Genomic DNA, 56,000 nt, shown 5'->3' with positions numbered 1-56,000 from the left:
ATGGCGGTGCTGGTCACCAATGGCCATCTGCCCTACCCGTTCGGCCACGACACCACCGGCTATCAAGTCAGTGACCTGGCCGCCACCCTCGGCAAGGCCAGCGGGTCTGGCGCCAAGGTGCTGGTGCCCGCGTTCGACAGCAAAGGCCGGCGCAGTGCAGTGGTCGAATTCCCCGGCGGTTATGTGGCGGAAATTCACCAGCTCACCGCGAAAAAATGATCCGTCATACAGGCTGGAGCCTGGCCGTGCTGTGGCCGCTGCTCGTCGGCAGCGTCCACGCCGACGACCCACCGAGCCGACCGGCGATCAAGGCCAATCGCTGGCAGGAAGACTGGTCGGTGCTCAAGGATCCGGCGCTGCGCACGCAGCCGCTGGACACCCTCAAGTACATCCCGCTGTCGGGCGCCAACCCGTTCACCTACCTGTCCCTGGGCGCGACCTTGCGCGAGCGTTTCGAGATGAATGACGCCAGCGGTTTCGGCGTGAAGAACGTGGCCCGTGATCGCTACCTGATCCAGCGCTTCCAGGTTCATGCCGACCTGCATTTGAATGAACACTGGCGCGTGTTCACCCAGCTCGAGGACGTGCGCGCCTATGACAAAACCACCCTGGGCGGCGCCGATCAGAACCGCGTGGATTTGCGCCTGGCCTTCGCCGAATACGTGAACACCTTCAGCAGCGGCACGTTCAAGAGCCGTATCGGTCGCCAGGACTTTGCCTTCGACTTGCAGCGCTTCATTTCGTCACGGGACGGCCCGAATGTGCGGCAGTCGTTCGATGCGTTGTGGGCCGACTGGGAAACGCCGAACTGGCGCTTTATCGGGATCGCCAGCCAACCGGTGCAGTACCAGGATGGCCGGCATTTCGACGACAAGTCCAACAGTGACGCGCGTTTTCATATGCTGCGGGTCGAGCGCCTGGTGGGCGGCACGAATGAGCTGTCGGCCTACTACGGCGTGTATGAGCGCAGTGCGGCGCACTATCTGGACGCCGATGGCGACGAAACGCGCCAGCTGTTCGATGCGCGCCTGGGTGGCGCGGCCCAGGGCTTCGACTGGGACATCGAAGCCATGCTGCAAGGCGGCTCGGTGGGCAGCAAAGATATTCGCGCCTGGGCCGGCGGCAGCCGCACCGGCTACACCTTCGACAGCCTGGCGTGGAAGCCGCGCCTGGGCCTGCAACTGGACATCGCCTCGGGCGATCGCAAAACCGGTGACGGCACCGTCGGCACCTTCAACCCGCTGTTTCCCAACGGCTACTACTTTTCCCTGGCGGGCTATACCGGCTACAGCAACCTGATTCACGTCAAGCCATCGATCACCGTCAAGCCGATCGCCAAGCTCAGCGTGCAAACCGCCATCGGCCTGCTGTGGCGGCAAACCACTGCGGATGCGGTCTACACCCAGCCCAGCGTGCCGGTCGCCGGCACTGCGGGCCAGGGTGAACGCTGGACCGGTGCCTACGGTCAGCTGAGAACCGACTACGCCTTCACGCCGAACCTGACCGGCGCGGTCGAAGCCGTGCACTACGCGGTCGGCCAGACCCTGCGTGATGCCGGCGGGCACGACAGCAACTACCTGGGCATGGAGCTCAAGTTCAGTTGGTAATTGAGGCAAGCACACCGATACAAGCCCGGCTTGGTTTTTTGGCGCAGGCTTTTCGCGATGTAACAAGGCGGATTTTTTACTCAGTCTTTTCATGCAGACACAGGAGTTTCAGATGAGCACATTCGTTGCCAAAGACGGTACGCAGATCTACTTCAAGGACTGGGGCAGCGGCAAACCCGTGCTGTTCAGCCACGGCTGGCCGCTGGATGCCGACATGTGGGAATACCAGATGGAATACCTGAGCAGCCGTGGCTTTCGCACAATCGCGTTCGACCGCCGAGGCTTTGGTCGCTCGGACCAGCCGTGGACCGGCAACGACTACGACACCTTCGCCGACGACATCGCCCAGTTGATCGACCACCTGGACCTGACGGACGTGACCCTGGTGGGTTTCTCCATGGGTGGCGGTGATGTGGCCCGCTATATCGCGCGCCATGGCAGCGCGCGGGTTGCCGGGCTGATACTGCTCGGTGCGGTGACGCCGATCTTCGGGCAGAAAGCCGATTACCCGCAGGGCGTGCCCAACGACGTCTTCGATGGCATCAAGGCCGGCCTGCTGAAGGACCGCGCGCAATTCATCAGCGATTTCAACACGCCGTTCTTTGGCCTCAACAAGGGCCAGAAAGTCTCGGAGGGCGTGCTCACCCAGACCCTGCAGATCGCGCTGCAAGCCTCGCTGAAAGCCACCGTGGATTGCGTCACCGCGTTCTCCCAGACCGACTTCCGCCCGGACATGGCCAAAATCGACGTGCCGACCCTGGTCATCCACGGTGACGGTGATCAGATCGTTCCGTTCGAAACCACTGGCAAAGTTGCCGCCAAGATGATCAAGGGCGCCGAGCTGAAGGTGTACAAGGACGCGCCCCACGGGTTTGCCGCCACCCACACCCAGCAGCTCAATGAAGACCTGCTGGCATTCCTGAACCGCTGAGTAACCCTGTGGGAGGGGGCTTGCTCCCTCCCACATTTGAATTACCTTACTATTCAGGCCAATCGCTGCCCCAGCCTCAGACTCCCCGGCCCCGCAATCAGGATGCTGGTGAAGATAATCATCAACAGCCAGCCAAACTGCCCCTCGAACAGCGTCCACTCCGGATGCACCACCAGCAGCGCGATCACCAGCACCGCCAGGATCGGCAGGCATGCCAGGCGCGTCCACACCCCCGCGATGATCAGCAGCGGGCACAGCACCTCGGCAAATATGGCCAGCAGCAAGGTGATCGGCGCGCCCAGGTGAAACGGGTCTTCGATCAGCTTCAGTTGTTCGCTGTAGTGCAGCAGTTTCGGCAACCCATGCACCCACAGCAAAAACAGCGCCCCGCTGACCCGCAGAAACAACAGCCCGACATCTTGTTTTTTTATTTCGTTCATATGCCACCTGTGTCCGTCGAAAATGACCGAGCGTCAGTGTGGCCATGGCGGCGGCGACGGGCTTGCAGGCGTGTGCTGACCTTAGGTCGGCGACGCTGAAAAACCCGCAACGATTTCATCGATCACCACCCGCACCCGTGCGGTATGGCGCAGGTCGGCGTGGGTTACCAGCCAGACATCATAGGGCAACGGTCGCGTGCGCTGCGGCCACAGGCGGACCAGGCCGTCGCGTTCGCCGGTGTACACCGGAATCTCGCCGATGCCGATGCCAGCGGCAATCGCGCGGCGTACCAGCAGGCTGGAGCTCAACGCTGCCACAATCCGCCCGCGCCCCAACGGTTCGCATACCAGCGTCAAGTCTTTCTGGCTTTGCAGGTAGGGTTGATACACCACCAGGTCATGGCCTTCGAACAGGCTGCCGGGTTCCGGCACGCCGTGGCGGTCGATATAGGACTGCGCCGCGAACAGCCCCACCGGCCAGCGGGCGATGCGCCGGGCGATCAGGTCCGGATTGTCCGGGCGGATATTACGCACGGCGATATCGGTTTCACGCTTGGCCAGGCTGAGGAACTGGGTCGAGGCGTCCAGCTGCACGCGCACGTCCGGGTGCTGCTCATGCAGACGCGCGATGGCCGGGATCAGGAAGTCGATGGCCAAAGAGTCGGTGGTGCTGACGCGCACGGTGCCGGTGAGACGCTCATCCAGCCCTTGTATCTGGCGCTGCAACTCCAGGGCCGAACGCTCCATTTTTTCCACCGAAAGCAACGCGGCTTCGCCGACGGCGGTCAAGGCATAGCCCTCGGAAGTGCGCAGGAACAACGTCGCGCCGAGGGACTTTTCCAAGGCGTTGATCCGCCGCCCGACCGTGGCCTGGTCCACGCCCAGCACCCGAGCCGCGCCACGTAATGTGGTTTCCCGGCATACCGCGAGGAACACTCGCGCATCGTCCCAATTCATTAATACCTCCGCTGCGTAAACGCATCAACGCGCCGCAAATTCGCTGCATTATTGCATCAGCAATCCTGGCTATGCTGGGCGCCACAGAAAAATATCCAGGGCCGCAATCATGCTGCACACACAGGCTTCATCCCGAAACGCCGTCTGGTTACCGATCTTCGCCGGGCTCTGCGCCAGCCTGGTCAGCATCGGCCTGGCGCGCTTTGCCTATACGCCGTTGATCCCCGCGCTGATCCAGGCCCAGTGGTTTTCCGCCAGCGACGTGGTCTACCTCGGCGCCGCGAACCTGGTGGGTTACCTGGTGGGCGCGCTGATCGGACGGCCCATCGCCCGAGCGACGTCCAACAAAACGGCGCTGCGCCTGATGATGGTGGCAGTGACCCTGGCGTTTTTCGCCTGTGGCTATCCGTTGTCGGTGCTGTGGTTCTTCGCCTGGCGCTTGCTGTCGGGCATCGCCGGCGGCGCGATCATGGTGCTGGTGGCGGCGACCGTGCTGCCGCATGTTCCGGCCCCGCGCCGTGGCGTGGCCAGTGGTGCGATTTTCCTCGGCATCGGCTTGGGCATCGCCGGCTCCGGCACAATCGTGCCGCCGTTGTTGAGTCTGGGCCTGCAGCAGACCTGGTTCGGCCTGGGCCTGCTGGCCCTGGTGCTGACCGCCGCCAGTTGGTTCGCCTGGCCCAACGGCACGGTGCAGGAGGCAACGCCGCCAACGGCTAAAGCGCCGACACCGGCAGCGGTATACCTGCTGTTCGCGCAATACGCCTTCATGGCGGCGGGCCTGGTGCCGGCCATGGTGTTCCTGGTGGATTACGTGGCACGCGGCCTGGGTGCCGGGGCGCATGTCGGGGCGATGATCTGGGTGATGTATGGCCTGGGCGCCATCGTCGGGCCGGTGACCTACGGATTTCTTGCCGACACCCTCGGTGCCCGCCTGAGTATTCGCGTCGTGCTGGTGATACAGGCGATTGCATTGGGCTCGCTGGCGGTCTCCAGCTCGTTCGTGGCCCTTGCCGTGTTGGCGCTGATCCTCGGCTCGTTCCCGCCAGGCATTGTGCCGCTGGCGCTGGCGCGAATCCACGAACTGATCCCCGAGCATCACTCGCAGCAAATAGCCTGGAGCCGGGCGACAGTGTCTTTTGCCACCTTCCAGGCGCTCGCCGGCTTTGCCTACTCGGCGCTGTTCAATGGCAGTGGCGGCCAGCATGGGCTGTTGTTCCTGATCGCGGCGGGCGCCATTGTGGTTGCACTGTTGCTGGAAGCGGGCATGATCTGGCTGAACCGTCGACCGCTCGCCACGGTCCCAACCCATACGCTCATCGTCACAGGAACCCCTTCATGACCCTGCCTCAAGAAATGACCCTGATCGAAATCACCGCCCCCGGCGGCCCCGAAGTGCTGCAACCGCGTCGTGCCGACGTACCGGTGGCCGGCCCGGGCGAGATCCTGATTCGCGTGCATGCGGCCGGGGTCAACCGCCCCGACGCCCTGCAACGGGCCGGCAAGTACCCGATGAAACCCGGCATGAGTCCGATTCCAGGCCTGGAAGTGGCCGGTGAAGTGGTAGCGCTGGGCGAAGGCGTGGATCAATACGCGCTCGGCGACAAGGTTTGCGCCCTGACCAATGGCGGCGGCTATGCGCAGTTCTGCGCGGTGCCGGCCAGCCAGGCGCTGCCGATTCCCGAAGGCATGGACTGGATTCAGGCCGCTGCCGTGCCGGAAACCTTCTTCACCGTCTGGGCCAACCTGTTCGGTCTGGGCGGCGCCTGCAGCGGCGAACGCGCCTTGATCCACGGCGGCACCAGCGGCATCGGCACCACCGCCTTGATGCTCTGCCAGGAATTCGGTATCCAGGCCTTCGCCACCGCCGGCAGCGCCGATAAATGCGCGGCAATTGCCAAGCTCGGCGCGCAGCCGATCAATTATCGCGAGGAGGATTTTGCCCAGGTCATCGCCGAGAAGACCGCCGGCCAGGGCGTGGATGTGATCCTCGACATCATGGGAGCCTCCTACCTCAACAACAACCTCAAGGCTTTGGGCATGGACGGCCACCTGGTGATGCTGGGCTTTCTCGGTGGCGGCAAGGCCAATGATGTGGACCTGTTGACCATTCTCGGCAAACGCGCGGTGATCACCGGTTCGCTATTGCGCGCACGCACCCGCGAAGAAAAGGCCGCGATTGCCGAGCATTTGCGTGAACACATCTGGCCGGTGCTGAGCCAGGGGCGCTGCCTGCCGATCATCGACAAGGTGTACGAATACACCGACGCCGCCCAGGCCCACGCCCGCATGGAAGGCGGGGACCATATCGGCAAGATTGTGTTGCGCGTCGAATAAACCCTTCACGCCCCTGTGGCGAGGGAGCTTGCTCCCGCTGGAGGGCGAAGCCCTCCCCTACAGGGGTAACGCTCAGCTCAGTCCGGTTTGGCATATTCCGGATAATCGACATACCCCGCCTCAGTCCCGCCATACAGCCCTTCAGCCTTCAACGCATTCAACGGCCAGCTATTGAAAATCCGCTGCGGCAGGTCCGGGTTGGCAATGAACGGCCGCCCGAACGCAATCAGGTCCGCCAGCCCTGCCTGTACCAGTTGCGCGCCGCGTTCATCGGTGTAGCGACCGGCGTAGATGATGCGCCCGCTGAAGGTGCTGCGCACGGCCTGGCGGAAGCTGTGCGGCAGGACGGGGGCGTTATCCCAGTCGGCTTCGGCGATGGAGACATAGGCGATACCCGACTGCTCCAGCACTTTGATCGCTTCGATGTAGGTGTGGTGCGGGTCTTCTTCCACCAGGCCGATGTACACGCGATCTTGGTCGGTGCCGCTGAACAAAGGCGAAAAGCGCACGCCCACACGTTCCGGACCCACTACGCGGCAGACGGCTTCGACGATCTCGCGCAGAAAGCGCAGACGGTTGTCCAGTGAGCCGCCGTATTCATCCTCACGCTGGTTCGAATGGGCCGAGATGAACTGGTTGACCAGGTAGCCGTTGGCCGCATGAATCTCCACCCCGTCAAAGCCTGCGTCCAGTGCATTGCGCGCCGCCTGTGCGTAGTGACCGACCAGTTCCTCGATCTCCAGCACCGTCAGGGCGCGGGGTACCGGGGGCTGTTTCAGCTCGCCGACACCCGGCGCGGTTTCGATAAATGCCTTCGCTTGCACGGCCTGGATCGCCGACGGTGCGACCGGCGCGGCGCCGTCGGGTTGCAAGGCGTTATGGGATACGCGGCCCACATGCCACAACTGGGCAAAAATCACCCCGCTCTCGGCATGCACCGCCTCGGTGACTTTGCGCCAGCCGTCGATCTGCGCCGGCGTGTAGATCCCCGGCGTCCACGCGTAACCCTGGCCACGCGGCTCGATCTGGGTGCCCTCGCTGACCATGAAACCGGCGCTGGCGCGTTGACGGTAGTAGCGGGCCATCAAGTCGGTGGCGATATCGCCGGGTTGGGCACTGCGCTGGCGCGTCAGGGGCGGCAACACGATGCGGTTGTTCAAGGTGTGATGTCCCAGTTTTACTGGGGTGTTCAATGGATGAGCCATGGGATATTCCAAATTCAGGACGAACGAAAACACTGGCGACTCTCGCGAGCCGCCAACGCATCAATCGGTTATTTAAATTAAGCGGTGAGTTTGAGCAGCGCCTTGGCCACTTCGCTGGAGCTGCCGGGGTTCTGCCCCGTCACCAGCAAGCCATCGACGATCACGAAAGACTGCCAGTCAGCGCCCTTCTCATAGTTGCCACCCAGCTTCTTGAATTCATCTTCAATCAGGAAGGGCACCACCTCGGTCAATTCCACTGCTGCCTCTTCGGAGTTGGAGAACCCGGTGACGCGACGGCCTTTGATCAAGGGTTCGCCGTTGACCGCCTTGACGTGACGCAAGGCACCCGGTGCATGGCAGACCAACCCGACAGGCTTGCCGGCACGCTCGAACGACTCGATCAGCGCGATGGACACCGGCGACTCGGCCAGGTCCCACAGCGGGCCGTGGCCACCTGGGTAGAACACGGTGTCGAAGTCATCGGCGTTGACCGAGTCCAGTTTCACCGTGGTGGCCAAGGCCTGTTGCGCGGCCGGGTCGGCGGCGAAGCGTCGGGTTTGGTCGGTCTGGAAGTCCGGCAGGTCGCTGACCGGGTCCAGCGGCGGCTGGCCACCGGCGGGCGATGCCAGCACTACGTCAGCACCGGCGTCCTTGAACGCGTAATAGGGAGCGGCAAACTCTTCGAGCCAGAAGCCGGTCTTGCGGCCGGTATCGCCAAGCTGGTCGTGAGAGGTCAGTACCATTAATACTTTCATTTTCCAGTGCCTCGATCGTTGTGATTAACAGGGTTTTCGGGGTGGCCCAACAACTGTCGGGTCAGCCCCAGCGCCTCATCGAACGGCGCGGTGGTACGGGTGATCTTGCCCATGACGCTGGTCCCCAACCACAACGCATACAGGCGTCGGGCCAGGCTTTCGGGGGGTTGCCCGATCATCAGCGAGCCGTCTTGCACACCGTGCTGCAACGCCAGGGCGAGCAGCTCGATGGTGCGTGAAGTGCCGCGCTGCAATGCCAGGCGCATCGGCTCTGACAAGTCAGACACTTCGGCGCCGAGTTTGACGGCCAGGCATTTTCCGGCGTCGGTGCAGCCGGTGTGGTTGTCGATCCAGGCCTGCCAGTAGCGCATCAGCTTGGCGTACGCAGACAGGTCCGCCTGGCTGAACAACTGCTGCATGCCGAGCACGTAGTTGTCGAAATACGTATCGAGCAACACCACCCCGAAGGCGTCCTTGGAGCTGAAGTAGTGATAGAACGAACCCTTGGGCACGTCGGCGGCTTGAAGTATTTCGTTCAATCCCACCGCGGAAAATCCCTTGCTGCCCACAATCGCTTGCGCACTTTCAAGAATGGTCTGCCGTGCACTTCTGGTTTCGCTGTTCATGCTTCGCCCCTGCCGATTAGACCAGTCGTCTAGTTCGTTGGAGGAATGTTAGGGCCGCAGGCGCAGGCTCACAATGTCATATGCGCAAGGATTCCGGCCATTGGCCAAAGGCAGTTGCCGTTTACCTGGCACGCGCCGACAATCGCCTCTCCCGCGCCCCTTGGAGAATGCCGATGCACAGCGTTGCGTTGATGGTTTACCCGAATTTCCAGTCCTTGAGCCTCAGCCTGGGCTCGGTGTTCGAGTGCGCCAACCTGCTGCGGGGCGAGCCGGCCTATGAGTTTCACCTGGTGTCGGAAAGCGGCGGCGCGGTCATGACGTCCCAGGGTTTTTCGGTGAACACCGCGCCGATTCGACCGCAGGGTTACGACACGCTGATCGTCAGCGGCTACCTGGAGTTTCGCCTGCCGGAAGCCAATCTATTGGAGATGGTCAAGGCCGCCTCGGCGCAATCGCGCCGCGTGGCCTCGCTGTGCATGGGTATTTTCGTGCTGGCCGAAGCCGGGCTGCTGGAAGGTAAGCGCACCACCACCCACTGGATCCACGCGCCGGCGTTTCGCAAGCGCTACCCGGATATCCGCCTGGAAGAAGACAAGCTATTCGTGGTGGATGGCCAGGTGTGGACCGGCGCCGGCATGAGCGCCGGGGTCGACCTGGCGCTGGCCATGGTCGAGAACGACCTGGGCAGCGACCTGGCCCGGCGCATTGCGCGCAAGCTGGTGATCGCACAACGGCGCGGCAGTGAACAGTCGCAACTGTCGGCCCTGCTGGAACTGGACCCCAAGTCCGACCGCGTCCAACTGGCCCTGGCCTACGCCCGCGAAAACCTCACCCACGACCTGTCGGTGGACGCCCTGGCCGACGTCGCCCGTCTCAGCCCGCGCCAGTTCAGCCGGGTATTTCGCGAAGAAACCGGGCAAACGCCGGCCAAGGCCATTGAGGCGCTGCGCGTGGAGGCGGCGCGGGCGATGATGGAAACCAGTCGCCACCCGGTCGAAGTGGTGGCCCGCGAGACCGGCTTTGGAGATCGCGAGCGCATGCGCCAGGCGTTCCTGCGAGCCTTCGGGCAACCGCCGCAAGCGATGCAGCAGGTGTTGTTCAGCCCCGCCCAGGCCCATGGCCGCTCAATGCAGTGAAGCGTGGGTCACCAGGTAGCTGATCAAGTGCGGTTCATCCTCGAGTTCGAGGGTTTGCACCGGGCGCGGCAGGTTATCCAGCACCGTGCGCCAGAACGCCTGGGACACTTCGTCCTGGTCATAAAACCGCACCAGCCAATTGGCCTCGCCGCTGCACAGCACTTGGGTGGCGATGGCGCGGCCGATGCCTTTGCGGCGGTAGCGCTTGAGGATGAACAGGTCGGCCAGCTCCAGGGCATCGATGCCGGGCAGTTCGCTGCCTTCGATCAGCAGGAAGCCGGCCACATAGCCGTCGACCAATAACAGGTTGGCGCTCCACTGCGGGTCTTGCCAATAGCGGGCCAGGTGCTCGTCGTGGATGTAGAAACGGCCATCGGCCTCGACATCTTCCTGTTCCCAATCCGAAGACTCATAGGCGTAGTACTGGTAGAGGTTGCGGATCAGCTCGGCGTGTTCAGGGCCGGTCTGGATCAATTCGACAGTGGTTTCAGGCATGGGGCTCTCGGTGAAAAAACGCAGGGCGCCATTGTTCACAAATCGGCTGGCAAGGCCAATACATTGCCCAACCTTTCTATTGGCTGAACCGATTGCAAATAGCTCTGGCCCCCTGGCCGAAATCCAGAAACATTTAGAATAAACTTCGCCGGCTATCCCTTTTTTCAAGGACACGTATTTTGACTAACGTCTGCTCCGCCGGCCTGGATGTGGGGTTTGCCTCCCTGGATTACCTGCAGATTTTTATCCTGGGGGTGATCCAGGGCATTACCGAATTGCTGCCGGTGTCGTCCACCGCGCACATGCGCGTGGTGCCGGCCCTGCTTGGCTGGCAAGACCCTGGCTCGGCGTTTTCCGCAGCGATGCAGTTGGCGGCGCTGGCGGCGGTGGTGAGCTACTTCTGGCGCGATGTGCAGCAAGTGACCACGGGCAGCATCAGTGCCGTGCGCCGGGGCGACTACAACGACCGCTGGTTCAAGCTGGCGGTGGCGATTGTGCTGGCGACCGTGCCGATCTGCATCGCCGGCCTGGCGTTGTCGTCAACCTTGAATACCTGCAACTCGCCGCTGCGCGGGCTGATGGTGATCGGTATCGCCTGTGTGGTGATGGCGATATTACTGGCTGCAGCCGAACTGCGCGCCCGTCACACCCGCGAGGTGAGCGAAATGCGTTTGCGTGATGCGTTGATCGTGGGCATCGCGCAGATCGGCGCGTTGATTCCCGGGGTCTCGCGCTCGGGCTCGACCTTGACCGCCGCGCTGTTCCTGAATTTCAAACGCGAAGAAGCGGCACGCTTTTCGTTCCTGCTGGGCCTGCCCGCCATCGCCCTCGCCGGCCTGAAAGAACTGTGGGTGCTGCTGCATGCCGACCTGCCCGCCCACGCCTGGCCGCACTTGATCTTCGGCCTGGTGGTGGCAAGCATTTCGGCGTTTTTCGCGATCTGGGGCCTGATGAAGTTTCTGGAACGCTTCTCCACCTGGCCGTTCGTGATCTACCGCGCGCTGCTCGGGGCGTTTTTGATTGGGGCGGTCAGCACCGGGCTGCTGAGTTGATCGTCCAGGCACTGCTTCCATAGGTTGCGAACCAGGGTTTTCATGGTGAGTGCCTCGGCCCAGCGATCACTGAGTTCCCGGCCGTCCGCGCCGGTGATCGCATAGGGCGGCGGGCCGAGTTCGCAGGTGAAGGACAGGCTTTGGGGGGTGTTCGGGCGGGCCAACCAGTCCTCGATCCCGTAGCGCCACCAGCCGAGAAAGCGTTCTACCCAGGCTCGATGCTGGGGGAAATCCAGCGCCACCTGCACCTGTTCACTGCTGGCTACGCGCCCATGAAAGCCCCAGCTATGGCGCAGAATCGTGCGTATCTGTTCATCGTCGTCGGCGGCGCCGGGTTCGGGCAATTCGCGACCGACCACGTAGTGGGACAGGTCCGCCAGCAGTTTCAGGTCAGGCATGTGCGCCAGCAGGTCGAGGGTGAACAGCAGGTCACTGGTCAGGCGATAACGGTGGGTTTCCAGCAGGATCGGAAAATCCACCTGCTCGGCCAGGCGTTGCCAGCCTTCGATCAACCGGCCCGCCTCGGCTTGGGTACGCGGGCGCACGTCGGCTTGCAGGGTGAGGTGATGACAGCCGTAGCGGCTGATCACCTCCAGTGCCCGCGCCAGGTCATCCACCGATTGCGGGAACAGCTGGCCTTCGATCTGCAAACCCCGTGCGGCGGCGGCCGCGTGCAAGCGTGCGACCTCGGCGGCCTTCCAGTAGTGATCGGTGACGCCATCGAAGCCGGCGGCGACGATGCGATCCAGCTGCGCCTCGAGCGGGCCGGGTTCGGTGTGCATCGCCCACAGCGATTGGAATACCAGAAATTCGCGCATGTCAGCCCCGCAACCAGTGTTTGAGAGAGATCGCCGGATCAGCCAGGCCCACCGACGGCAAGGGCACATGGGCGATGATCAGGCGTTCGCACAGCTTGATGTCCTTGGCCACGCTGTTGCCCGGCGCCCAGCCGCAGGCGCCTTGCAGATACCCATCGGTATCGAGGTAGCACAACAGCAAACCGCCGTGGGGCAAGGCGCGGCTGACCACCTTCGGCGTCATCACACCGACTGTCTGCAAGCCCCAGTCATAGTGGTCGGACCAGAAACCCGGCACGGCGTCGAATGGCAATGCCCGGCCCAGCAGGTTCAATGCGGCATGCCGCCCCTGGGCCTCGGCATTGCGCCAGGTTTCCTGACGCTGATAGAGGCCGCCCAGACGGAACTCGCAGACGTCTCCCGCTGCGTAGATATTCGCCGCGCTGGTGCGCAAGTGCGCGTCAACGCGAATGCCCTGCCCGACGTCCAGCCCGGCCGCTGCGGCCAGTTCGATATTGGGTTGCATGCCGATACCGACCACCACCAAGTCACATGGCAGCGTCTGCCCGTCCACCAGGTGTACGGCGTCGGCCTGAATGGATTCCACAGTGACGTTCAAGCGCACGTCCACACCCTGCTCGCGGTGCAGATCCAACAGTGCCGCACTGATGACCGCTGGCAATACCCTGCCCGCCAGGCGCGGCCCGGCTTCGAGCACCGTCACCGCGCAGCCCAGGCCGCGCGCGGTCGCCGCCACTTCCAGGCCGATAAACCCACCACCGACGATCACCAGCCGGGTGCCGGGGCGCAACTGGGCGCGCAGGGCCAGCGCTTCATCGTGGGTGCGCAGGTAAAGCACATTGGCCTGGGCTTGAGGCAGACGCCGCGCACGGCCGCCAGTGGCGAGTAGCACGCCGGCATAGTCCAGCCAACCGCCATCAGCCAGTTGCAGCTGCTGGTGCTGCGGTACCAGGCGGCTGACCGCATTGCCGGCGATATGCTCGATATCCAGCTCGGCCAGCCGTGCACTGTCGCACAGGCTGCACCCGGCCAAGTCCTGGCTGCCTTGCAACAGGGCCTTGGACAGCGGCGGTCGTTCGTAGGGCGCGTGCGGTTCGTCGCCGATCAGGATCAGCCGACCGTCGTAACCCTCCTCGCGCAGGGTCAACGCCGCACGGCCACCGGCATGGCCGGCGCCGACGATAATCAGGGGCGCGCTCATCATCACGCCGTGACAGCGAGCAACACTCGCCCCGCTTCGACCCGTACCGGGTAGGTCTTCAGGTTGACACAGACCGGCGCGCCCAGGGCCTTGCCAGAGCGGTAATCGAAACGCCCGTTGTGCTTGGGGCATTCGATCACATGGTCCATAACCAGGCCGTCGGCCAGGTGGATTTTTTCGTGGGTGCACAGGCCGGCGGTGGCGAAAAACTCATTGTCGGCGGAGCGGAACACCGCATAGGTGTGTGCCCCGTGGTCGAAGCGCAACACGTCTTCTTCGTCTATTTCGCCCACGGCGCAGACGTCGATCCATTGATCGTTCATGATTTTTCTCCAGGTGAATAACGTTCCTGGTGGCGAGCGAGCGTGCTCGCGCTGGGCTGCGAAGCGGCCCCAGGATCGCGATTGAGGGTTATCTGAAAGACCGCGTCAGGTTTATTGGGGCTGCTGCGCAGCCCAGCGCGAGCAAGCTCGCTCGCCACTATGGGTGGGGCGCTGGACGAAATAGGTCGGGTCGCTGCGCTGCTTCCACAGGGTTGGCAGGATTTCCTTGTAGGCCTCGAACAGATTGGCGTACGGCGGCGGGCAGTCGCTGCGGATTTCTTCGTGCAGCAGTTCGAGGGCGTGGTACGGCACCATCGGGTACATGTGGTGCTCGAGGTGGTAGTTCATGTCCATGTAGATAAAGCGCAGCACGCGGTTCATGTAGATGGTGCGGCAGTTGCTGCGGTGGTCGAGCACATCTTCGGCCAGGCCCACGTGCTGGGTGAGGCCGAACAGGTAGCCGAGCCAGGCGCCATAGAGACTCGGCAGCCCCACCAGCATCAGCGGCAACCAGCTGTGCAGGTACAAGGCGGTGCCGATGATCAACGCGTAAATGCCCACCCAGATGCGCGCGGCGCGAAACACTTTGGGCCATTCGGATTCGGGGATGAAGTCCTGCTCCTGGGCGCTCATGCGGCCGATGGCATGGCGGGCCACACCACTGAAGGTCTTCCAGGCCAGGGGCAGATTGAACAGGCTCAGAAACATCATCCAGAAGCTTGGCGGACGCGGCTCGACGATCTCCGGGTCACGGCCGACGACGATGGTGTCGGTGTGATGCCGGGCATGGCTCCAGCGCCACACATGGGGTTCGAACAGGCACATGAAGCACGCCAGCGGGTACAGCGCGTCATTCATCCAGCGGGTCTTGAATGCCGTGCCATGCCCGGTTTCGTGCCAGCGCGGGTTGGAGGCGGTGCCGTAGAGCACGCCATAGGCGAGGAAGAACGGCACACAGGCCCAGGAGCCCCAGAACCAGTAGCCGCCAAAGCCTGTGACGAACAACGCGGTGAACCAGATGGCCGTGTCGACCAGGGCCGGGCCGTCACGGCGCTGCATCAGTTCCTTCATGCGTTTGCGCGGGATCGGCGATTGGTACCAACGGGCCGAGACCAGGCCTTTTTCGGCGGCGCGGGCGGCTTCGGGCCCGGTCAGGCTGTAATCGCGCCGGGCGCGGTGAGCGGTGTGTTCAGGCATTGTTATTGTTCTCCGCAAGCGTGAGGTTTCAGGGGCTTTGCGAAACCAACCATAGAGCGCGGCCAAATCAGCCTCAAGGGCTTGAATCCATTCCCTATCAAGCTATCATCCAGGCCCAGCGGAGCTTGATAGTTTTCTATCAAGACGCTCAAGGGGCTCGCCATGAATACCCATAAACGCCCGACCATCGCCACAGTTGCCGCCCATGCGGGACTCAGCGTGGCCACCGTCGACCGTGTATTGAACGCTCGCGCACCGGTCAACCCGGACACCGCCGAACAGGTGTTCCAGGCTGCCGAAGCGGTCGGTTATTTCGCCGCGCGGCTGATCGGCCAGCGCATTCGCGAACGGCGCCCGACTTACCGTTTCGGCATTCTCCTGCTGGGCACCGCCCAGGCGTTCTATGCCAACCTGGCCCAGTCGATCAGCACGGCGGCGCAGCAGCACGCCAGCGCCAACCTGACCTGCCAGTTCGACTACATCGTCGACCGCACACCCAGCGCCATCGTCGCGCAGATTGAGCAACTGGCCGTGCAGTGCGACGCGCTGGCGGTGGTCAGCTTCGCCCACCCGTTGATCAATGCGTGCCTGACGCAGATCCGCGAAGCCGGGGTGCCGGTGGTGGCGCTGCTCTCGGACATTCACGAACGCGCGGCCGAACCTTATGTGGGCCAGGATAATCACGTCGTCGGCCGCACCATGGGCTGGCTGTTGGCGCGTACCTGCAGTGCGCGCAAAGGCAGTGTGGGCATCTTGCTGGGGGGCCACCGTTTTCTCGGCCACCAGGCGCGGGTCGAAGGCTTGCACAGTTACCTGGCCGAACACGCACCGGGGCTCAAGCCCTTGGAACCCCTGATCAATCTGGACAACTGCGACATCACCGAAGAAGCCACCCTCGACCTGCTCAGCCGCCACACCGACTTGCGCGGACTGTGCGTGGTGGGCGGTGGCGGTGACGGCGTGATCAACGCCTTGGCGCAACTGCCCAAGCGCCCGGCGTTGTGCTGCATTTTGCAGGAGTCCACCGAACTGTCGCGCCAGGCCCTGGGCCGAGGGTTGATCGATGTGGTGATGGATTCGCAGCCGCGCCAGACGGCGGTGGCGCTGATTGAGTTGCTGGTGCGGTTGCAGACTGATGAGGCGTTCGACCCCAAGCAGCATCGTGTGCATATTGCGCCGCAAATCGTGACCTCGGAGAATGTCGGCAACTGAGCCGCAACAACGGTTTGCCGGACGTTTCAGGGCCTGCGGAAATCAGCCGCATTCAGGCCATATCGGCTCATCTTGTTGTACAGCCCACCCCGCGACACGTTCAGCTGCTGTGCGGCCAGGCGAATATTGCCAGCGGTGTTTTTCAGCGCGGCGACGATGGCATGCATTTCGTGGCTGCTCAGGTCTTGCGTAGGCGGCGCAGCATGTAGGCTGGCCGGGGCGCGCGGTCTGGCCTCCAAAGGTAAATCGCCAGGCTCGATCCACTCGCCCATCGCCAGGTTGGTCGCCCGCTCAATCGCGTTTTCCAGCTCGCGCACGTTGCCCGGCCAGCCATGGGCTGACAGCAACGCCAGCGCATCCGGCGAGAATCCTTGCAGCGATTTGCGCAATGAGCGCGCGCAACGCTGCAGGAAATGCCGCGCCAGCAAGGGAATATCGTCACGCCGCATCCGCAGGGGCGGCACGGTGATATTCAGCACGTTGAGGCGGTAGTAAAGGTCTTCGCGAAACGCCCCCTCGGCCACCGCCTGGCTGAGATTGCGGTGGGTCGCCGCAATGATGCGCACATCCACTGGCCGTGAGGTCTTCGCGCCCACGCGGGTCACCTCGCCTTCCTGCAACACGCGCAACAGGCTGACTTGCGCGTCGAAGGCCATGTCGCCGATTTCATCGAGGAAAATAGTCCCGCCATCGGCCAGTTCAAACTTGCCCGCCGAACCGCCGCGTGCCGAGCCGGTGAAGGCGCCTTCGGTATGGCCGAACAACTCGCTTTGCACCAGGTCCCGTGGGATCGCGCCGCAGTTGACTGCGACGAAGGGGCCATTGCAACGCTCGCTGGCGTTATGAATCGCCTGGGCAAATAACTCTTTGCCGGTGCCGCTTTCGCCGAGGATCAAGGTGGTGGAATCACTGCGACTGGCAATGCGCCCCAGGTGCAGCGCGTCCTGGATCGCGCGCGAGGTGCCCTGGATGGTTTCAAAGGTGTAGCGGGCCTGGGTGCCGACAATGCGCCGGGTGATTTCGCGGATGCGGCGGTTTTCACGCACCGATAGGATCACCCCACCCTGCTCCAGCGGGCACACCGAGACCAGGCAGGCGAGCTGGCTGCGGTCGTGCAAGTGAAAGGTGCAGTCCAGGTCGCGCAGGTTTTCGCCGCCGCGCAGGAGCATGGCGTCGCTCAGCTCGCTGCGAGCGAGGCGATTGAAGGGGCTGCCGAGCAGCTCCAGGCCCACATTGAACAGTTGCCGTGCATAGCGATTGATCGCCTTGATGCACCCGCGTTCGTCCAGCACCACCAAGCCTTCGTTAAGCACTTCAAGCACGGTTTGCTGCTCTTGCAGCAACGCCTGCAGCGCCATCTGCCGCGACACGGCCTCGGCGGCCGCCTGGACGGTGCCCAGGGTATGGAAGTGAAACCAGCCGGGCTCGGCCGTCAGCGTCAGCATGGCCAGGGTCTGGCCCTGGGCATTCTTGATCGGTGCGGCGGCGCAATGCATGCGGCGTTGACGCAGGCCGACGGCGAAGTTTTCTTCGGCCAGCACATACACCAGATGATCTTCGGCCAGCGCCAGGCCGGTGCAGTTGGTGCCCTGCACCGATTCGAGCAGGCGACTGCCCACGGGAGTGATGTCCAGCCCGCAGAAATACAAAGTGGTGCCGTCAGCGTCGGTGAGGTTGATATGCCCGCGCGGGTTGTACGCCAGCAAACCATGCATAACTTGCGCGGCGGCGGCGATCAGTACGCGGTGGCTGGCCAGGGTGGCCGCCAATGTGTCGGCGGCGACGAAACGGTAGGCATTGTCTGCCGGATCGATGCCGGCCTCGATGCTGCGCCGCCAGGAATCCCAGATCGTCTGACGCACCTCGGGCGGGCGCTGGCGCTGGCCGCCCAGGCAGGCCTGCCACGCTTGCTCCAAGGCTGCGAACGGGCCGTCATTCAGCGCGGCAGGGCCCAACGCCGTCAGGTAATCGAGGTCTTGCGCACTGATCGCCATGCTCATAAGGGGGGTCCATGTTCATGTTTTCGACATGTCAGCATAGACATGTCTTTTAAATGAACACTATTTTTCTGATGTTTATTTATAACCGTTAAATATCAGTCACTTGGATTTTGGCACAGCCCTTGCTCTTACCCCTTTGCCCGCCAGGATCGTCCTGAGGCCAACAATAAAAAGGGTTCATACATGAATACAAAAAACATCCGCCTGGGCTTGATCGGCGCCGGCCGCATGGGCAGCTTCCACGGCCTGACCGCCGCCCGGCACATTCCCGGCGCTTGCCTCGCCGCCATCGCCGACCCTACCCCAGGGCAAGCCGCACGTCTGGCGGCAGAGCTGGGTGTAGCCAAGGTTTACACCGACCCGCAGCAACTGCTCGACGACCCGGATATCGACGGCGTACTCATCGCCGCCCCCGCCCGCAGCCATGCCGAACTGGTGATCAGCGCCGCCCGTGCCGGCAAGGGCATCTTCTGCGAGAAGCCCATGGCGATCACCCTCGATGAAGCCGACCGCGCCATCGCCGCTGCGGCCGATGCCCGAGTGCCACTGCAAGTCGGCTTCAACCGGCGCTTCGCCAAGAGCTTTCGCGCCGCCCACCTCGACGTCGCCGCAGGCCGAATCGGCACCCCGCAGTTGCTGCGCTCCCTGACCCGCGACCCGGCGCTGAACAACCCTGGCGCCTCACCGCAATGGGTGATTTTCCTGGAAACCCTGATCCACGACTTCGACACCCTGCGCTACCTCAACCCCGGCGCCGAAGCGGTGCAAGTGCAGGTGATGGCCGACGCCCTGATCGCCCCGGACTACAAAAGCCAGGGTTTGCTCGACACCGCCGTAGTCACGATCCGCTTCGATAACGGCGCGATTGCCACCGCCGAAGCCAGCTTCCAGGCGGTGTATGGCTATGACGTGCGCGGTGAGGTGTTCGGCAGTGCCGGCATGCTGACCATGGGCGGCGTGCAGGCCTGCGACCTGGTGCGCTACCAGGCCCAAGGCATCCAGGCCGACACCCAGCGCCTGGACACCGACCTGTTGCGCGATGCCTACATTGCCGAGCTCAACCACTTCGTCGACTGCCTGCAAAGCGGCGCCAAGCCCCTGGCCAGCGGGGAAGATGCCCGCGCCGCCCTGGCGATTGCCCGCGCCTGTATCCAATCCTACGAGCAAGGCACGGCGGTGAGCCTATGAGCCCGTTCAAGCTGGCGGTGAGTGCCGAGATGGTGTTTCTGGACCTGCCCTTCGTCGAGCGGGTCAAGCGGATTCATGCCCTGGGTTTCAGCGCCGAAATCTGGAACTGGACAGACAAGGACATCAACGCCCTGGCCGCGACGGGCGCGGACTTCACCTCGATGACCGGCTACATCAGCGGCACGCTCACCGACCCCGACGGTATCCGCCACTTGCTCGACAGCGCCCGCGAATCCCTAAGCGTTGCCGAGCGCCTCAAGTGCCCCAGCCTTAACCTGCACGGCACCGGCCTGGGTGACGGCGGCCTGCCGGTGCAACCCGTCAGCCGGACCACCGGGCGCATGTGGCTGAGCGCCTGCAAGACGCTGGAGAAAATCGCTCGCCTGGGGCAAGACGCCGGCCGCGTGTTCCTGCTGGAAAACCTCAACACCGAGGTCGACCACCCCGGCACGCCATTCGCCCGCGCCGACGACACCCTGGCGCTGATCGAGGCCGTGGGCAGCCCGCACTTGAAAATGAACCTGGACCTTTACCACGCGCAGATCGGCGAAGGAAACCTGATCGAATTGATCCAGCGCGCGGGCAGCGCCATCGGTGAAATCCAGGTGGCGGACGTGCCCGGGCGCCAGGAGCCCGGCACCGGCGAAATCCACTACCCGGCGATTGCCAGGGCGCTGCAGGCCATCGGCTACAGCGGCGTGGTCGGCCTGGAAGCCTGGGCCAGCGGCGACAGCGAAGCCGCCCTGGAGCGTTTTCGCCAGGCATTCACCCTATAACAACAAGAGGAACACCTCATGCATCGCTATTCATTGATCGTTGCCACCCTGTTGCTGCTGTTCAGCCAATGGACCTTCGCCGCGTATCGCATCGGCGTGAGCATCGCGCGGGTCGACGATAACTTCATGACCTACGTACGCACCGGCCTTGAAACGGCCGCCAAACAACAGGACGTGCAGATCCAGTTCGAGGACGCCCAGGGCGACGTGGTGCGTCAGCTCAACCAGGTCGAAGGGTTCCTCAACCAGAACGTCGACGCGGTCATCGTGCTGCCGGTGGACACCGCCGCCACCGCCAATATGACCCGCGCCGCCGTGGCCGCCAACAAGCCGTTGGTGTACGTCAACCGCCATCCCGACCAACGCACGCTGCCCAAGGGGGTCGTGACCGTGGCGTCCAACGACATCGAAGCCGGGCAATTGCAAATGCGCTACCTCGCGGAAAAACTCGGCGGCAAGGGCAACGTGGCGATCATCATGGGCGACCTGGCGCAAAACGCTACCCATGACCGCACTGAAGGCGCCAAGCAGGTGCTCAAGGACTTTCCCGGGATCAAGGTTGTCGAGCAGCAAAGTGCCGAATGGCAACGCAGCAAGGCCATGGACCTGACCAGCAACTGGCTGCTGGCGGGCACGCAGTTCGATGCGATTGTGGCCAACAACGATGAAATGGCGATTGGCGCGGCCATGGCTTTGCAGCAGGCCGGCAAAGCCAAGGGCGAAGTGGCGATTGTCGGCATCGATGGCCTGCCCGATGGCCTGGCAGCGATCAGGCGCGGCCTGCTCACCGCCTCAGTGTTCCAGGACCCCAAAGCCCAGGCGACGCAAGCGGTACAAGCGGCGGTGCGGATGATCAAGGGCGAGCCAATTGAGTCGGAGGTGTGGGTGCCGTTCGAACTCATAAAACCCGAACAGGTAGCGGTGTTCGAACAGCGCTACAAATAATTGAAGCCAAGAAGATCCAAATGTGGGAGGGGGCTTGCCCCCTCCCACACTTTCAGTCCAAGTCGCTCGCACTATGGCGTTCGGCCAACTGATCATCGCCGGACACCCGATTCACCCGCCGCCCGCGCTGCACCGCCGGCCGTGCATCAATCGCATCCGCCCAGCGCATGACGTGCTTGTATTCATGCACCGAGAGAAACTCCGCCGCCCCATACAACCGCCCTTTGACCAACCCGCCGTACCAGGGCCAGATGGCGATGTCGGCGATGGTGTAGGCGTCCCCGGCAATGTACTCGCTCACCGCCAGGCGCTTGTCCAGCACATCCAGCTGGCGCTTGGCCTCCATGGCGAAGCGATTGATCGGGTATTCCATCTTGCTCGGCGCATACGCGTAGAAATGCCCGAAGCCGCCGCCCAGATACGGTGCACTGCCCATCTGCCAGAACAGCCACGACAGGCATTCGGCACGGGCGGCAGGTTCTGTGGGCAAAAACGCGCCGAATTTCTCGGCCAGGTACTGCAGGATTGCGCCCGACTCGAACACGCGAATCGGCGCAGCGCCGCTGTGATCCATCAACGCCGGGATCTTCGAGTTCGGGTTTACCGCCACGAAACCGCTGCCGAACTGGTCGCCGTCGCCGATCTTGATCAGCCAGGCGTCGTATTCGGCACCGGTGTGTCCGAGCGCCAGCAGCTCTTCGAGCAGGATCGTGACCTTCTGCCCATTGGGCGTGGCCAGGGAATACAGCTGCAACGGGTGCTTGCCGACCGGCAGCGCTTTTTCATGGGTGGCGCCGGCGACGGGCCGGTTGATGCTGGCGAAGGTGCCGCCGCTTTCGGTGTCCCAGGTCCAGACCTTGGGGGGTACGTAGTCAGCCATGCTCGGTGCTCCTAGGGGCGCTTGCGATCAACAAAGGGTTTTAGACTAAACCAAAGATGCGTGGCGCGTCACACTGGCGTCCCCGTCTTGCCCAGGCACCTGCACACGCAGGGCGATGAGCAAGGCCGCGAGCAACATCAACACACCCGCGCCGATAAACACCCCACCAATGCCGCTGAAGCTGAACATCAACCCGCCACCGGCAGCGCCCGCCGCGATGGCCGACTGCACCGACGCGACCACCATGCCTCCGGCACTTTCCGCCTGGTCCGGCACCGCACGCGCGACCCAGTTCGACCACGCCACGGGCACGCCGCCAAATGCCATGCCCCATAGCGCCAGGAGCATCGCCTGGCCCGGCAGTGACGCAGGCAACCAGACCAGCGCCAGTGCCGCGATTGCCACCAACACCGGCATTAACACCAGTGTTGTGCGTGGGCGGCGCACCAGCAGCCAACCGGCGAACAGCGTGCCGGCGAAATTCGCCACGCCGAACCCCAGCAGCATCAGCGCCAACCCTTCGGTGTCGACCCCGGTGGTGCTTTCCAGGAACGGCCGGATGTAGGTGAACAGCGCAAAATGCGCGGTGTGCACCAGTACGCAGCCGAACATGCCGATGGCGATGCCGGGGCGCTGCAGTACGTCCACCACGGTGCGCAGGCGCGCGGTGCCATGGGGTGCCATGCGCGGCAGCGTGAATGCCTGGAACGCCAGGGTCAGCAGGCCGACGGCGGCCGCCGCAATAAACGCACTGCGCCAGCCGTACAGGCCACCCAAATAGCTGCCCAGCGGCACGGCGACCACGGTGCCCAGCGCGATCCCGCTGAAAATGATCGACAGCGCACGAGGCAAGGACGCCGCCGGCACCAGGCGCATCGCCACTGCAGCCGCCATGCTCCAGAAACCGCCGAGGGCGATGCCCAGCAGGATGCGCATCAACAACAGCACCGTCAGGCTGGAGGACAACGCCACCAGCAGGTTGGAGGCGATCATCAGCGTGGAAAACCCCAGCAGCACGACGCGCCGGTCGATACCACGGGTCAGCCCCGGCACCAGCAGACCGGCAAACAGCGCTACCACCGCCGTCACCGTGACGGCTTGCCCGGCCAGCGCCTCTGTAACGCCCAGGTCCAGGGCCATCGGTGTCAACAGGCTGGCCGGCAAGTACTCCGCCGTGAGCAGGCCGAATACCCCCATCGCCAGGGAAAATACCGCCAGCCAGGCCGGCTCTGTCACAACGCCCGCAGGCGTATGGGCTGCACAATCAGTCATCGCAGGTCTTCCTCAAGTCATTAGCGAGGCGCTCAGTCTAGGTAGGCCGACCAGGATGATCTATGATACAAAGCCTTGAGTTTTTAACCGAAACCCCGAGTATGACTTGAGTGGACGCATTCACCGCTTCTTCAGAGCTGATCAACGAGTTGCTGCGCGGCATGCGCCTGCGGGGTGTGCAGTACCGGCGCATCCAGGCCGGGCCCACCTTCGGCATGGGCTTTGGCGCCAGGCCGGGCCACGCCTATTTCCACTTTCTCGCGGCCGGCCGCGCCACGCTGCGCACCGAGGACGACAGCCTTTTCGCGCTGTCGGCCGGCAATGCGGTGTTCATCTCCCACGGCGGCGCGCACGCGCTGTTATCCGCACCGGATGCCGTCGTGCAGGACATCGACCATTTCGACAGCGCACCGTTGGGGGATACCGTGTGCGCCGTGAATGCATCACCCGATACCGTCCCCAGCCTGGTGTTGTTCAGTGCGTGCATGGAATTTGAGCTCGGCAGCCTCCAGGGGCTCGGCAACCTGATGCCGGCCCTGATGCTGATCGATGCCGGCGGCCAGCGTTACCCGGGGCTGATGCCGATCCTGGCGGTAATGGAACGCGAAATGTCCACGGCGCGTGTAGGCTTTGCCGGCATTCTTGCGCGCCTCGCCGATGTGGTGGCGGCGATGATCGTACGCGGCTGGGTCGAATGCGCCTGTGGCAACGCCTCGGGCCTGGTGGCCGCATTGCGCGACCCGCGCCTGGCCAGCGCCCTGCTCGCCTTGCACCAGCAGCCGGGCCACGACTGGAGCGTGGCGGAACTGGCCGCCCAGTGTCATACCTCGCGCTCGGTGTTCGCTGACCGCTTCCAGGCCGTCCTCGGCATACCGCCGCTGCGCTACGCCACGGAACTGCGCATGCGCCTGGCCAGCCAATGGCTGACCCTGGAACGCATGCCCATCGAAACCGTGGCGCAACGCCTGGGCTACACCTCCCAGGCGGCGTTCAGCCGTGCCTTCAAGCGCATCACCGGGCAGCCGCCGGGGGCTGCCAGGCGTTCGGCATGAAGGCCTGACCCCATCGAATAAACACCACTGTTCAAAATGTGGGAGGGGGCTTGCTCCCGATAGCGGTGGGTCAGCTTTAAATAGGTTGACTGATACACCGCCATCGGGGGCAAGCCCCCTCCCACAGTTGGACAGTGGCGCCTGGCCTAGACCCAACCACCATCCACGATAAAGTTCTGCGCCGAACACATCGCCGAGGCATCGGAAGCCAAGAACAGCGCCATATTGGCGATATGCTCGGGCATCACGCTGCCCGGCAGGCACTGGCTGCGGGCGATCAGCTCGCGGGCCGCGTCGTCCACCCACATGGCCAGTTGTTTTTCCGTCATCACCCAGCCCGGCACCAGGGTATTGACGCGGATGTGATGGGGGCCTAACTCCCGCGCCAGGCCACGGGTCATGCCGTGGGCGGCGGCCTTGCTGGCGGCGTACACCGGGTAGCCGGCGGAGGCCATCATCCAGCCGACCGAGCCCAGGTTGATGATCGAGCCGCCACCGGCCTGTTTCATCATTGGTACCACGGCCTTGGCGGCAAAGAAGGCGTGCTTGAGGTTGACCGCAATCAGCCGGTCGAACATTTCCGAGTCGATTTCTTCCAGGGTATGGCGTACATCGTTCGCCGCGTTGTTGACCAGCACCGTGATCGGGCCGAGGGAATGTTCGAAACGCCCGATCGCCGCGCGATAGCCGATCTCGTCGGTGATATCGCAGCATTCGAACTCAACGCTATGCCCGTTGGAGTTCAACAGCGCGGCCAGGCGTTCGCCCTGGCTTTGGGCGCGGTCCACGAACGCCACCTTGGCGCCCTGGGCGGCGAACGCCCGCACCATGAACTCGCCAATCCCGGAAGCCCCGCCGGAGATCAATACGGTCTTGCCCTTGAGGTCGGGATACAGGGCCTGCTGAGTACTCATAACGTGATGCCTCGATCAATTAGTCTTATTTTATTTTACGAAATCGGCGTTAAAGGCTATAAATTCGCTGTCTCAATCATGAAATATCGCACATTAGTAGAACTATTCAATCCAAAAACAACAAAAGGAAGTTCGACCATGAAGCACCCTCGATACCTGCTGTCCGGCCTGGCAATGTCCATGTTGATCGCCAGCGGCGGCGCCCAGGCCGCAGGCCTGACCAGCGAACACAAACCCTTCGGCAAAACCAATGACGGCACCGCCGTCGAACAATACGTGTTGCGCAACAGCCATGGCATGCAAGCCACGGTGATTACCTACGGCGGTGTGCTGCAATCGCTGAAGGTGCCGGACAAACACGGCAAGGTCGACGATGTGGTGCTGGGCTTTGACGACGTACAAGGCTATCAAGGCGGTACCGCGTTTTTCGGCGCGACCATCGGTCGCTTCGGCAATCGCCTGGCCGGCGGTGCCTTCGAACTCGACGGCAAACGCTACCAAGTGCCGCTCAACGACGGCCCCAACTCGCTGCATGGCGGCGCCCAGGGCTTCGACAAGCAGGTGTGGCAAGCCAAGCCGGTCAAGGACAAGGATTCGGTCGGGGTCACCCTCACCTACCTGTCCAAGGACGGTGAAATGGGTTTCCCCGGCAACCTGAAAACCGAAGTCACTTATCGTCTCAACGACAAGAACGAACTGCACATCGACTACAAGGCCACCACCGACAAGCCGACCGTGCTCAACCTCACCAACCACAGCTACTTCAACCTGGCTGGCGCGGGTAACGGCGATATTCTCAAGCAGGTCGCCACCTTGCATGCCAGCCACTACACACCGGTGAATGCCACCCTGATTCCCACCGGCGAACTGGCGCCGGTCAAGGGCACGCCGATGGATTTCCTCAAGCCTACCGCCATCGGCCAGCACATCAAGGAGGATCATCCGCAGCTCAAGTTCGCCGAACCGAAACAGGGTGGGTTCGACTTCAACTGGGCGCTGGACACCAAGGGCGATGTGAAGCAACTGGCGGCCGAGGTGCATGATCCTGAGTCGGGGCGGCGTTTGCAGCTCTACACCAGCGAACCGGGCGTGCAGTTCTACACCAGTAACTTCCTGGATGGTTCGGTGAAGGGCAAGGCTGGCAAGACCTATCAGCACTGGAGTGGGTTTACCCTGGAGACCCAGCATTTTCCGGATGCGCCTAACCAGCCCAAGTTTGCCTCGACCCGTTTGAACCCTGGGCAGACCTACACCCAGAACACCGTGTTCAAATTCTCCGCTAACTAAAACCCTACATTGATCGTTCCCACGCTCCGCGTGGGAATGCCACCTGGGACGCTCCGCGTCCCGATTCAGAAGTGGACGCAGAGCGTCCCGGGGTGCATTCCCACGCAGAGCGAGGGAACGATCAGGTTCAGCGTTGTTTCATGCGGTCGATGACGACGGCCAACAGCAGGATCGAGCCGCGAATCACGTACTGGTAGAAGGTATCGATGTTCTTCAGGTTCATCGCATTTTCGATAATCGCCAGGATCAATACCCCGGCGATCACATGGCGGATCATGCCGATACCGCCACTCAACGACACACCGCCCAGCACACAGGCGGAAATCACCGTCAGCTCGAAGCCCTGGCCGATCATTGGTTGGCCTGAGGTCATGCGTGAGGCCAGGATCACCCCGGCCAGTGCGCCGATCAAGCCGTGCACGGCGAAGATCAGGATCTTGGTGCGATCCACATTGACCCCCGCCAGCAACGCCGCTTCCGGGTTGCCGCCGATGGCCATGGTGTTGCGCCCGTAGGTGGTGTAGTTGAGCAACCAGCCGAAGAACAGGAAGCACACGATGGTGATCAGGATCGGCACCGGCACGCCGAACAACTGGCCATTGCCGAACACGAAGAACTGATCCTGGGACACGCCCACCGCTTTGCCGTCGGCGAAGATATAGGCCAGGCCGCGCACGATCTGCATAGTCGCCAGTGTGGTGATCAGTGCGTTGACCCGCAGCTTGGCGATCACGATACCGTTGATCAACCCCACCATCAGGCCCATCAGCAGCGCCGCGCCGATGCCGAGCATCACGCTGTCGGTGTCGCGCATCACAATCGCCGCCACCACGCCGGCGCAGGCGATCACCGAGCCCACCGACAGGTCGAAATGCCCGGAGGCCAGGCAGAACAGCATGGTGCACGCCGCAATGCCTACCGTGGAAATCGCCAGGCCCAGCCCGCGCATGTTCAGCGGCGAGAGGAAGTTATCGATCAGCAAGGCACACAGGACAAAGATGCCCACCGCCGCCAGCAGCATCGCCCAGTTGTCGAGCAAGGCGCGCAGGTCGAGGGGTTTGCGTGCCGAGGGCAGCGCGTTGTTTTGAGTGGTCATGGTCGTCTCTCAGTTCGCCAGGCCGCGCGGCAAGGCCAGCTGCAGCAGGTTGGATTCAGTCGCGTGTGCGCGCAGTTGTTCACCGCGCAGGGCGCCTTCGCACAGCACCAGGATGCGGTCGGAAATGCCCATTACTTCCATCAGGTCGCTGGACACCACGATCACCGCAATGCCCTGCGCCGCGAGGTTATGGATGATCTGGTAGATCTCGGCCTTGGCGCCGATATCGATGCCACGGGTCGGTTCGTCCAGCAGCAGCACCTTCATCGGCATCGACAGCCAGCGGCCGAGGATGGCTTTCTGTTGGTTGCCACCGGACAGGTACATGATCTTCTGCGCCGCGTTCGGGGTCTTGACCCTCATCGCCTTGATCTGGTGCTCGGCGTTGCCCTTCTCCCAGCCATCGCGCAACAGCCAGCCGAACGCAGAATGCGCGCCACGAGCACTGATGTTGATGTTTTCGGCGACGCTGGACAGCGGAATGATGCCTTCCTTCTTGCGGTCTTCCGGGCACAGCAGCACCCCGGCGGCGATGGCATCGCGCGGTGAGCGCAATTGCAGCGGCTCACCGCACAACTCCAGGCTGCCGGCACTGGCACGCTCCAGGCCGCTGAGCAGTCGGAACAGTTCCGTGCGCCCTGCCCCCACCAGCCCGAACAGGCCGAGGATTTCGCCTTTGCGCACCTCAAAACCGATCGGTTCGCGCAAGCCGGGGCCGAGCAGGCCGTTGACCTTCAGGGCAACTTCGCCGTGCTCGCGCGGGCGATAGTCGTAGATGTCCTGGATATCGCGGCCGACCATGCAGGTCACCAACTGGTCGTGGTTCAGCGCGCTCATGTCATCGAAGGTGCGCACGAAGCGGCCGTCCTTGAACACCGTCACCGCGTTGCAGATACGGAACACCTCCTCCATGCGGTGGGACACGTACAACACCACTTTGCCCTCATCGCGCAGGCGCGTGATGATCGCCATCAAGCGATCGATCTCCCGCGCCGAGAGGCTGCTGGTCGGTTCATCGAAGGCGATCACATGGGCGCCACGGGACAGCGCCTTGGCGATTTCCACCAGTTGGCGCTGGCCCAGGGACAGGCGCCCGAGCTTTTCCTGGGGGTCGATTTCATCGGCCAGGCCCTTGAGACACGCCAGCGCCTGCTGACGCAGCAGGCTGCGGTTGACCACACCAAAACGCGACGGCAAATGCCCGAGGAACAAATTCTCCGCCACAGTCATTTCCGGCACCAGGTGCAATTCCTGGTGGATCACCGCGACGCCGCTGGCAATGCTGTCGGCGGCGCATTTGAAGGCCATGACCTGCTCGCCGATCTGCACCGTGCCGGTGCTGGGAATATAGGCGCCGCCGAGGATCTTCAGCAGCGTCGACTTACCCGCACCGTTCTCGCCCATCAGCGCGTGCACTTGCCCTGGGTGGGCGGTGAAGCTGATGCCGTCGAGCGCCTTGACCCCAGGGAAGGTTTTGCCGATACCGTCAAAACGCAGGGCCGCAGCGGTCATTTCCACAGCCCGATCTTGGTCAGTTCCGCCTGGAAGTTCTCGCGAGTGATCAGGGTCACTTCGTCCATGGCGGTGTACTTCGGCGGTTCAGTGCCTTTGGTGACCCACTCGTACATCATCAGCGCGGTGTTGTAGCCCTCGATATGCGGGCTGGGCAGCATCGAGCCGAAGAAGCCGCTGTTGGCTTTCTTCAATTCGCCGATGGCGTCGGTGCCATTGATGCCGATGCCGATCACATTAGCCGCCGCGAAGCCGGCGCTTTCGGTAGCACGTACGCCGCCCAGCACGGTGTTGTCGTTCATGCCGCCGATGATCAGGTTTTTCGCGCCACTGGGCAGCTTGACCAGCGCCGAGTTGGTGGCGTCCATGCTGCCTGGGACGTCGAGGGTCTTCAGCGCGGCGGTCAGGATATGGTCCTTGGGAATGCCGGCTTCTTCCAGGGATTTGATCGAGCCGTCGGTGCGTTTCTTGCCGGTGTCGAGTTCGTTGAAAGTGTTGATCACCGCATAGGTGTCCTTCCAGTCCCAACCGCGTTTTTTCGCTTCAGCGGCCATCGCGGCGCCCTGCTTCTGGCCCACTTCGAAGGCAGCCATGCCCAGGTACGGCACGTCCTCCATGAAGTTGCCCTTGGCATCGACGAAACGGTCATCCACCGCGATCACTTTCAGGCCGTTGGCCTTGGCCTTGGCGACAATCGCCGGGCCCAGGGACACATCCGGCGGGCAGATCACGAAACCCTTGGCGCCGTTGGCGGCCAGGCTGTCGATGGCCGAAAGGGTTTTTTCACCGTCGGGCACGGCGATCTTGATCACAGTAAAACCGTGCTCCTTGCCGGCTTTTTCGGCGAAGGCCCATTCGGTCTGGAACCAAGGCTCTTCGGCCTGCTTGACCAGAAAGCCGATCTTCACTTCTTCAGCAGCCAGCAGCAGGCCGCTCAAGCTCATGGCCGAGACCGCCACAGCGGCGCAGCACAGGGAACGCAAACCACGACGACGATTCATACGGGTGACTCCTTGTTGTTGTTTTTGAATATTCGTTTTTCGGTTTATCCGGCGAAGCGGTGACAGGGCTTGCCTGGCACCTCCAATTGCAGGCTCAGTACCGCACCGTCCAATGGGTGATCCAAGGGGCTGGCGGCGCTGGTGATATACAGGGTGGTCAGATCAGGCCCACCAAACACGCAACTGGTGGGGCGGCTGACGGGCAGTTCGACGATGCGGTCCACCTGCCCTTCAGGCGTCAGGCGCAGCAGGCAACTGCCGTCCCAGCGCGCATTCCAGATGTGGCCCTCACTGTCCATGGCCGAGCCGTCCGGCCCGCCGCGTTCGTGGGCAGCGAACCAGGTCCGGGCGGCGTCGAGTTGGCCGTCGGGTTGGATGGCATGCCGGTACAGCGTGCCATCCAGGCTGTCGCCGAAATGCACATGGCCGCCGTCGTCGCTCCATAGCAGTGTGTTGGGAATGCCCAGCCCGCTCAGCAGCGGCGTAACCGTCGCATCGGCGTCGATACGAAACAGCCCGCCGGAGCGTCGCGTGATGGGCAGGTCTTCGCCGTGGGCGCCGATGTTGTTCTGCATGGTGCCCAGCCACAGTCGGCCCTGGGCATCGCAGCGGGCTTCGTTGCCGCGGTTACCCGGTTGCGGGTCGGCCACGCACAACAAAGTCAGGGCTTCGGTATTCAAGTCCAGGCGGTACACACCGCTGCTCAGGGTCACCAGCGCATCCCCGCTCTCGCAGGGGATGAACGCCGAGACATGTTCGGGTAATTGCCAGACTCGCAACTGCCCGCCCATCAGGCGCAGGGCCTGGCGGGCGGCGATATCCACCCAATACAGGGCCTGGGACGGAGCATCCCAGAACGGCCCTTCGCCCAACCGGGCACGGTGCGGGGTGACTGCGCTCAACGACATGAAGCCTCCGGGTGACTTACAAGGATTCTCGAGATGGCGCGCCATCCACCAGCCGCTGGATCCGCAACGGGTTGGCGTTTTTCAGCGCGTCGGGCAGCAGGCTATCAGGGTAGTTCTGGAAGCACACCGGGCGCAGGAACCGATCGATGGCCAAGGTGCCGACCGAGGTGCCACGGGCATCGGAAGTGGCCGGGTACGGCCCGCCGTGCACCATCGAATCGCAGACTTCCACACCGGTGGGGTAACCGTTGAGCAAAATGCGCCCGACTTTCTGCTCCAGCAGCGGCGTCAGCTCGGCGAACTGTTGCAGGTCGGCCGGTTCGCCAATGATGGTGGCGGTCAACTGCCCGTGCAGGCCCTGCAAGGCGGCGCTGAGCTGGGCCTGGTCGGCGACTTCGACGAACACCGTGGTCGGGCCGAACACTTCTTCCTGCAGCACTTCATCGCCGTCGATCAACAGGCGCACATCGGCCTTGAACAACTGCGGCTGGGCCTGGTTGCCCGATTGTGCGTTGCCCGCCAGGTGCTCGATACCGGGGTGAGACAGGAGCTTTTCCAGGCCCTTGCCGTAGCTGCCCAAGGTGCCCGCGTTAAGCATGGTTTGCGCTGGTTGCTCGCCGATCAGCTTCGCGACCTGTTGCGTGAACGCGGTGAACGCTGGGGACGCAATGCCGATCACCAGGCCCGGGTTGGTGCAGAACTGGCCGCAGCCTTGCACCACCGAGGCGGTCAGGTCGCGGGCGACGCTGTCGGCGCGGGCTTGAAGCGCCTGCGGCAGCACGATGACCGGGTTGATGCTCGACATCTCGGCAAACACCGGGATCGGCTGCGGGCGCGCCGCCGCCATATCGCACAGGGCACGGCCGCCCTTGAGCGAGCCGGTAAAGCCGACGGCCTGGATCGCCGGGTGCTTGACCAGCGCTTCGCCAACGCCGCCGCCGAAGATCATGTTGAACACGCCCGCCGGCATTTCGGTGGCTTGGGCGGCGCGAATGATCGCATCGGCCACCTGCTCGGCCGTCGCCATATGCCCGCTGTGGGCCTTGAATACCACCGGGCAACCGGCTGCCAGCGCAGCGGCGGTATCACCGCCGGCGGTGGAAAATGCCAGGGGGAAGTTACTGGCGCCGAACACCGCGACCGGGCCCAGGCCGATGCGGTATTGGCGCAGGTCCGGACGCGGCAATGGCTGGCGATCCGGCAGCGCTTTGTCGATGCGCGCGCCGTAAAAATCACCGCGACGCAACACCGTGGCGAACAGGCGCATCTGGCCGCTGGTACGCCCACGTTCGCCTTTGATGCGCGCCGCCGGCAAGGCGGTTTCGCGGCAGACCAATTCGACGAAATCATCGCCCAATGCGTCCAGCTCGTCGGCAATCGCATCAAGAAATTGCGCACGGCGCGACGCGCTCAAGGCGCGGTAAGCCGGGTACGCGGCGGCGGCCGCTTTGGCGGCGGCATCCACCTCCTGCGGGGTGGCCTGGTAGAACGCCTGGGGCAAGGCTTCGCCGGTGGTGGCGTCGACGCTCTGCAACTGGGTGCTGCCGTTGGCACTGCGCTGGCCGCCGATGTAGTTGTGACCGAGGAACTGGGGCATGGGGCTCTCCTTTAAAGGGTAATGACGTTGCCGGGTTCGAATGCCGCATCACTGCTGCCGACACGGTTGACCAGCGGCGCGCCGAATTCAGCCTGGGTAATCTCGAACACATCGCCTTGCTGGGTACGTATACCGTCGGCAAATGACAGCGTGGCGGTGCCGAAGAAGTGGATGTGCACATCGCCGGGCTTGAGGAACTGGCGGTATTTGAAGTGGTGGTATTCGAGGTTTTCCAGGCTGTGGCACATATTGGCCTCGCCGCTGAGGAATTCGTTCCGCCAGATTTCTTCGCCGTTACGCAGGATGCGACTGGTGCCTGCCAGGTGCTGGGGCAACTCGCCCACGCGCAATTCCGGCCCGTAGCTGCAACTGCGCAGTTTGGAATGGGCCAGGTACAGGTAGTTCTTGCGTTCCATCACATGGTCGGAGAATTCGTTACCCACCGCAAATCCCACACGGTAGGGCTTGCTGTCCGGGCCGATCACGTAGAGGCCACCGATTTCCGGCTCTTCGCCGGCGTCTTCGGCAAACGGCGGTACCGGGAACGCGGCGCCGGGGCGCACGACGGTGCTGCCGTCGCCTTTATAGAACCACTCCGGTTGCACGCCCGCCTGCCCGGCGGCTGGCTTGCCGCCTTCAACGCCCCATTTGAAGATGCGCATGGTGTCGGTCAGGGCGGTGTCGTCGCCGGCCTGGTGCATTTTGTCTCGCGCCGAGGCGCTGCCCAGGTGGGTCAGGCCGGTGCCGCTGATCAGCATATGGGCCGGGTCCGGGTGGTCCAGTGGCGGCAGCACCTTGAGTTCGGCCAGCAGCGCGGCGTAGTCGTGGCTGTCGCCCAGGCCAAGGCTGTTCACCTGTTGCTCCAGGCCGACACCGGCTTCGATGGCGGCCAGGGCCAATTCACGCACGCTGCGCGCCGCCTGAACTTCGCGCAGCTGTGTGCCTTCCACTACGCCGACGCGGCGTTCGCCGTTGGGCAACTCGAACTGAACTAAACGCATGCCATTTCTCCTGAATTAAGTACGTGTGGCGCCACGGGCACTGGCGGCGAATTGGTCGGCGGGCAGCACATGCTTGCGTTCCAGCAGGCGGTAGACCACCAGGGTCAGCACCAGCCCGAACAGCATCACACCGGATAGAAAGTACAAGCCCGACGCCAGGTTGCCGGTGTATTCCTTGAGCGCACCGATCACGAACGGGCCGATGTAGCCACCGAGGTTGCCCACCGAATTGATCAACGCGATACCGGCCGCCGCACTGGCACCGGCGAAGAAGCGCCCCGGCAAGGTCCAGAACACCGCCGTGCAGGAAAACATCGCGAACGCCGCCAGGCACAGCGCCGCCATCTGCAGCACCGGCACACTGAGCCAGGCGCTGAAGAACAGGCCGATGGCGCCCAGTACATAGAGCACGGCGAGGTGGCCGTAACGGTCATTCAAACGGTCGGAACTGCGCGGGATGATCAGCAGGCCGATGATGCCGAAGATGTAAGGCACGGCGGAGATGAAGCCGGTGGTGAGGTCACTGCCGCCAAATTGCTTGATCAAGGTCGGCAGCCACAGGCCCAGGCCGTAGATGCTCAAGGTCACCGGCAGGTAGAACAGCGCCAGCAGCAACACGCGCTTGTCCTTGAGCGCATGCAGCGGGTTGCCGTGGCGGGTCTGGCCGTAAGCTTGCAGGTCTTTGTTGAGCTCACCGGTGAGCCAGGCCTTTTCTTCCTCGCTCATCCACTTGACTTGTTTAGGGCCGTCCGGCAGGTAGCGCAGCACCGGCCAGGTGAGCAGGATCGCCGGGGTGCCGATCACGATGAACAGCCACTGCCAGCCGTGCAGGCCCAGGGTGCCGTCCATGCCCAGCAAGCCGCCGGACACGGGCCCGGTGATCATCATCGCGATTGGTTGGGAGAGGATGAACAGCCCGAGGATCTTGCCGCGATGGCGCACCGGGAACCATTGGGTGATGTAGTACAGCACGCCCGGAAAGAATCCGGCCTCGGCCGCGCCGAGCAGAAAGCGCATCACATAGAAGCTGTGCGGCCCTTGTACGAAAGCCATGCCGATGGTGATGGTGCCCCAGGTGATCATGATGCGCGCGAACCAGCGCCGCGCGCCAAAACGGTCGAGCATCAGGTTGCTGGGAATCTCGAACAGGAAGTAGCCAATGAAGAACAACCCCGCGCCCAGGCCATAGGCCGCATCGCCGATGCCGACGTCGGCGCCCATGTGCAGCTTGGCGAAGCCCACGGCGGAGCGGTCCACGTAGGCAATCAGGTACAGCAGGATCAGGAAGGGAATCAGTTTCAGCGTGATGCGCCGAATAAGCCGCAGTTCCTGGCTCATGGGGTCGATCTCCGATTGTTGTTTTTATAGAAGCTCGGGGGACGCCTCTCGCGAAAATCCGCCAGGGTCATACCTCAGTTGAGAAAGACTATATAGTAGGACTATTTGCAAAACAACTCTTCCAAAGCTTCGATTTTGCGCTTATGTTTAACCACGCTCAGAACATATAGTCATACAATAAGAGAATCGATCATGTCTGATAAAAAGCCCGGCCTACGCTCCGCCCAGTGGTTCGGTACTGCCGACAAGAACGGCTTCATGTACCGCAGCTGGATGAAGAACCAGGGCATTGCCGACCATCAGTTCCATGGCAAGCCGATCATCGGCATCTGCAACACTTGGTCGGAGCTGACCCCGTGCAACGCGCACTTTCGCCAGATCGCCGAGCACGTCAAACGCGGTGTGATCGAAGCCGGTGGCTTCCCGGTGGAATTTCCGGTGTTCTCCAACGGCGAATCCAACCTGCGCCCTACCGCTATGCTGACGCGCAACCTGGCGAGCATGGACGTGGAAGAAGCGATTCGCGGTAACCCGATCGATGGCGTGGTGCTGCTCACCGGCTGCGACAAAACCACCCCGGCCCTGCTGATGGGCGCCGCCAGTTGTGATGTGCCGGCCATCGTCGTCACCGGCGGGCCGATGCTCAACGGCAAGCACAAGGGCCAGGACATCGGCTCGGGCACGGTGGTGTGGCAGCTCAGCGAACAGGTCAAGGCCGGCACCATTACCCTGGATGATTTCCTCGCGGCCGAAGGCGGCATGTCGCGTTCGGCGGGAACCTGCAACACCATGGGCACCGCGTCGACCATGGCCTGCATGGCCGAGGCATTGGGCACCTCCCTGCCCCACAACGCGGCGATTCCGGCAGTGGATGCGCGGCGTTATGTGCTGGCGCACATGTCGGGCATGCGAGCGGTAGAGATGGTGCGCGAAGACTTGAAACTGTCAAAGATCCTCACCAAGGAAGCCTTCGAAAACGCGATCCGGGTGAACGCGGCCATCGGCGGTTCGACCAATGCGGTGATCCACTTGAAAGCCATCGCCGGGCGCATCGGCGTCGAGCTGGACCTGGACGACTGGACCCGCATCGGGCGTGGCATGCCGACTATCGTCGACCTGCAACCCTCGGGGCGCTTCCTTATGGAAGAGTTCTACTATGCCGGCGGCCTGCCTGCCGTATTGCGCCGCCTGGGCGAAGCCAACCTGATCCCGCACCCGAATGCCTTGACCGTCAACGGCAAAACGTTGGGCGAGAACACCAAGGACTCACCGATCTACGGCCAGGACGAAGTGATCCGCACCCTCGACAACCCGATCCGCGCCGACGGCGGCATCTGCGTATTGCGCGGCAACCTGGCGCCGCTGGGTGCGGTGCTCAAACCGTCTGCCGCCAGCGCCGAGCTGATGCAACACCGTGGCCGCGCAGTGGTGTTCGAAAACTTCGACATGTACAAGGCGCGCATCAATGACCCCGAGCTGGACGTGGACGCCAACTCGATCCTGGTCATGAAAAACTGCGGGCCCAAGGGTTACCCAGGCATGGCCGAAGTCGGCAACATGGGCCTGCCGGCCAAATTGCTGGCCCAGGGCGTGACCGACATGGTGCGGATTTCCGATGCGCGCATGAGCGGTACCGCGTATGGCACGGTGGTGCTGCATGTGGCGCCGGAAGCCGCAGCGGGCGGGCCGTTGGCGGCCGTGCAGGAAGGTGACTGGATCGAACTCGACTGCGCCAATGGGCGCTTGCACCTGGACATTCCCGACGCCGAATTGGCGTCGCGCATGGCCGACCTGGTGCCGCCCGAGAAGCTCATCGTCGGCGGCTATCGCCAGCTGTACATCGACCATGTGCTGCAGGCCGACCAGGGTTGCGACTTCGACTTCCTGGTGGGCTGCCGTGGCGCCGAAGTCCCACGGCATTCCCACTAATTGGGATGCTATGATGCGGCGAATTTAAGCCAGAGCCTGCCCGTCGTTATGGATCACCAGCCGCCCAAGCCGCGCAAGAGCATGCATGCCCAGATCGTTCAGGACTTGGGCATGCACATCGTTTCCGGGCGCTTCAAGCCGGAAGAAAGACTGCCCATGGAAGCCACGCTGTGCGAGGAATACAAGGTCAGCCGTTCGGTGTTGCGCGAGGCGACACGGGTGCTCAGCGCCAAGGGCCTGGTGTATTCCAAGCCTCGGGTGGGCGCTGTGGTGCGGCCGCGCTTGAAGTGGCACCTGCTCGACCCGGACGTGCTGTCCTGGTTGATGCAGTCCACGCCCCACAGCGAGTTTTTCAACACCCTGGCCGGGGTGCGGCGCATCCTCGAACCGGAAATCGCCGCCATGGCCGCGACCACCGCCACCGATGAAGACATCGCCACCATCGAAAAGGCCTATGTGGGCATGGAAACCGCGAAAACCCACGAAGACCTGTTGCAGGCCGACCTGGACTTCCACCGCGCCATTGCCGACGCCACCCGCAACGATCTGCTCGCCTATATGTGCAACATGCTCTCTTTGCCGTTGCGCGAGTCGATCAACATCACCAACCGCCGCCCGGATATCCAGGGCCTGAGCCTGCCCCGGCACAAGGCGATCCTCACCGCGATCAAAAACCGCGACGCACTGGGCGCGCGGCATGCATCGTTGGTGCAGTTGGATGACACGCGGGTGGCGTTGGATACGGTGATGAATGTGTTGACGCCGTTGTAGCCTCTCAAGGGATAAATGGGATCAAATGTGGGAGGGGGCTTGCCCCCGATTGCAGTGTGTCAGTCTCAATATTTTTGACTGATACACCGCTATCGGGAGCAAGCCCCCTCCCACATTTGGAACTGTGTACGGCGTCAGAGGGTGTAGGAGATTCCGACCTGCACCGTGCGCGGTGCGCCGGGGTAGGCATATACGTTGCCGAACGCACCTTCTTCATACTCGCGGTTGAACAGGTTTTTCACGTCCAGGTTCAGGCGTACCTGTTCGTTGACCTTGTAATAGCCCAGCAGGTCGACCACGGTGTAGGCGTCCATCGAGAAGGCGGTATTGGCGGTCTGCCCGGCGCGCTGGTCGACGTATTTGCCGCCCACACCGAGGCCCAGGCCCTTGAGGGCGCCGTCCTGGAACTCATAGACGTTGAGCAGGCTGAAGCTGTTGCGCGGGATGTTCAACAAGCGCGTGCCGGAGCGGATGCTGTTGTCCTTGGTGACTTCGGCATCCACGTAGGCATAGCCGCCGATCATGCGCCACTCAGGCGTGAGGTTGCCCGCGACGTTAAGGTCAAAGCCTCGGCTGCGCACTTCACCTGCGGCGACGCTGAACGTGTTGATTACCGGGTCGGTGGTCAGTACGTTTTTCTTGTCGATCTGATAGATCGAAGCGTCAACGCTCAGTTGGCGGTCCAAGGCTTCCCACTTGATCCCCATCTCATAGGACTTGCCTTTCTCCGGCGCGAAGCCGCCGCCTTCGCGTGCCGCACCGGTGTTCGGCTTGAACGAACGCGCGGCGTCGGCATACACCGCGACGGTATCGGTGAGGTCGTAGATCACACCCACACGTGGGGTGACGGCGTTTTCTGCGCTCTGGAAGGGGTTCACGCCGGGCACATAACTTTCGTAGTCATGTTCAAACCTTTCGAAACGTGCACCGGCCAGGACTTTCAAGCGCTCGGTCAGGGCCACCTGGTCCTGCACGAAGGCCGCGTAGGTCTTGAGGTTTTCCTTGTCATGCGTCGGCGTGCGCGTCAGCGGCGGGCGCGCCTGGCCGTAGACCGGGTTGAAAATATCGATCGGGTACGTGCCCGAGGCGGCGCTGGAGCGCTGGATGATCGACTTATAGTCGTAGTCTTCGTACTCAATGCCGGTCAGCAAGGTGTGCTCGAAACCGCCGGTGGAGAAATGCCCGGTCAGGTTGAGCTGATAGTCCTTGTCGGTCCATTCCAGCTTGCGGTAGTTGAAGTTGCGTTGCAGGGTGCGGCCATCGGCACCCAGGCCGTTAGCCTCGATTGCGTTGCCCTTCAATGTCCCATCCAACCACTGGAAACCGCCGCCCAACGTCCAGTTGTCATTGAGCGCATGCTCGAAACGCAACTGCGCCATGTCGTTGTCGTTATGCAGCTTGCCTACGTCCTTGTCGCCCCAGAACGTCTCGCGCGACGGCGTGCCGCGCTGATTCGGGTAGCGCGTCAGGCCACGGTCCAATGGGGCATTGTTGCGCATGAAGTCGCCTTCGAAAATCACCTTGGTGTCATCGCTGGCCTGCCAGGTGAGCACCGGCGTCACGCCGTAGCGTTCGGTCTCGACGTGATCGCGGAAGGTGTCGCCGCCCTCGCCCACCACGTTCAGGCGATAGGCCAGGCGGCCTGCTTCGTCCAGCGGGCCGGAGGCATCCAGGGTGCCGCGCTTCATGCCTTGGTCATTGACTTGGCTGCCCAAGGTGACGCTGCGTTCGGCCAGCGGCTGCTTGGACACCACGTTGAACGTGCCACCGGGGTCGCCACGGCCGTAGAGCATGGTCGCCGGGCCGCGCAACACCTCGAGGCGCTCGATGGTATTGGCATCCGGCATGTTCGGGTAACCGCGATTGATCGGGAAACCGTTGCGGTAGAACTCACCGGTGGTAAAGCCACGCACGGTGAAGGTGGTCAGGCCCTGGCCACCGAAGTTGTTGGCGCGGCCGACCCCACCGGCATAATCAAGGGCATCCTGCAGGCGCGTTGCGCCGATGTCTTCGACCACATCCCTGGACACCACGCTGATGGACTGCGGGGTTTCATGAATCGAGGTGTCGGTGCGCGTCGCACTGGCTGATCGCGTGGCGTGGTAGCCCTGCACCGGGCCCTGGGCTGACTCGAAATCCGCCGTGGCGGTCACATTGGTTGCTTGCAGCTCGATACCGGCTTTTTCAGTCGGGGCTTCTTCTGCCCAGGTAAAAGGGGAAAACGCCTGAAGCACACAGATGGAAATCAGGGTACGACGCATGGATGTTGAACCTAGTGAATGAGCCAGATGGGGCGGCAAACCTGCCAAGAATTCGCCGCGCATCATATATCAACGCATTCGCGTTTGACATCCATTCTCATTTGTTATTTTTCGCGTATCGCCTCTGTATCCAGTGACTCGGTATTCCTGATGTCTGAAAACCAAATGTGGGAGGGGGCTTGCCCCCGATGGCGGTGGATCAACCAGACAATCTGGTACTGACCCACCGCCATCGGGAGCAAGCCCCCTCCCACAGTTTTACCAAGTCGCTACGCAGTCGCTAACTCAGCGATAACGTTCCAACCAATGCGCATAAGGCGCCGGCAAGGTCCAGGACGACTTGTCCACGCCCAGTTCCTTGGCCGCAAAGTACGCCCAATGCGGATCAGCCAGGTGCGCGCGGCCCACGGAGACCAGGTCAAGATGCCCGGCCTGCAGCGCGCTTTCGGCCAGTTGCGGGGTACCAAAGCCCCACGCCGACGTCACCGGAATACCGGCTTCACGGCGCACACGTTCGGCAATCGGGCCCATGAACGCCGGGCCCCACGGAATGTTGGTGTCGGGAATGGTGAACCCGACGCTGACGCTGAGCAGGTCCAGGCCACCGGCCTTGAACCGGCGGGCCAGTTCGATGGACTCGGTGAGGGTCTGCTCATCACGGCCGTCGTACTCGATCACGCCGAAGCGGGCGGTGAGCGGCAGGTTTTCCGGCCAGACTTCACGCACGGCGGCCAGGGTTTCCAGGAGGAAGCGGCTGCGGTTGTCGAAGCTGCCACCGTAGGCGTCGGTACGCTGGTTGGAGTGTTCGGAGAAAAAGCTCTGGCCCAGGTAACCATGGGCGAAGTGCAGCTCGATCCATTCAAAACCGGCGTCACGGGCACGACGGGCGGCGTCGACGAAGTCTTGCTGGACGCGGGCGATGTCGTCCAGGGTCATGGCACGCGGTACGTTGGGCAGGTTCGCGCCGAACGCAATGGCCGACGGGGCGATGGTTTCCCAGCTGCGGGCATCGGAGGCCGGGATGTGGTCGTCGCCTTCCCATGGACGGTTGGCGCTGGCTTTGCGACCGGCGTGGGCAATCTGGATACCGGGTACGGAACCTGCGGCCTTGATCGCCTTGACCATCGGCACGAACGCCTCGGCATGGGCATCGCTCCAGATACCGGCGCAGCCCGGGGTGATACGCCCCTCCGGCGCGACGGCAGTGGCCTCGACCACCAGCAGGCCGGCACCGCCACGGGCCATGCCGGCCAGGTGCACGTGGTGCCAGTCATTGACCATGCCGTCGTCGGCCATGTATTGGCACATCGGAGGGATGGCAATGCGATTGCGCAAGGTAACGTCTTTGAGTTTGAACGGTTCGAACAAAGCGGACATCAGATACTCCGGATAAGCGTGCGTGATTCGATAGTTCGATGGTAATCGAACTATGGTATTCAACGCTACCCCCCTGTTATGATCCGCGCCATGCGAGCCTTCAAACACCCTACCCCGCAAGAGCTGACACTTGAGCGCGTGCTCTACGCCCTCAGCGACCCCGTGCGTCTGGAAATCGTGCGCTGCCTGGCCGGCGTGCCCGAAGCCACATGTGGCGAACTGGACGGCGGGCGCCCCAAATCGAGCATGTCCCACCACTTCAGGGTGTTACGCGATGCGGGCCTGGTGAACACCCGCAATGTCGGCACCACCCACATGAACTCGTTGCGTCGCGAAGAGCTCGAAGGCCGCTTCCCCGGCTTGCTGGCGAGTGTGCTTGCCCAGCGCTGAACACCGGCCCCTGCGCTTCAGGCCGTAACCGACCGCAGCGGCGCGCCATCCAGATGCACACAGTCCTTGCCGTTGCGCTTGGCGCCATACAGGTTTTTGTCGGCTAACTTGAGCACTGTCGACAATTCGTCACCTGCCGAAAAGCGCGCCATGCCGGCACTGCACGTGTAGTTGTGCGGCGGGGCGACGCTGCAGCGGATCGCCTGCAACAAATCCAGCACAAACTCGCCGGCCAGCGCCGAGTCATCGCCCTGCAACAACACGCCGAACTCTTCCCCACCGATGCGTCCAAAGCTGTGGCTGCCTTTGGCGTTTTTCAGGCAGAGCGCCATGGCGCGCAAAATCTTATCGCCGACGTCGTGGCCGTACAGGTCGTTCTTGGCCTTGAAACTGTCGATATCCAACATGATGAAGTAGCCGCCCTGGCCGCTGTCGAGCAACTTTTCGAAGCTTTGCATGAACGCGCGTCGGTTGAGGATAGAGGTCAGGTAATCGGTCTCGGCCAATGCGCGAAACTCACTTTCCACCAGCAGCACCGAACGCAGGTTCTTCAAGTATGAGTAACTCAGGATGAAACCGATCGACACCGACGACGCGCAAAATATCAGCAGATAACTTTGGGTTGCGGCATAGAGTTCGGCCTGCATCGGCGACCACAGGATAAGCCAGACCGACAGGGCGCCGACCAGATAATCCTGGACACTGATAAACAGGATCGCGCTGCCGACAACCAGGGTGACGGCCAGGGGCAAGCCGTAGATACGCAATGGCGGATTCAAGTGAATGATGTAGGCAAACCCCACCGACAACAGCACGATATAGCTCACCCCCAGCAACCGCCACAACAGGAAGTTCGTCGTCAGTGAATGAACACGGCACACAACTAACAGGCCGAGGGTGACGCTCAACACATACGGGTCGAACATCATCGCCTGGATCAAGCCGATACCAATCCAGGCAACGATGCCTATCCATTCGGCTTGCGTTACCGCAGGCGACAGCAACCGGCGCATCCTGGGCCTTAACTTCAAGTGAGCAGGCATCCCTACGCTCCCATTTCAATAGCATGCAGGCCAACCGCAAATGAAAAGGCCATGAACCGCTTTACCAGGCTGACAAAGGGCGGCAGAACTTCCAGCCGGGTCTTGGAGTGCGCTTTGAAATAGCCTTTTTCCACGCCCTCCTGCACCATTCGAATAATGTGGGTCTTGGACACCGAAAGTTGCTTGGCCAATGCCAGATACGAAGATGACCTGAACGTTGCCCGATCATTTTCCGGCGCAAAGGCATCGTTATAAATGGCCAACATCAACAGGTGCCCGGCGTCTCTTTTCACCAGCCAGTAACACTCGGGCAGCAATACATCGACCGTGAGGTCGGCGTCGAGAATGATGGCAAACCCCCTGAAGTAAAGGGCCAGGAAACCGCGGTCATCCAACTCGCGCAATTGTTGAAAAATCGCCCTCTCGGGGTACAGCCGCGCCAACGACTCCGTGAGTGAGGTCAACATCAGGCGCGCTTCACGGCAGGCTTCGTCCGAGGGCGCATACACCCTGAAGCGACTGTCTTCGGGGTGCGGCGCAACCTCCATGAAGCCCAGCGCACGAAACAACAGAAAGATCGATTCCAGGCTGTTTTTCGAACAATACCTGCGCGTCACGCACAGGTTTTTAACTTCGGACAACAACGGCAGCGGTGTGGCGAAGTACTCGCTCAATAACGCAAACGACACCATCAAACGGCTGTATTTAAGTGCACTCTTATAGAAAAACGGTCGTCTGGAATAGGGCACGAGCAGCACGTGGTAATGCGCTCTCAAGCACGATTCAAAATCCCTATGACGTTCGAGCGCTTGCGCGGTATTACACATAGCCGACTTCAACGAACTGACATGCATGAAAGAGCCCTGATCATCCAACTTGATTCCACTGATCTCAGCTACGAAATCCCTGCAGCCCGGCCCCAAAACAAATCACGTGGTAAACCCTGCGGTTAATGGCTTTTTGCCTCGGCGCAATGTACAGCGATTGCCGCGCCAGACGACATCAGTACCAAAGTTGTTCCAGATTTCCCGAACCGGGTCCCGTCAGGCGAACCTTCACCCGTCTACGGCGTCGTAACCTGGCACTGTTGCCAACCGCACGCCGCGAGGTTCTCGTTTGAAAGCTGCCCTTCTCAAGAAATACCGCCTGATCATCAAGACCATGGGCTATGTGGGCTGGGCCCTGTTCTGGCTGTTGCTGTGGGATATCGCCGTCACGGTGGATTTCATGCTGTTCCTCAACTCCAAGATCAACCTGCCGCTGATGCCCCTGACCTTGCTGGGTTCGGCACTGGTGGTGCTGATCAGTTTCCGTAACAGCAGCGCCTACAACCGCTGGTGGGAAGCGCGCACCTTATGGGGCTCGATGGTCAACAACTCGCGCAGCTTCGCGCGCCAGGTACTGACCCTGCTGGACGATCCCGACAGCGAAGTGAACCCGATCAAATCCACGCTGTTGCGCCGTCATGTGGCCTATGTGAATTGCCTGGCCGCGCACCTCAAGGGCGAGCCCTGCCCGGAGGAAGTGCGCGCGTTCATCCCTGACGCGGAATTCGCCCGCAATGGCGCCACCAACAACTTCGCCAACGACATTCTCACCGGCTCGGCCGCCTTGCTGGCCCGGGAATACAAGGCCGGTCACCTGGACAGCATCCGCCTGGCGCGGCTGGAGTCGACGCTGGTGGACCTGTCCAATGCCCAGGGCGGCATGGAGCGGATCGCCAACACGCCGCTGCCCTACCCTTACGTGTATTTTCCACGTCTGTTCATCTCGCTGTTCTGCCTGATCGTGCCCGTGGGCCTGGTGGAATCCCTCGGCTGGTTCACCCCGCTGGCCTCCACAGTGGTGGGCTTCATGCTGCTGGCCATCGAGCGCATCGGCACCGACCTGCAAAGCCCGTTTCGCTCCAGTGAACATCAGATTCAAATGGAAGCGATCTGCGAAACCATCGAGAAGAACCTGCAGTCGATGCGCCGTGACGCCCTGGCCGGTGACCAGATCGGCTGATTGCCCCCCTCCCCTCAAGTGCCGCCGCCCTCGGTCGATATATCGAGGGTAAGCATGACCATGTCCTCATAAAACGCATGCGACGCACAGCACGACCGTTTTCTCCCTTGCCAAAACTATAAATACCCGCGGGTGAAGTCATGAATATCAAGCAGAAGCTGACATGGGCGTTTGCGGCCATCGCGTGCCTCCCGGTCGTCCTGGTCGCGATGATCGTGGTGCTGAATGTGCGCGAAGGCGCCCTCGCCAACTTTCTCGACAGCAGCGGCCGCGAAATCCGCCAGATCGACAATGGCATGAAGCAGTTTTTCGACGGCATCAGCCAGAACGTCGAGTACGTGGCCAAGGACCCGCGCGTTATCGCGGCCAAGGACCTCAAGAGCTACGCCAGCGCGGACGCCGCGCAAATCCCGCTCACACCGACCAACACCGAACTGCTGGCGATTTTCGACCAATTCGCCAAAAGCCATCCCAGCACTGCCTACCTGTCCCTGGGCCTGCGCGACGGCGGCTACGCCAGCTGGCCGGACGACACCAAACTGACCAACTACGACCCACGCGTGCGCCCCTGGTACCAGGCGGCCATTGCTGCGCCGGGCAAGACCGTGCGCACCGGTGCCTATTACTGGGCACCGGACGATGTGGTGCTGATCGGTACCGTGCATACCGTCGCCGACACCACTGGCAATATCCTTGGCGTGGTCGGCCTGGACGTGTCGCTCAAGCAGCTCACCGAACTGGTGCGCACCATCAAGCTGGGCGACAGCGGCTACCTGATGCTGGTGGAGGCCGACGGAAACGTGCTGGTGGATCCCAGCGATGCCAAGCATAACTTCAAGCCCCTGGCCAGCTTGGGGCCGAACTACGCCGAACTGGCCAAGGACGGTGATGGGGTGACCGAGGTGAACATCGACGGCGTGGCCTACATGGCCAACGTGGTCAGTTCCAAAGACCTGGGCTGGCGCTTTATCGGCCTGATCAAGCGTGACGAAGTGATGGCCGGCGCCACCCGCCTGACGTGGTTGATCGCTGCCATCGCCGCCGTCCTGGCGCTGGTGTTCGCCATCGTCGGCGCCAGTTTCGCCCGCGTGATCGTGCGCCCGATTCGCGGCGTGGCCGACGGCCTGCAGGAAATTGCCGAAGGTGAAGGCGACCTCACGCGCCAGCTCAAGGTGCAGGGCAAGGACGAAACCGCCAGCCTGGCCGGTTGGTTCAACCAGTTCCTGAGCATGATCGCCCAGCTGGTGCAGCGCATCGGCAACGCATCCTCAGACCTGCAAACCGCCGCCGCCGACACCCGTGAAGTCGCGCACAACATGAACCAGGCCGCCGGCCGCCAACGCGAAGCCGTGGAACTGGTGAGCACCGCCTTCAACGAAATGGTGGCCACCGCCAATGAAGTGGCGCGCTCGTGCAGCGCCGCCGCGTCGAGTGCCGACGAAGGCTATCGCGACGTACACAACGGCCAGCAGCACATCGGCGAAGCCACCGGCAGCGTGCTCAAGCTCAGCGAAGACCTGCAGAAATCCACGCAGACCATGCAGTTGCTCGAACAAGACAGCCAGAACATCAACGCCATCCTCGATACCATCCGCTCGATTGCCGAACAGACCAACCTGCTGGCGCTCAACGCTGCGATTGAAGCCGCACGCGCCGGCGATCAGGGCCGAGGGTTCGCCGTGGTCGCCGACGAAGTCCGCGCCCTCGCCCGCCGCACCGCCGACTCCACCGGCGAGATCGACAGCCTGCTGGGCAATCTTGCCCGCCGCACCAAGGAAGTCACCCAGCAAATGCAAAGCAGCCTGCAGGGGTCGCACACCAGCGTGGAACGCATCCAGCAGGCCCGCGACAGCTTTGACAAGATTCGCGGTTCGGTGGACTCGATTCGCGACCAGAACACCCAGATCGCCACCGCCGCCGAAGAGCAGCACCAAGTGGCCGAAGAGATCAACCGGCACATCGCACAGATTCATGCCGATGCGCAGTTGGTTGAAGAGTTTGCGCATACGGCGCAGAGCGGGTCGGGGCGTTTGACCGACATTTCCGGTCAGCTCAACGGGCTGGTGGGCCGCTTCAAGTTCTGACGTCCTCTCCCAAGACAGGCGGTGAGCCCTTCACCGCCTGATCGCTGCATAACCCCCCTCCTCAACAAACCCACGCACGCTTGCCTGGGATCTTGCCGCACGCCTATTGCGCTTCTCGTATTATGGTATACCATCATACGCAGACCCTCACTTAGACGGAGCAGCCCATGAGTTTCGAAATCCGCAAGATCGTCAGTTATGTAGAAGAGACCTTTATCGAGGGCGGCAAAGCCTCCGACACGCCCGTGAAAATGGTCGGCCTGGCCGTGGTACTGAAAAACCCCTGGCTGGGCCGTGGTTTCGTCGAAGACCTGAAGCCGGAGATCCGCGCTAACTGCTCCGACCTCGGCGCGCTGATGGTCGAGCGCCTGGTGGGCATCATCGGCGGTGCCGACAAGATCGAGGCCTACGGCAAAGCGGCCGTGGTAGGCGCCGATGGCGAGATCGAACACGCGAGTGCGATCATCCATACCCTGCGCTTCGGCAACCACTACCGTGAAGCCGTCAAGGCCAAAAGCTACCTGAGCTTCACCAACAAGCGCGGCGGCCCGGGTACCTCGATCCAGATTCCAATGATGCACAAGGACGACGAAGGCCTGCGTTCGCACTACATCACCCTGGAAATGCAAATCGAAGACGCGCCGCGCGCTGACGAAATCGTCGTCGTGCTGGGCTGCGCCGATGGCGGTCGCCTGCACCCACGGATCGGCAACCGTTACATCGACCTGGAAGAGCTGGCGGCTGAAAAAGCCCAGTAAGCGACACCGGCCATAACAAAAAGCATGCAGGAGCGCTCCATGATTCGGCTCACCGCTGAACGCACCCCGGCAGGTACCAGTTACCTGGCGACCGGCCAAGGCCAGCCTGTGGTTTTGATCCACGGCGTGGGCCTGAACAAAGAAATGTGGGGCGGGCAAATCGTTGGCCTGGCCACGAATTACCATGTGATCAGCTATGACATGCTCGGCCATGGCGCCAGCCCGCGCCCGGCCGCCGGCACACCGTTGCTCGGCTATGCGGACCAGTTGCTGGAACTGCTCGACCACCTGCAACTGCCCCAGGCCACGGTGATCGGGTTTTCCATGGGCGGCCTGGTTGCCCGGGCGTTTGCCCTGCATTACCCCGACCGTCTAAAAAGCCTGGTGGTGCTCAACAGTGTATTCAACCGCAGCCCCGAGCAGCGTGCCGGCGTGATCGCGCGCACGGCCCAGGCCGCCGAGCACGGGCCGGATGCGAATGCGGAAGCGGCGCTGTCGCGCTGGTTCAGCCGTGAATACCAGGCGGCCAACCCGGCGCAGATCGCCGCGTTGCGCCAGACCCTGGCGGGCAATGACCCCCAGGGCTACCTCACCACCTACGAGCTGTTTGCGACCCAGGACATGTACCGCGCCGACGACCTCAAGGGGTTGCGCGTGCCCACCCTGGTCGCCACCGGCGAACTGGACCCCGGCTCGACGCCGGAAATGGCCCGGCAACTGGCCGACCGTATTCCCGGCGCCACGGTTGCGGTGCTGGCCGAGCAACGGCATATGATGCCGGTGGAATCACCGCGCCTGGTCAATAGCCTGCTGCTGGGGTTCCTCGACACCGTGTACGCCCAAAACAATCCAATAAAGGGGATCGTTGCATGACACTCGCACGCTTCCAGATGTGCATCGGCGGTGAATGGGTCGATGCCCTGTCCGGCAAGACTTTCGACAGCCTCAACCCGGCCCTGGCCGAACCCTGGGCGCAATTGCCCGATGCCGATGAAGCCGACGTGGACCGCGCCGTACAGGCCGCGCAATCGGCTTTCGATAGCCCGGCCTGGCGCAGCCTCAGCGCCACAGCACGGGGCAAATTGCTGCGCCGCCTGGGTGACTTGATCGCCGAAAACACAGAACAACTGGCGCAGCTGGAAAGCCGCGACAACGGCAAACTGATCCGCGAGACCCGCGGCCAGGTAAGCTATCTGCCGGAGTTCTTCCACTACACTGCAGGCCTCGCCGACAAGCTCGAAGGCGGTACCTTGCCGCTGGACAAACCGGACCTGTTCGCCTACACGGTCCACGAAGCCATGGGCGTGGTCGCCGCGATCATTCCGTGGAACAGCCCGCTGTACCTGACGGCGATCAAACTCGCGCCGGCCCTGGCGGCTGGCAATACCATCGTGATCAAACCCTCGGAGCACGCTTCGGCAACCGTCCTGGAGCTGGCGCGCCTGGCGCTGGAAGCCGGGATTCCACCAGGCGTGGTCAACGTGGTGACCGGCTACGGCCCAAGCACCGGCGCCGCCCTCACCCGCCACTCGTTGGTACGCAAGATCGCCTTTACCGGCGGCGCGGCCACCGCACGGCATGTGGTGCGCAGCAGCGCGGAGAACTTCGCCAAGCTGTCGCTGGAACTGGGCGGCAAATCGCCGAATATCATTTTTGCCGACGCCGACCTCGACAGCGCCATCAACGGTGCAATCGCCGGGATCTACGCGGCGTCAGGGCAAAGCTGCGTGTCCGGTTCGCGCCTGCTGGTGCAGGATGAAATCTACGACGAGTTCGTCGAGCGCCTGGTTGAACGCGCCCAACGCATTCGCATCGGCAACCCGCAGGACGACGCCAGTGAGATGGGCCCCATGGCCACCGCCCAGCAACTGGCCGTGGTCGAAGGCCTGGTGGCGGATGCCATCGCCGAAGGCGCACGCCTGCGCACCGGCGGCAAGCGCCCGCAGAACCTCGGCGAAGGCTGGTTTTATGAGCCGACCTTGTTCGAATGCGACCACAACTCAATGAAGATCATGCAGGAAGAAGTGTTCGGCCCAGTGGCTTCGGTGATCCGTTTCAAGGACGAAGCCCAGGCCCTGGCCATCGCCAACGACTCGCAGTTCGGCCTCGCCGCCGGCATCTGGACCCGTGACCTGGGCCGCGCCCACCGCCTGGCACGCGACGTGCGCTCGGGGATTATCTGGGTCAACACCTACCGCGCCGTCTCGGCCATGGCGCCCATCGGCGGCTTCAAGAACAGCGGCTATGGACGCGAAAGCGGCATCGATTCGGTGCTGGCCTACACCGAGCTGAAGACGGTGTGGATCAACCTCTCCCAGGCGCCCATGCCTGATCCCTTCGTGATGCGTTAAGAGTCCACAACCATGATCGAACCCGGCATTTACAAAGACGTCATGAGCTCGTTCCCTTCGGGCGTCACGGTGGTCACCACCCTCGACCCGGACGGCGGCATCGTCGGCATCACCGCCAGCGCCTTCAGTGCGCTGTCGATCGACCCGGCCCTGGTGCTGTTCTGCCCCAACTACGCGTCGGACACCTACCCGATCCTGCGCGACAGCAAGCGCTTCGCGATCCACCTGCTGTCCGCCGGACAGACCGCCGAAGCCTATGCCTTCGCCAGCAAAGGCAAGGAAAAGGCCAAGGGCATCGAGTGGCACCTGAGCGACTTGGGCAACCCGCTGCTGGCCAACGCCACGGCCATCATCGAGTGCGAGTTGTGGCGCGAATACGACGGCGGCGACCACGCGATCATTGTCGGTGCGGTGAAGAACCTGATCCTGCCCACACAGCCGGTCACGCCGATGATCTATCACAAGGGCAAGCTGGGCCCATTGCCGACTCTGGCCTGAGGAGCGCTGAAGCATGAGCAACGACAAGTATGAACAGGGCCTGAAAATTCGTACCCAAGTCTTGGGTGAAGCCTATGTACAGCGTTCAATCGACAACGCCGACGACTTCACCCGACCGCTGCAGGAGATGGTCACCGAGTACTGCTGGGGCCATGTGTGGGGCCGGGAGGGTTTGTCGCTTAAAGAACGCAGCATGATAAACTTGGCAATGATTTCGGCCCTCAATCGGCCTCACGAACTCAAGCTGCACGTGCGTGGCGCCTTGCGCAACGGGCTAAGTCGTGAACAAATACGCGAAATTCTGCTTCAGGTCGGCATTTACTGCGGGGTTCCCGCTGCTGTGGACAGCTTCCGGCTGGCCCGTGAAGCCTTCGCCGAAGCCGATGCCGAGGCCTCCAGTTAACCGCTACATTCAGAGCAGACCCCATGAAACGCGCGCCCCTCGACGATAGCTTCAAGGTCAATCACAACCCGGTCACCCTGCGCGAAATCGTGCTGGAGAAACTGCGCAGCGCCATCATGAATTTCCAGCTACTGCCCGGTGACCGCCTGGTGGAGCGCGACCTGTGTGACCGCCTCGGTGTCAGCCGCACGTCGGTGCGCGAAGCCTTGCGCCACCTGGAGTCCGAAGGCCTGGTGGAATTCGCCGATGCCAAGGGCCCGCAGGTGGCGATCATCACCCTGGCCGATGCCGTCGATATCTATGAACTGCGCTGCGTGCTCGAAGGCTTGATCGTGCAGCTGTTCACCCTGCGCGCCAAGGCCAAGGACATCAAGGCCCTGGAAAAAGCCCTTGAGGAAAACCGCAAGGCTCTCAAGGAAGGCGAACTGCAGCAAGTGATCGACTCCGTGCAGGGCTTCTATGATGTGTTGCTCGAAGGATCCGGCAACCACGTGGCCGCCACTCAGTTGCGCCAGTTGCAGGCGCGTATCAGCTACCTGCGCGCGACGTCTGTGTCCCAGCAAAACCGGCGTGGCGCCAGCAACCAGGAAATGGAACGCATGGTTCAGGCGATCAAGAGCGGTGACCCCCTGGCCGCCCACCAAGCCTGCGTCGATCACGTGCGTGCAGCGGCAGCCGTGGCCTTGGATTACCTCAAGCGCAAACAGGAAGAAACCGGCAAGCTCCCCGAGATCACCCTGCCTATCGCGCTCAAAGAACCGCGCATAGGTCACTGACCGTGCCCAGCCCCAGCTTCTGCCCGACCTGCGGCGGCCGTGACCTCGGTCACCAACTGCCACCGGGCGACACCCACGAGCGCCTGATGTGCCGGGGCTGTGGCTACATCCACTACATCAACCCCAAGATCATCGCCGGTTGCATCATCGAGCAGGACGGCAAATACCTGCTGTGCCAGCGCGCAATCCCCCCACGCCCCGGCACCTGGACGCTGCCGGCGGGCTTCATGGAAGGTGGCGAAACCACCGAAGAAGCGGCGTTGCGCGAAGTCTGGGAAGAGACCGGCGTGCGCGCCGAGATCGTGTCGCCCTACTCGATTTTCAGCGTGCCGAAAATCAGCGAGGTGTACATCATCTTCCGCGCCATCGCGCTAGAGATCACCGGCCAGTTCGGCCTGGAAACCCTGGCCTACACATTCTTCGCCCCCGAGGACATTCCGTGGGACAGCATCTACTACCCGGCGATCCGGCAGATTCTCGAGCGTTACATCGAGGAACGCCAGGCTGGGGTGTATGGCATCTACATGGGGAATGATGACATTGGCAAGATTCACTTCATGCGCTGATCTCAGCCTAAACACGGTTCAAAATGTGGGAGGGGGCTTGCCCCCGATAGCGGCCTGTCAGTCAGCTTGTTTATAGCTGACCCACCGCCATCGGGGGCAAGCCCCCTCCCACATTTTGACCACACTTGGCCTGGTATGCCTAGGGCGCCAGCCCCTCCACAATAATGATCTGCGCCTCTCCCGCCCCCGCTCTATGCCCCTTTGCCTCCTGATATTCCACAGACTCATAGCACGCCACCGCCTGCTCATAGCTCTCAAACTCAATCACCACATTGCGCTGCCGCACAGGCCCGCCTTCCAGCGCCTCACTGCGCCCGCCCCTGGCCAGAAATCGCCCGCCGAACTTCGCGAACGCCGCCGGCGCGCGCTGGGTGTACTGGGTGTATTGCTCTGCATCGGACACATCCACATGGGCAATCCAATAGGCCTTCATCGAGACATCCTCTTGCTTGGAATTTGTGGTATACCATAATACATACAACCAACAAGCAGAGCACTCCTCATGCCCTTCAACAGCATCGCAGATATCATCGAAGACTACCGCCAGGGCAAGATGGTGCTTCTGGTCGACGACGAAGACCGGGAAAACGAAGGCGACCTGCTGTTGCCTGCGGCGTGCTGCACCGCCGAGACTATCAGCTTCATGGCCCGCGAAGCGCGGGGCCTGATCTGCCTGACCCTTACCGATGAACATTGCCAACGCCTGGGCCTGGAGCAGATGGTGCCGAGTAACGGCAGCGTGTTCAGCACTGCGTTTACCGTGTCCATCGAAGCCGCCACCGGCGTGACCACCGGCATCTCCGCCGCCGATCGCGCACGCACCGTGGTGGCGGCTGTGGACATCAACGCGGGCCCCGCCGACATTGTGCAGCCAGGACATATCTTCCCGCTGCGCGCCCGGGATGGCGGTGTGCTGACCCGCGCCGGCCACACCGAAGCCGGTTGCGACCTGGCGCGCCTGGCCGGGCACACACCGGCCTCGGTGATTGTCGAAGTGATGAACGACGACGGCACCATGGCCCGCCGTCCCGAACTGGAAGCCTTTGCCCGCAAGCACGGGATCAAGATCGGCACTATCGCCGACCTGATCCACTACCGCCTCAGCACCGAACGCACCGTGGTACGCATCGGCGAACGCGACCTACCCACAGTGCACGGCACCTTCCGCCTGATCACTTTTGAAGACCGCATCGACGGCGGCGTGCATATGGCCATGGTCATGGGCCAACTGCGCCGCGATGAGCCGGCGCTGGTCCGTGTGCACGTGATCGACCCGCTGCGCGACCTGGTCGGTGCCGACTACAGTGGGCCGTCCAACTGGACCTTGTGGGCCGCCCTGCAACGCGTGGCGGCAGAAGGCAGCGGCGTGGTGGTGGTGCTGGCCAACCATGAGTCGTCCCAGGCACTGTTGGAACGCGTACCGCAGTTAACCCAGGCGCCGCGTCAGTTCAGCCGCTCCCAGTCACGGATTTACTCGGAAGTGGGTACTGGCGCGCAGATATTGCAGGACCTGGGCGTGGGCAAACTGCGCCACCTCGGACCACCGCTGAAATACGCAGGCTTGACCGGTTACGACCTGGAAGTCGTGGAAAGCATCCCCTTCACCTGAGGCTGGAAACCCAGCGTCGGCGGATAGCCGGTATGGCAAAGTGCTTGCGCAAAGTTTGGAATACCATAATATGATATTCCATGGGCCGGACAACCTGAATCAGGTCTCCCGGACCGATTGCTCCCGACAGGCGGGCACTCCAAGCCCCGCTCATAAACACAACAATGAGGGCGTAAAAATGGTGTTGAACACAGGTGCAACCGCGGTGCTGTTCGCGGGTTTGTTGAGCGTGGCCAGCCAGGCGGCGTTGGCGGCGGAAAGTGTCAACTTCGTCAGTTGGGGAGGCAGCACCCAGGATGCGCAGAAGCAGGCATGGGCCGATCCTTTCAGCAAGGCCAGCGGCATCACCGTCGTCCAGGACGGCCCCACCGACTACGGCAAACTCAAGGCCATGGTCGAAAGCGGCAACGTACAGTGGGACGTGGTGGATGTCGAAGCCGACTTCGCCCTGCGCGCCGCCGCCGAAGGCCTGCTCGAGCCCCTCGACTTCTCGGTGATCGAGCGCGACAAGATCGACCCGCGTTTCGTCTCCGACCATGGCGTCGGCTCGTTCTTCTTCTCCTTCGTGCTCGGCTACAACGAAGGCAAGCTCGGCGCCGGCAAACCGCAGGACTGGAGCGCCTTGTTCGACACCAAGACCTACCCCGGCAAACGCGCCCTCTACAAATGGCCAAGCCCAGGTGTGCTTGAACTGGCGCTGCTGGCCGACGGCGTGCCCGCCGCCACGCTCTACCCCCTGGACCTGGACCGCGCCTTCAAGAAACTCGACACCATCAAGAAAGACATCGTCTGGTGGGGCGGCGGTGCGCAGTCGCAACAGTTGCTGGCCTCCGGCGAAGTCAGCATGGGCCAGTTCTGGAACGGCCGCATTCACGCCTTGCAGGAAGATGGCGCACCAGTGGGCGTGAGTTGGAAACAGAATCTGGTGATGGCCGACATTCTTGTGGTACCTAAAGGCTCGAAAAACAAAGCGGCCGCGATGAAGTTTCTGGCCAGTGCCAGCAGCGCCAAGGGCCAGGCGGATTTCTCCAACCTGACCGCCTACGCTCCGGTAAATATCGACAGCGTGCAGCGCCTGGATTCGGTCCTGGCGCCCAACCTGCCGACGGCGTACGCCAAGGATCAGATCACCCTCGATTTCGCCTACTGGGCCAAGAACGGTCCGGCCATTGCGACACGGTGGAATGAATGGCTAGTCAAATGAAAATGACGGCAACCACGCCGACCGGGAGCGCCCTCGGCGCTGCCGACGCGGTTTCCCACAAGGCCGGGGCGCTATCCCTGGCGCAACGCTGGCGGGGGTCGAGCAACTTGATCCCGGCCCTGCTGTTCCTCGGCCTGTTCTTCCTGGCACCGCTGATCGGCCTGTTACTGCGCGGCGTGCTGGAGCCGGTACCGGGCCTTGGCAACTATGAACAGCTGTTCGCCAACTCGGCCTATGCGCGGGTGTTGCTCAATACCTTTTCAGTGGCCGGCCTGGTGACCCTGTTCAGCCTGCTGCTGGGCTTTCCGCTAGCCTGGGCGATTACCCTCGTGCCGCGCGGCTGGGGCCGCTGGATCCTGAGTATCGTGCTGCTGTCGATGTGGACAAGCCTGCTCGCCCGCACCTATTCCTGGCTGGTATTGCTGCAGGCCTCGGGGGTGATCAACAAGGCGTTGATGGCCATGGGCATCATCGATCAACCGCTGGAGATGGTGCATAACCTCACCGGCGTGGTGATCGGCATGAGCTACATCATGATTCCGTTCATCGTGTTGCCGCTGCAGGCGACCATGCAGGCCATCGACCCGATGATCCTGCAGGCCGGCTCCATCTGTGGCGCCAGCCCTTGGACCAACTTCTTCCGGGTGTTCCTGCCGCTGTGCCGGCCGGGGTTGTTTTCCGGCGGGTTGATGGTTTTTGTGATGTCCCTCGGTTACTACGTCACCCCGGCCCTGCTGGGCGGTGCGCAGAACATGATGCTGCCCGAGTTCATCATTCAACAGGTGCAATCGTTCCTCAATTGGGGCCTGGCCAGTGCCGGTGCGGCGTTGCTGATTTTCATCACGCTGGTGCTGTTCTACTTCTACCTGAAGCTCCAGCCGGAATCCCCGGTTGGCGCCAGCAACGCGAGGTAAGCC

The 56,000-nt window shown here is 62.6% G+C and carries 53 protein-coding genes and 2 pseudogenes (1 of these 55 only partly in view); 29 read left to right on the top strand and 26 right to left on the bottom strand.

Annotated features, from left to right (window positions below):
- The 3 genes from C4J86_RS11330 to C4J86_RS11320 form a co-directional block, all read left to right on the top strand.
- Positions 1–219, top strand: the 3' portion of a protein-coding gene (locus tag C4J86_RS11330; RefSeq protein WP_124370441.1) for a VOC family protein. 678 nt of this gene lie to the left of the window's left edge; the window shows 219 of its 897 coding nt (coding positions 679–897); the start codon falls outside the window, past its left edge; the stop codon is at positions 217–219.
- Positions 216–1,607, top strand: a complete 1,392-nt coding sequence (locus tag C4J86_RS11325) for an alginate export family protein (RefSeq protein WP_124370440.1) — start codon at positions 216–218, stop codon at positions 1,605–1,607. The genes C4J86_RS11330 and C4J86_RS11325 overlap by 4 nt, the downstream gene beginning before the upstream one ends.
- A gap of 112 nt (positions 1,608–1,719) precedes the next feature.
- Positions 1,720–2,538 carry an alpha/beta fold hydrolase gene (locus C4J86_RS11320; protein WP_124370439.1) on the top strand — a complete coding sequence of 273 codons (819 nt, stop codon included), beginning with the start codon at positions 1,720–1,722 and terminating at the stop codon, positions 2,536–2,538.
- A gap of 53 nt (positions 2,539–2,591) precedes the next feature.
- On the opposite strand, the gene C4J86_RS11315 is transcribed toward C4J86_RS11320, so the two are convergent.
- Both C4J86_RS11315 and C4J86_RS11310 read right to left on the bottom strand, forming a co-directional pair.
- Positions 2,592–2,978, bottom strand: a complete 387-nt coding sequence (locus tag C4J86_RS11315; protein ID WP_124370438.1) for a DoxX family protein — start codon at positions 2,976–2,978, stop codon at positions 2,592–2,594.
- A gap of 81 nt (positions 2,979–3,059) precedes the next feature.
- Entirely contained in the window at positions 3,060–3,935 is an 876-nt protein-coding gene (locus C4J86_RS11310; RefSeq protein WP_124370437.1) for a LysR family transcriptional regulator, read from the bottom strand.
- 109 nt (positions 3,936–4,044) lie between these two features.
- On the opposite strand from C4J86_RS11310, the gene C4J86_RS11305 reads away from it, so the two are divergent.
- Positions 4,045–5,274 carry a YbfB/YjiJ family MFS transporter gene (locus C4J86_RS11305; RefSeq protein ID WP_124370436.1) on the top strand — a complete coding sequence of 410 codons (1,230 nt, stop codon included), beginning with the start codon at positions 4,045–4,047 and terminating at the stop codon, positions 5,272–5,274.
- Positions 5,271–6,269, top strand: coding sequence for an NAD(P)H-quinone oxidoreductase (locus tag C4J86_RS11300; RefSeq protein ID WP_124370435.1), 999 nt, complete (start codon positions 5,271–5,273; stop codon positions 6,267–6,269). Before C4J86_RS11305 ends, C4J86_RS11300 begins: the two co-directional genes overlap by 4 nt.
- Before the next feature lie 77 nt (positions 6,270–6,346).
- On the opposite strand, the gene C4J86_RS11295 is transcribed toward C4J86_RS11300, so the two are convergent.
- The 3 genes from C4J86_RS11295 to C4J86_RS11285 form a co-directional block, all read right to left on the bottom strand.
- Positions 6,347–7,474 carry an alkene reductase gene (locus tag C4J86_RS11295; protein WP_124370434.1) on the bottom strand — a complete coding sequence of 376 codons (1,128 nt, stop codon included), beginning with the start codon at positions 7,472–7,474 and terminating at the stop codon, positions 6,347–6,349.
- Between the two features lie 77 nt (positions 7,475–7,551).
- Complete coding sequence (locus C4J86_RS11290) at positions 7,552–8,229, bottom strand: type 1 glutamine amidotransferase domain-containing protein (RefSeq protein ID WP_124370433.1); 678 nt, start codon at positions 8,227–8,229, stop codon at positions 7,552–7,554.
- Positions 8,226–8,855: a TetR/AcrR family transcriptional regulator gene (locus C4J86_RS11285; protein ID WP_124370432.1), complete on the bottom strand. Its 630-nt coding sequence runs from the start codon at positions 8,853–8,855 to the stop codon at positions 8,226–8,228. Before C4J86_RS11285 ends, C4J86_RS11290 begins: the two co-directional genes overlap by 4 nt.
- Positions 8,856–9,028: 173 nt before the next feature.
- Between C4J86_RS11285 and C4J86_RS11280 the strand changes: the two genes are divergently transcribed.
- Entirely contained in the window at positions 9,029–9,991 is a 963-nt protein-coding gene (locus tag C4J86_RS11280; RefSeq protein ID WP_124366733.1) for a GlxA family transcriptional regulator, read from the top strand.
- On the opposite strand, the gene C4J86_RS11275 is transcribed toward C4J86_RS11280, so the two are convergent.
- Complete coding sequence (locus C4J86_RS11275; RefSeq protein WP_124366732.1) at positions 9,980–10,486, bottom strand: GNAT family N-acetyltransferase; 507 nt, start codon at positions 10,484–10,486, stop codon at positions 9,980–9,982. The genes C4J86_RS11280 and C4J86_RS11275 overlap by 12 nt on opposite strands.
- Before the next feature lie 179 nt (positions 10,487–10,665).
- Between C4J86_RS11275 and C4J86_RS11270 the strand changes: the two genes are divergently transcribed.
- Positions 10,666–11,538 carry an undecaprenyl-diphosphate phosphatase gene (locus tag C4J86_RS11270; RefSeq protein WP_124370431.1) on the top strand — a complete coding sequence of 291 codons (873 nt, stop codon included), beginning with the start codon at positions 10,666–10,668 and terminating at the stop codon, positions 11,536–11,538.
- Here C4J86_RS11270 and C4J86_RS11265 read toward each other — a convergent pair.
- From C4J86_RS11265 to C4J86_RS11250, 4 genes are all read right to left on the bottom strand, one after another.
- Positions 11,478–12,356: a sugar phosphate isomerase/epimerase gene (locus C4J86_RS11265; RefSeq protein ID WP_256681733.1), complete on the bottom strand. Its 879-nt coding sequence runs from the start codon at positions 12,354–12,356 to the stop codon at positions 11,478–11,480. The genes C4J86_RS11270 and C4J86_RS11265 overlap by 61 nt on opposite strands.
- A gap of 1 nt (position 12,357) precedes the next feature.
- The gene (locus tag C4J86_RS11260; RefSeq protein WP_124370430.1) at positions 12,358–13,557 is read right to left on the bottom strand and encodes an NAD(P)/FAD-dependent oxidoreductase; all 1,200 of its coding nucleotides are present in this window, start codon (positions 13,555–13,557) and stop codon (positions 12,358–12,360) included.
- A gap of 2 nt (positions 13,558–13,559) precedes the next feature.
- Positions 13,560–13,880, bottom strand: coding sequence for a MocE family 2Fe-2S type ferredoxin (locus C4J86_RS11255; RefSeq protein ID WP_053128781.1), 321 nt, complete (start codon positions 13,878–13,880; stop codon positions 13,560–13,562).
- A gap of 111 nt (positions 13,881–13,991) precedes the next feature.
- Complete coding sequence (locus C4J86_RS11250) at positions 13,992–15,077, bottom strand: fatty acid desaturase family protein (RefSeq protein ID WP_124370429.1); 1,086 nt, start codon at positions 15,075–15,077, stop codon at positions 13,992–13,994.
- Positions 15,078–15,239: 162 nt separating this feature from the next.
- On the opposite strand from C4J86_RS11250, the gene C4J86_RS11245 reads away from it, so the two are divergent.
- Positions 15,240–16,289, top strand: coding sequence for a LacI family DNA-binding transcriptional regulator (locus tag C4J86_RS11245; protein ID WP_124370428.1), 1,050 nt, complete (start codon positions 15,240–15,242; stop codon positions 16,287–16,289).
- 26 nt (positions 16,290–16,315) lie between these two features.
- Here the strand turns inward: C4J86_RS11245 and C4J86_RS11240 are convergent, their stop codons facing one another.
- Positions 16,316–18,289: a sigma-54-dependent Fis family transcriptional regulator gene (locus C4J86_RS11240; RefSeq protein WP_124370427.1), complete on the bottom strand. Its 1,974-nt coding sequence runs from the start codon at positions 18,287–18,289 to the stop codon at positions 16,316–16,318.
- 183 nt (positions 18,290–18,472) lie between these two features.
- Between C4J86_RS11240 and C4J86_RS11235 the strand changes: the two genes are divergently transcribed.
- From C4J86_RS11235 to C4J86_RS11225, 3 genes are read left to right on the top strand one after another with little or no spacing between them, the layout of a single operon-like run.
- Positions 18,473–19,477: a Gfo/Idh/MocA family oxidoreductase gene (locus C4J86_RS11235; RefSeq protein ID WP_124370426.1), complete on the top strand. Its 1,005-nt coding sequence runs from the start codon at positions 18,473–18,475 to the stop codon at positions 19,475–19,477.
- Positions 19,474–20,253 (top strand): TIM barrel protein, encoded by a 780-nt coding sequence (locus C4J86_RS11230; protein ID WP_124362483.1) that lies wholly within the window; start codon positions 19,474–19,476, stop codon positions 20,251–20,253. Before C4J86_RS11235 ends, C4J86_RS11230 begins: the two co-directional genes overlap by 4 nt.
- Positions 20,254–20,271: 18 nt before the next feature.
- Positions 20,272–21,198 (top strand): sugar ABC transporter substrate-binding protein, encoded by a 927-nt coding sequence (locus C4J86_RS11225; RefSeq protein WP_124370425.1) that lies wholly within the window; start codon positions 20,272–20,274, stop codon positions 21,196–21,198.
- 52 nt (positions 21,199–21,250) lie between these two features.
- Here the strand turns inward: C4J86_RS11225 and yghU are convergent, their stop codons facing one another.
- Together yghU and C4J86_RS11215 are read right to left on the bottom strand one after the other, a co-directional pair.
- On the bottom strand, positions 21,251–22,078 hold the full coding sequence (gene yghU / locus C4J86_RS11220; RefSeq protein ID WP_124370424.1) for a glutathione-dependent disulfide-bond oxidoreductase: 828 nt from the start codon (positions 22,076–22,078) through the stop codon (positions 21,251–21,253).
- A gap of 45 nt (positions 22,079–22,123) precedes the next feature.
- On the bottom strand, positions 22,124–23,350 hold the full coding sequence (locus C4J86_RS11215) for an MFS transporter (protein WP_124370423.1): 1,227 nt from the start codon (positions 23,348–23,350) through the stop codon (positions 22,124–22,126).
- Between the two features lie 110 nt (positions 23,351–23,460).
- Here C4J86_RS11215 and C4J86_RS11210 point away from each other — a divergent pair, with 110 nt between their 5' ends.
- Positions 23,461–24,402 (top strand): AraC family transcriptional regulator, encoded by a 942-nt coding sequence (locus tag C4J86_RS11210; RefSeq protein WP_256681405.1) that lies wholly within the window; start codon positions 23,461–23,463, stop codon positions 24,400–24,402.
- 146 nt (positions 24,403–24,548) lie between these two features.
- On the opposite strand, the gene C4J86_RS11205 is transcribed toward C4J86_RS11210, so the two are convergent.
- The gene (locus C4J86_RS11205) at positions 24,549–25,316 is read right to left on the bottom strand and encodes an SDR family NAD(P)-dependent oxidoreductase (RefSeq protein ID WP_124362478.1); all 768 of its coding nucleotides are present in this window, start codon (positions 25,314–25,316) and stop codon (positions 24,549–24,551) included.
- A 138-nt stretch (positions 25,317–25,454) separates the two neighbouring features.
- On the opposite strand from C4J86_RS11205, the gene C4J86_RS11200 reads away from it, so the two are divergent.
- Positions 25,455–26,603, top strand: a complete 1,149-nt coding sequence (locus C4J86_RS11200) for an aldose epimerase family protein (protein ID WP_124370422.1) — start codon at positions 25,455–25,457, stop codon at positions 26,601–26,603.
- Positions 26,604–26,730: 127 nt separating this feature from the next.
- Here C4J86_RS11200 and araH read toward each other — a convergent pair whose 3' ends face one another.
- Genes araH through C4J86_RS11165 form a run of 7 tightly spaced genes read right to left on the bottom strand, consistent with a single transcriptional unit; the run spans position 26,731 to position 35,056 of the window.
- Positions 26,731–27,699 carry an L-arabinose ABC transporter permease AraH gene (gene araH, locus C4J86_RS11195; RefSeq protein ID WP_124370421.1) on the bottom strand — a complete coding sequence of 323 codons (969 nt, stop codon included), beginning with the start codon at positions 27,697–27,699 and terminating at the stop codon, positions 26,731–26,733.
- 9 nt (positions 27,700–27,708) lie between these two features.
- Positions 27,709–29,211, bottom strand: coding sequence for an L-arabinose ABC transporter ATP-binding protein AraG (gene araG / locus C4J86_RS11190; protein WP_124370420.1), 1,503 nt, complete (start codon positions 29,209–29,211; stop codon positions 27,709–27,711).
- Positions 29,208–30,212, bottom strand: a complete 1,005-nt coding sequence (locus tag C4J86_RS11185; RefSeq protein ID WP_124366720.1) for a substrate-binding domain-containing protein — start codon at positions 30,210–30,212, stop codon at positions 29,208–29,210. The genes araG and C4J86_RS11185 overlap by 4 nt, the downstream gene beginning before the upstream one ends.
- A 44-nt stretch (positions 30,213–30,256) precedes the next feature.
- Entirely contained in the window at positions 30,257–31,120 is an 864-nt protein-coding gene (locus C4J86_RS11180; RefSeq protein WP_124370419.1) for an SMP-30/gluconolactonase/LRE family protein, read from the bottom strand.
- A gap of 16 nt (positions 31,121–31,136) precedes the next feature.
- Positions 31,137–32,717, bottom strand: a complete 1,581-nt coding sequence (locus tag C4J86_RS11175; protein WP_124370418.1) for an aldehyde dehydrogenase (NADP(+)) — start codon at positions 32,715–32,717, stop codon at positions 31,137–31,139.
- A gap of 11 nt (positions 32,718–32,728) precedes the next feature.
- A complete protein-coding gene (gene araD1, locus C4J86_RS11170; RefSeq protein ID WP_124370417.1) occupies positions 32,729–33,718 on the bottom strand; it encodes an AraD1 family protein in 990 nt (329 codons plus the stop codon).
- 15 nt (positions 33,719–33,733) lie between these two features.
- Positions 33,734–35,056: an MFS transporter gene (locus C4J86_RS11165; protein WP_124362470.1), complete on the bottom strand. Its 1,323-nt coding sequence runs from the start codon at positions 35,054–35,056 to the stop codon at positions 33,734–33,736.
- Positions 35,057–35,248: 192 nt separating this feature from the next.
- On the opposite strand from C4J86_RS11165, the gene C4J86_RS11160 reads away from it, so the two are divergent.
- Both C4J86_RS11160 and C4J86_RS11155 read left to right on the top strand, forming a co-directional pair.
- On the top strand, positions 35,249–36,985 hold the full coding sequence (locus C4J86_RS11160; protein ID WP_124370416.1) for an IlvD/Edd family dehydratase: 1,737 nt from the start codon (positions 35,249–35,251) through the stop codon (positions 36,983–36,985).
- Between the two features lie 48 nt (positions 36,986–37,033).
- A complete protein-coding gene (locus tag C4J86_RS11155) occupies positions 37,034–37,756 on the top strand; it encodes a FadR/GntR family transcriptional regulator (protein WP_124362468.1) in 723 nt (240 codons plus the stop codon).
- Between the two features lie 134 nt (positions 37,757–37,890).
- On the opposite strand, the gene C4J86_RS11150 is transcribed toward C4J86_RS11155, so the two are convergent.
- Together C4J86_RS11150 and C4J86_RS11145 are read right to left on the bottom strand one after the other, a co-directional pair.
- A complete protein-coding gene (locus tag C4J86_RS11150) occupies positions 37,891–40,017 on the bottom strand; it encodes a TonB-dependent siderophore receptor (protein ID WP_124370415.1) in 2,127 nt (708 codons plus the stop codon).
- A 285-nt stretch (positions 40,018–40,302) separates the two neighbouring features.
- Positions 40,303–41,394 (bottom strand): NADH:flavin oxidoreductase/NADH oxidase, encoded by a 1,092-nt coding sequence (locus tag C4J86_RS11145; RefSeq protein ID WP_124370414.1) that lies wholly within the window; start codon positions 41,392–41,394, stop codon positions 40,303–40,305.
- Positions 41,395–41,484: 90 nt separating this feature from the next.
- On the opposite strand from C4J86_RS11145, the gene C4J86_RS11140 reads away from it, so the two are divergent.
- On the top strand, positions 41,485–41,784 hold the full coding sequence (locus tag C4J86_RS11140) for a helix-turn-helix transcriptional regulator (protein WP_124370413.1): 300 nt from the start codon (positions 41,485–41,487) through the stop codon (positions 41,782–41,784).
- 17 nt (positions 41,785–41,801) lie between these two features.
- Here the strand turns inward: C4J86_RS11140 and C4J86_RS11135 are convergent, their stop codons facing one another.
- Together C4J86_RS11135 and C4J86_RS11130 are read right to left on the bottom strand one after the other, a co-directional pair.
- Positions 41,802–42,827 carry a GGDEF domain-containing protein gene (locus tag C4J86_RS11135; protein ID WP_124370412.1) on the bottom strand — a complete coding sequence of 342 codons (1,026 nt, stop codon included), beginning with the start codon at positions 42,825–42,827 and terminating at the stop codon, positions 41,802–41,804.
- A 2-nt stretch (positions 42,828–42,829) separates the two neighbouring features.
- Positions 42,830–43,681: a hypothetical protein gene (locus C4J86_RS11130; protein ID WP_177412775.1), complete on the bottom strand. Its 852-nt coding sequence runs from the start codon at positions 43,679–43,681 to the stop codon at positions 42,830–42,832.
- A 262-nt stretch (positions 43,682–43,943) separates the two neighbouring features.
- Between C4J86_RS11130 and C4J86_RS11125 the strand changes: the two genes are divergently transcribed.
- From C4J86_RS11125 to C4J86_RS11085, 10 genes and pseudogenes are all read left to right on the top strand, one after another.
- Positions 43,944–44,834 carry a bestrophin family protein gene (locus tag C4J86_RS11125; protein WP_124362462.1) on the top strand — a complete coding sequence of 297 codons (891 nt, stop codon included), beginning with the start codon at positions 43,944–43,946 and terminating at the stop codon, positions 44,832–44,834.
- A gap of 140 nt (positions 44,835–44,974) precedes the next feature.
- Positions 44,975–46,054 (top strand): annotated as a pseudogene (locus C4J86_RS27365) (cache domain-containing protein); the annotation flags it as partial.
- A gap of 327 nt (positions 46,055–46,381) precedes the next feature.
- A pseudogene (locus C4J86_RS27360) lies at positions 46,382–46,918 on the top strand (methyl-accepting chemotaxis protein); the annotation flags it as partial.
- Between the two features lie 167 nt (positions 46,919–47,085).
- Positions 47,086–47,676, top strand: a complete 591-nt coding sequence (locus C4J86_RS11115; protein ID WP_124362460.1) for an amino acid synthesis family protein — start codon at positions 47,086–47,088, stop codon at positions 47,674–47,676.
- Positions 47,677–47,715: 39 nt separating this feature from the next.
- Positions 47,716–48,549 (top strand): alpha/beta fold hydrolase, encoded by an 834-nt coding sequence (locus tag C4J86_RS11110; RefSeq protein ID WP_124366707.1) that lies wholly within the window; start codon positions 47,716–47,718, stop codon positions 48,547–48,549.
- Positions 48,546–50,027: an aldehyde dehydrogenase gene (locus tag C4J86_RS11105; protein WP_124370409.1), complete on the top strand. Its 1,482-nt coding sequence runs from the start codon at positions 48,546–48,548 to the stop codon at positions 50,025–50,027. The genes C4J86_RS11110 and C4J86_RS11105 overlap by 4 nt, the downstream gene beginning before the upstream one ends.
- A 12-nt stretch (positions 50,028–50,039) precedes the next feature.
- Positions 50,040–50,525 carry a flavin reductase family protein gene (locus C4J86_RS11100; protein ID WP_065952751.1) on the top strand — a complete coding sequence of 162 codons (486 nt, stop codon included), beginning with the start codon at positions 50,040–50,042 and terminating at the stop codon, positions 50,523–50,525.
- 13 nt (positions 50,526–50,538) lie between these two features.
- Complete coding sequence (locus C4J86_RS11095) at positions 50,539–50,928, top strand: carboxymuconolactone decarboxylase family protein (RefSeq protein ID WP_065883580.1); 390 nt, start codon at positions 50,539–50,541, stop codon at positions 50,926–50,928.
- A gap of 23 nt (positions 50,929–50,951) precedes the next feature.
- Positions 50,952–51,704, top strand: coding sequence for a GntR family transcriptional regulator (locus C4J86_RS11090; protein ID WP_065952753.1), 753 nt, complete (start codon positions 50,952–50,954; stop codon positions 51,702–51,704).
- A 2-nt stretch (positions 51,705–51,706) separates the two neighbouring features.
- Positions 51,707–52,270, top strand: coding sequence for an NUDIX hydrolase (locus C4J86_RS11085; protein ID WP_124370408.1), 564 nt, complete (start codon positions 51,707–51,709; stop codon positions 52,268–52,270).
- 139 nt (positions 52,271–52,409) lie between these two features.
- Here C4J86_RS11085 and C4J86_RS11080 read toward each other — a convergent pair whose 3' ends face one another.
- Complete coding sequence (locus C4J86_RS11080) at positions 52,410–52,703, bottom strand: DUF1330 domain-containing protein (RefSeq protein WP_124366697.1); 294 nt, start codon at positions 52,701–52,703, stop codon at positions 52,410–52,412.
- A 69-nt stretch (positions 52,704–52,772) separates the two neighbouring features.
- Here C4J86_RS11080 and ribBA point away from each other — a divergent pair, with 69 nt between their 5' ends.
- From ribBA to C4J86_RS11065, 3 genes are all read left to right on the top strand, one after another.
- Entirely contained in the window at positions 52,773–53,879 is a 1,107-nt protein-coding gene (ribBA, locus tag C4J86_RS11075) for a bifunctional 3,4-dihydroxy-2-butanone-4-phosphate synthase/GTP cyclohydrolase II (protein WP_124370407.1), read from the top strand.
- Positions 53,880–54,057: 178 nt separating this feature from the next.
- Positions 54,058–55,083, top strand: a complete 1,026-nt coding sequence (locus C4J86_RS11070; protein WP_124370406.1) for an ABC transporter substrate-binding protein — start codon at positions 54,058–54,060, stop codon at positions 55,081–55,083.
- Positions 55,080–55,997, top strand: a complete 918-nt coding sequence (locus tag C4J86_RS11065) for an ABC transporter permease (RefSeq protein WP_164487653.1) — start codon at positions 55,080–55,082, stop codon at positions 55,995–55,997. Before C4J86_RS11070 ends, C4J86_RS11065 begins: the two co-directional genes overlap by 4 nt.
- Positions 55,998–56,000: the final 3 nt, after the last annotated feature.

Origin of the sequence: Pseudomonas sp. R2-7-07, from assembly GCF_003852355.1 — a bacterium.
Taxonomy (GTDB): domain Bacteria; phylum Pseudomonadota; class Gammaproteobacteria; order Pseudomonadales; family Pseudomonadaceae; genus Aquipseudomonas.
Note: the sequence above shows the minus strand (reverse complement) of the source record. Positions and strands in the feature narration are given on the sequence as shown.

What these genes read in the sequence shown, in the direction of transcription:
- C4J86_RS11325 (WP_124370440.1), top strand. Translation starts at nt 216, where the DNA reads ATGATCCGTCATACAGGCTGGAGCCTGGCCGTGCTGTGGCCGCTGCTC.
- C4J86_RS11320 (WP_124370439.1), top strand. Translation starts at nt 1,720, where the DNA reads ATGAGCACATTCGTTGCCAAAGACGGTACGCAGATCTACTTCAAGGAC.
- C4J86_RS11315 (WP_124370438.1), bottom strand. Translation starts at nt 2,978, where the DNA reads ATGAACGAAATAAAAAAACAAGATGTCGGGCTGTTGTTTCTGCGGGTC.
- C4J86_RS11310 (WP_124370437.1), bottom strand. Translation starts at nt 3,935, where the DNA reads ATGAATTGGGACGATGCGCGAGTGTTCCTCGCGGTATGCCGGGAAACC.
- C4J86_RS11305 (WP_124370436.1), top strand. Translation starts at nt 4,045, where the DNA reads ATGCTGCACACACAGGCTTCATCCCGAAACGCCGTCTGGTTACCGATC.
- C4J86_RS11300 (WP_124370435.1), top strand. Translation starts at nt 5,271, where the DNA reads ATGACCCTGCCTCAAGAAATGACCCTGATCGAAATCACCGCCCCCGGC.
- C4J86_RS11295 (WP_124370434.1), bottom strand. Translation starts at nt 7,474, where the DNA reads ATGGCTCATCCATTGAACACCCCAGTAAAACTGGGACATCACACCTTG.
- C4J86_RS11290 (WP_124370433.1), bottom strand. Translation starts at nt 8,229, where the DNA reads ATGAAAGTATTAATGGTACTGACCTCTCACGACCAGCTTGGCGATACC.
- C4J86_RS11285 (WP_124370432.1), bottom strand. Translation starts at nt 8,855, where the DNA reads ATGAACAGCGAAACCAGAAGTGCACGGCAGACCATTCTTGAAAGTGCG.
- C4J86_RS11280 (WP_124366733.1), top strand. Translation starts at nt 9,029, where the DNA reads ATGCACAGCGTTGCGTTGATGGTTTACCCGAATTTCCAGTCCTTGAGC.
- C4J86_RS11275 (WP_124366732.1), bottom strand. Translation starts at nt 10,486, where the DNA reads ATGCCTGAAACCACTGTCGAATTGATCCAGACCGGCCCTGAACACGCC.
- C4J86_RS11265 (WP_256681733.1), bottom strand. Translation starts at nt 12,356, where the DNA reads ATGCGCGAATTTCTGGTATTCCAATCGCTGTGGGCGATGCACACCGAA.
- C4J86_RS11260 (WP_124370430.1), bottom strand. Translation starts at nt 13,557, where the DNA reads ATGAGCGCGCCCCTGATTATCGTCGGCGCCGGCCATGCCGGTGGCCGT.
- C4J86_RS11255 (WP_053128781.1), bottom strand. Translation starts at nt 13,880, where the DNA reads ATGAACGATCAATGGATCGACGTCTGCGCCGTGGGCGAAATAGACGAA.
- C4J86_RS11250 (WP_124370429.1), bottom strand. Translation starts at nt 15,077, where the DNA reads ATGCCTGAACACACCGCTCACCGCGCCCGGCGCGATTACAGCCTGACC.
- C4J86_RS11245 (WP_124370428.1), top strand. Translation starts at nt 15,240, where the DNA reads ATGAATACCCATAAACGCCCGACCATCGCCACAGTTGCCGCCCATGCG.
- C4J86_RS11240 (WP_124370427.1), bottom strand. Translation starts at nt 18,289, where the DNA reads ATGAGCATGGCGATCAGTGCGCAAGACCTCGATTACCTGACGGCGTTG.
- C4J86_RS11235 (WP_124370426.1), top strand. Translation starts at nt 18,473, where the DNA reads ATGAATACAAAAAACATCCGCCTGGGCTTGATCGGCGCCGGCCGCATG.
- C4J86_RS11230 (WP_124362483.1), top strand. Translation starts at nt 19,474, where the DNA reads ATGAGCCCGTTCAAGCTGGCGGTGAGTGCCGAGATGGTGTTTCTGGAC.
- C4J86_RS11225 (WP_124370425.1), top strand. Translation starts at nt 20,272, where the DNA reads ATGCATCGCTATTCATTGATCGTTGCCACCCTGTTGCTGCTGTTCAGC.
- yghU (WP_124370424.1), bottom strand. Translation starts at nt 22,078, where the DNA reads ATGGCTGACTACGTACCCCCCAAGGTCTGGACCTGGGACACCGAAAGC.
- C4J86_RS11215 (WP_124370423.1), bottom strand. Translation starts at nt 23,350, where the DNA reads ATGACTGATTGTGCAGCCCATACGCCTGCGGGCGTTGTGACAGAGCCG.
- C4J86_RS11205 (WP_124362478.1), bottom strand. Translation starts at nt 25,316, where the DNA reads ATGAGTACTCAGCAGGCCCTGTATCCCGACCTCAAGGGCAAGACCGTA.
- C4J86_RS11200 (WP_124370422.1), top strand. Translation starts at nt 25,455, where the DNA reads ATGAAGCACCCTCGATACCTGCTGTCCGGCCTGGCAATGTCCATGTTG.
- araH (WP_124370421.1), bottom strand. Translation starts at nt 27,699, where the DNA reads ATGACCACTCAAAACAACGCGCTGCCCTCGGCACGCAAACCCCTCGAC.
- araG (WP_124370420.1), bottom strand. Translation starts at nt 29,211, where the DNA reads ATGACCGCTGCGGCCCTGCGTTTTGACGGTATCGGCAAAACCTTCCCT.
- C4J86_RS11185 (WP_124366720.1), bottom strand. Translation starts at nt 30,212, where the DNA reads ATGAATCGTCGTCGTGGTTTGCGTTCCCTGTGCTGCGCCGCTGTGGCG.
- C4J86_RS11180 (WP_124370419.1), bottom strand. Translation starts at nt 31,120, where the DNA reads ATGTCGTTGAGCGCAGTCACCCCGCACCGTGCCCGGTTGGGCGAAGGG.
- C4J86_RS11175 (WP_124370418.1), bottom strand. Translation starts at nt 32,717, where the DNA reads ATGCCCCAGTTCCTCGGTCACAACTACATCGGCGGCCAGCGCAGTGCC.
- araD1 (WP_124370417.1), bottom strand. Translation starts at nt 33,718, where the DNA reads ATGCGTTTAGTTCAGTTCGAGTTGCCCAACGGCGAACGCCGCGTCGGC.
- C4J86_RS11165 (WP_124362470.1), bottom strand. Translation starts at nt 35,056, where the DNA reads ATGAGCCAGGAACTGCGGCTTATTCGGCGCATCACGCTGAAACTGATT.
- C4J86_RS11160 (WP_124370416.1), top strand. Translation starts at nt 35,249, where the DNA reads ATGTCTGATAAAAAGCCCGGCCTACGCTCCGCCCAGTGGTTCGGTACT.
- C4J86_RS11155 (WP_124362468.1), top strand. Translation starts at nt 37,034, where the DNA reads ATGGATCACCAGCCGCCCAAGCCGCGCAAGAGCATGCATGCCCAGATC.
- C4J86_RS11150 (WP_124370415.1), bottom strand. Translation starts at nt 40,017, where the DNA reads ATGCGTCGTACCCTGATTTCCATCTGTGTGCTTCAGGCGTTTTCCCCT.
- C4J86_RS11145 (WP_124370414.1), bottom strand. Translation starts at nt 41,394, where the DNA reads ATGTCCGCTTTGTTCGAACCGTTCAAACTCAAAGACGTTACCTTGCGC.
- C4J86_RS11140 (WP_124370413.1), top strand. Translation starts at nt 41,485, where the DNA reads ATGCGAGCCTTCAAACACCCTACCCCGCAAGAGCTGACACTTGAGCGC.
- C4J86_RS11135 (WP_124370412.1), bottom strand. Translation starts at nt 42,827, where the DNA reads ATGCCTGCTCACTTGAAGTTAAGGCCCAGGATGCGCCGGTTGCTGTCG.
- C4J86_RS11130 (WP_177412775.1), bottom strand. Translation starts at nt 43,681, where the DNA reads ATGCATGTCAGTTCGTTGAAGTCGGCTATGTGTAATACCGCGCAAGCG.
- C4J86_RS11115 (WP_124362460.1), top strand. Translation starts at nt 47,086, where the DNA reads ATGAGTTTCGAAATCCGCAAGATCGTCAGTTATGTAGAAGAGACCTTT.
- C4J86_RS11110 (WP_124366707.1), top strand. Translation starts at nt 47,716, where the DNA reads ATGATTCGGCTCACCGCTGAACGCACCCCGGCAGGTACCAGTTACCTG.
- C4J86_RS11105 (WP_124370409.1), top strand. Translation starts at nt 48,546, where the DNA reads ATGACACTCGCACGCTTCCAGATGTGCATCGGCGGTGAATGGGTCGAT.
- C4J86_RS11100 (WP_065952751.1), top strand. Translation starts at nt 50,040, where the DNA reads ATGATCGAACCCGGCATTTACAAAGACGTCATGAGCTCGTTCCCTTCG.
- C4J86_RS11095 (WP_065883580.1), top strand. Translation starts at nt 50,539, where the DNA reads ATGAGCAACGACAAGTATGAACAGGGCCTGAAAATTCGTACCCAAGTC.
- C4J86_RS11090 (WP_065952753.1), top strand. Translation starts at nt 50,952, where the DNA reads ATGAAACGCGCGCCCCTCGACGATAGCTTCAAGGTCAATCACAACCCG.
- C4J86_RS11080 (WP_124366697.1), bottom strand. Translation starts at nt 52,703, where the DNA reads ATGAAGGCCTATTGGATTGCCCATGTGGATGTGTCCGATGCAGAGCAA.
- ribBA (WP_124370407.1), top strand. Translation starts at nt 52,773, where the DNA reads ATGCCCTTCAACAGCATCGCAGATATCATCGAAGACTACCGCCAGGGC.
- C4J86_RS11070 (WP_124370406.1), top strand. Translation starts at nt 54,058, where the DNA reads ATGGTGTTGAACACAGGTGCAACCGCGGTGCTGTTCGCGGGTTTGTTG.
- C4J86_RS11065 (WP_164487653.1), top strand. Translation starts at nt 55,080, where the DNA reads ATGAAAATGACGGCAACCACGCCGACCGGGAGCGCCCTCGGCGCTGCC.